General features: G+C 69.4%; 52 protein-coding genes and 4 pseudogenes. 27 read left to right on the top strand and 29 right to left on the bottom strand.

What is annotated here, in order from left to right; genetic code table 11:
* The first annotated feature begins 79 nt into the window (after positions 1–79).
* The 3 genes from ACZ4Z4_RS33960 to ACZ4Z4_RS33950 are packed head-to-tail and all read left to right on the top strand — an operon-like array spanning position 80 to position 4340.
* Positions 80–2446: an FHA domain-containing protein gene (locus ACZ4Z4_RS33960; RefSeq protein ID WP_468336166.1), complete on the top strand. Its 2367-nt coding sequence runs from the start codon at positions 80–82 to the stop codon at positions 2444–2446.
* An 11-nt stretch (positions 2447–2457) separates the two neighbouring features.
* Positions 2458–3324, top strand: a complete 867-nt coding sequence (locus ACZ4Z4_RS33955) for a hypothetical protein (protein ID WP_468336163.1) — start codon at positions 2458–2460, stop codon at positions 3322–3324.
* Positions 3324–4340, top strand: a complete 1017-nt coding sequence (locus tag ACZ4Z4_RS33950; RefSeq protein ID WP_468336160.1) for a serine/threonine-protein kinase — start codon at positions 3324–3326, stop codon at positions 4338–4340. The genes ACZ4Z4_RS33955 and ACZ4Z4_RS33950 overlap by 1 nt, the downstream gene beginning before the upstream one ends.
* Positions 4341–4383: 43 nt before the next feature.
* On the opposite strand, the gene ACZ4Z4_RS33945 is transcribed toward ACZ4Z4_RS33950, so the two are convergent.
* Positions 4384–5682 (bottom strand): streptophobe family protein, encoded by a 1299-nt coding sequence (locus tag ACZ4Z4_RS33945; protein ID WP_468336157.1) that lies wholly within the window; start codon positions 5680–5682, stop codon positions 4384–4386.
* 171 nt (positions 5683–5853) lie between these two features.
* Between ACZ4Z4_RS33945 and ACZ4Z4_RS33940 the strand changes: the two genes are divergently transcribed.
* Both ACZ4Z4_RS33940 and ACZ4Z4_RS33935 read left to right on the top strand, forming a co-directional pair.
* Positions 5854–7143 (top strand): DUF6777 domain-containing protein, encoded by a 1290-nt coding sequence (locus ACZ4Z4_RS33940; RefSeq protein ID WP_468336154.1) that lies wholly within the window; start codon positions 5854–5856, stop codon positions 7141–7143.
* 49 nt (positions 7144–7192) lie between these two features.
* On the top strand, positions 7193–7633 hold the full coding sequence (locus ACZ4Z4_RS33935) for an OsmC family protein (RefSeq protein WP_468336151.1): 441 nt from the start codon (positions 7193–7195) through the stop codon (positions 7631–7633).
* A 7-nt stretch (positions 7634–7640) separates the two neighbouring features.
* On the opposite strand, the gene ACZ4Z4_RS33930 is transcribed toward ACZ4Z4_RS33935, so the two are convergent.
* Positions 7641–7763: a hypothetical protein gene (locus ACZ4Z4_RS33930; RefSeq protein WP_468336148.1), complete on the bottom strand. Its 123-nt coding sequence runs from the start codon at positions 7761–7763 to the stop codon at positions 7641–7643.
* A 16-nt stretch (positions 7764–7779) separates the two neighbouring features.
* Here ACZ4Z4_RS33930 and ACZ4Z4_RS33925 point away from each other — a divergent pair, with 16 nt between their 5' ends.
* From ACZ4Z4_RS33925 to ACZ4Z4_RS33915, 3 genes and pseudogenes are all read left to right on the top strand, one after another.
* Positions 7780–8061, top strand: coding sequence for a hypothetical protein (locus tag ACZ4Z4_RS33925; protein ID WP_468336145.1), 282 nt, complete (start codon positions 7780–7782; stop codon positions 8059–8061).
* Between the two features lie 256 nt (positions 8062–8317).
* Complete coding sequence (locus tag ACZ4Z4_RS33920; protein ID WP_468336142.1) at positions 8318–8821, top strand: hypothetical protein; 504 nt, start codon at positions 8318–8320, stop codon at positions 8819–8821.
* A gap of 290 nt (positions 8822–9111) precedes the next feature.
* Positions 9112–9544, top strand: a pseudogene (locus ACZ4Z4_RS33915) (NF041680 family putative transposase); the annotation flags it as partial.
* Positions 9545–9594: 50 nt separating this feature from the next.
* Here the strand turns inward: ACZ4Z4_RS33915 and ACZ4Z4_RS33910 are convergent.
* Positions 9595–9848, bottom strand: a pseudogene (locus tag ACZ4Z4_RS33910) (nucleotidyl transferase AbiEii/AbiGii toxin family protein); the annotation flags it as partial.
* A 540-nt stretch (positions 9849–10388) separates the two neighbouring features.
* Here ACZ4Z4_RS33910 and ACZ4Z4_RS33905 point away from each other — a divergent pair.
* The 6 genes from ACZ4Z4_RS33905 (at position 10389) to ACZ4Z4_RS33880 (ending at position 15883) form a co-directional block, all read left to right on the top strand.
* Complete coding sequence (locus tag ACZ4Z4_RS33905; RefSeq protein WP_468336139.1) at positions 10389–12071, top strand: PP2C family protein-serine/threonine phosphatase; 1683 nt, start codon at positions 10389–10391, stop codon at positions 12069–12071.
* 279 nt (positions 12072–12350) lie between these two features.
* Positions 12351–12632 (top strand): hypothetical protein, encoded by a 282-nt coding sequence (locus ACZ4Z4_RS33900; RefSeq protein ID WP_468336136.1) that lies wholly within the window; start codon positions 12351–12353, stop codon positions 12630–12632.
* A 137-nt stretch (positions 12633–12769) separates the two neighbouring features.
* Entirely contained in the window at positions 12770–13342 is a 573-nt protein-coding gene (locus ACZ4Z4_RS33895; RefSeq protein ID WP_468336133.1) for a 3-hydroxyacyl-CoA dehydrogenase NAD-binding domain-containing protein, read from the top strand.
* Positions 13317–13556: a 3-hydroxyacyl-CoA dehydrogenase family protein gene (locus ACZ4Z4_RS33890; RefSeq protein WP_468336130.1), complete on the top strand. Its 240-nt coding sequence runs from the start codon at positions 13317–13319 to the stop codon at positions 13554–13556. Before ACZ4Z4_RS33895 ends, ACZ4Z4_RS33890 begins: the two co-directional genes overlap by 26 nt.
* Positions 13557–13562: 6 nt before the next feature.
* Entirely contained in the window at positions 13563–13820 is a 258-nt protein-coding gene (locus ACZ4Z4_RS33885) for a hypothetical protein (RefSeq protein WP_468336127.1), read from the top strand.
* Positions 13821–15016: 1196 nt separating this feature from the next.
* Positions 15017–15883: a GNAT family N-acetyltransferase gene (locus tag ACZ4Z4_RS33880; RefSeq protein ID WP_468336124.1), complete on the top strand. Its 867-nt coding sequence runs from the start codon at positions 15017–15019 to the stop codon at positions 15881–15883.
* 321 nt (positions 15884–16204) lie between these two features.
* On the opposite strand, the gene ACZ4Z4_RS33875 is transcribed toward ACZ4Z4_RS33880, so the two are convergent.
* The gene (locus ACZ4Z4_RS33875) at positions 16205–17029 is read right to left on the bottom strand and encodes an SDR family oxidoreductase (RefSeq protein WP_468336121.1); all 825 of its coding nucleotides are present in this window, start codon (positions 17027–17029) and stop codon (positions 16205–16207) included.
* A 218-nt stretch (positions 17030–17247) separates the two neighbouring features.
* Here ACZ4Z4_RS33875 and ACZ4Z4_RS33870 point away from each other — a divergent pair, with 218 nt between their 5' ends.
* Both ACZ4Z4_RS33870 and ACZ4Z4_RS33865 read left to right on the top strand, forming a co-directional pair.
* The gene (locus ACZ4Z4_RS33870) at positions 17248–17748 is read left to right on the top strand and encodes a MarR family winged helix-turn-helix transcriptional regulator (protein ID WP_468336118.1); all 501 of its coding nucleotides are present in this window, start codon (positions 17248–17250) and stop codon (positions 17746–17748) included.
* A gap of 512 nt (positions 17749–18260) precedes the next feature.
* Positions 18261–18452: a hypothetical protein gene (locus ACZ4Z4_RS33865; RefSeq protein WP_468336115.1), complete on the top strand. Its 192-nt coding sequence runs from the start codon at positions 18261–18263 to the stop codon at positions 18450–18452.
* Between the two features lie 317 nt (positions 18453–18769).
* On the opposite strand, the gene ACZ4Z4_RS33860 is transcribed toward ACZ4Z4_RS33865, so the two are convergent.
* The 4 genes from ACZ4Z4_RS33860 to ctaD form a co-directional block, all read right to left on the bottom strand.
* Positions 18770–19000 (bottom strand): DUF5133 domain-containing protein, encoded by a 231-nt coding sequence (locus tag ACZ4Z4_RS33860; RefSeq protein WP_468336112.1) that lies wholly within the window; start codon positions 18998–19000, stop codon positions 18770–18772.
* 40 nt (positions 19001–19040) lie between these two features.
* Positions 19041–19865, bottom strand: a complete 825-nt coding sequence (locus ACZ4Z4_RS33855) for a SigB/SigF/SigG family RNA polymerase sigma factor (RefSeq protein WP_468336109.1) — start codon at positions 19863–19865, stop codon at positions 19041–19043.
* 289 nt (positions 19866–20154) lie between these two features.
* Positions 20155–20529 carry a hypothetical protein gene (locus ACZ4Z4_RS33850; protein WP_468336106.1) on the bottom strand — a complete coding sequence of 125 codons (375 nt, stop codon included), beginning with the start codon at positions 20527–20529 and terminating at the stop codon, positions 20155–20157.
* Positions 20526–22238, bottom strand: a complete 1713-nt coding sequence (ctaD, locus tag ACZ4Z4_RS33845) for an aa3-type cytochrome oxidase subunit I (RefSeq protein WP_468336103.1) — start codon at positions 22236–22238, stop codon at positions 20526–20528. Before ctaD ends, ACZ4Z4_RS33850 begins: the two co-directional genes overlap by 4 nt.
* 497 nt (positions 22239–22735) lie before the next feature.
* On the opposite strand from ctaD, the gene ACZ4Z4_RS33840 reads away from it, so the two are divergent.
* Positions 22736–22930 (top strand): hypothetical protein, encoded by a 195-nt coding sequence (locus tag ACZ4Z4_RS33840; RefSeq protein WP_468336100.1) that lies wholly within the window; start codon positions 22736–22738, stop codon positions 22928–22930.
* A gap of 156 nt (positions 22931–23086) precedes the next feature.
* On the opposite strand, the gene ACZ4Z4_RS33835 is transcribed toward ACZ4Z4_RS33840, so the two are convergent.
* Positions 23087–23491 carry an ATP-binding protein gene (locus ACZ4Z4_RS33835; protein ID WP_468336097.1) on the bottom strand — a complete coding sequence of 135 codons (405 nt, stop codon included), beginning with the start codon at positions 23489–23491 and terminating at the stop codon, positions 23087–23089.
* A gap of 832 nt (positions 23492–24323) precedes the next feature.
* Here ACZ4Z4_RS33835 and ACZ4Z4_RS33830 point away from each other — a divergent pair.
* Positions 24324–24713 (top strand): ANTAR domain-containing protein, encoded by a 390-nt coding sequence (locus ACZ4Z4_RS33830; RefSeq protein WP_468336094.1) that lies wholly within the window; start codon positions 24324–24326, stop codon positions 24711–24713.
* Here ACZ4Z4_RS33830 and ACZ4Z4_RS33825 read toward each other — a convergent pair.
* The 9 genes and pseudogenes from ACZ4Z4_RS33825 to ACZ4Z4_RS33785 form a co-directional block, all read right to left on the bottom strand.
* Positions 24665–25492, bottom strand: coding sequence for a helix-turn-helix transcriptional regulator (locus tag ACZ4Z4_RS33825; protein ID WP_468336264.1), 828 nt, complete (start codon positions 25490–25492; stop codon positions 24665–24667). The two genes, ACZ4Z4_RS33830 and ACZ4Z4_RS33825, sit on opposite strands and share 49 nt — an antisense overlap.
* A gap of 214 nt (positions 25493–25706) precedes the next feature.
* A pseudogene (locus ACZ4Z4_RS33820) lies at positions 25707–26211 on the bottom strand (glutamate-cysteine ligase family protein).
* A gap of 247 nt (positions 26212–26458) precedes the next feature.
* Complete coding sequence (locus ACZ4Z4_RS33815) at positions 26459–27136, bottom strand: hemerythrin domain-containing protein (RefSeq protein WP_468336091.1); 678 nt, start codon at positions 27134–27136, stop codon at positions 26459–26461.
* Between the two features lie 97 nt (positions 27137–27233).
* Positions 27234–28409: a zinc-dependent alcohol dehydrogenase gene (locus tag ACZ4Z4_RS33810; protein ID WP_468336088.1), complete on the bottom strand. Its 1176-nt coding sequence runs from the start codon at positions 28407–28409 to the stop codon at positions 27234–27236.
* On the bottom strand, positions 28406–28873 hold the full coding sequence (locus tag ACZ4Z4_RS33805) for a hypothetical protein (protein WP_468336085.1): 468 nt from the start codon (positions 28871–28873) through the stop codon (positions 28406–28408). The genes ACZ4Z4_RS33810 and ACZ4Z4_RS33805 overlap by 4 nt, the downstream gene beginning before the upstream one ends.
* 5 nt (positions 28874–28878) lie before the next feature.
* Complete coding sequence (locus ACZ4Z4_RS33800) at positions 28879–29337, bottom strand: DUF4383 domain-containing protein (protein ID WP_468336083.1); 459 nt, start codon at positions 29335–29337, stop codon at positions 28879–28881.
* A 609-nt stretch (positions 29338–29946) separates the two neighbouring features.
* Positions 29947–30459, bottom strand: coding sequence for a DUF6069 family protein (locus ACZ4Z4_RS33795; RefSeq protein WP_468336080.1), 513 nt, complete (start codon positions 30457–30459; stop codon positions 29947–29949).
* 9 nt (positions 30460–30468) lie between these two features.
* Positions 30469–30642, bottom strand: a complete 174-nt coding sequence (locus ACZ4Z4_RS33790) for a hypothetical protein (protein WP_468336077.1) — start codon at positions 30640–30642, stop codon at positions 30469–30471.
* Positions 30643–30693: 51 nt separating this feature from the next.
* On the bottom strand, positions 30694–31092 hold the full coding sequence (locus ACZ4Z4_RS33785) for a DUF2267 domain-containing protein (protein WP_468336075.1): 399 nt from the start codon (positions 31090–31092) through the stop codon (positions 30694–30696).
* Between the two features lie 358 nt (positions 31093–31450).
* On the opposite strand from ACZ4Z4_RS33785, the gene ACZ4Z4_RS33780 reads away from it, so the two are divergent.
* The 3 genes from ACZ4Z4_RS33780 to ACZ4Z4_RS33770 all read left to right on the top strand — a co-directional run bounded on the left by ACZ4Z4_RS33780 (position 31451) and on the right by ACZ4Z4_RS33770 (position 33814).
* Positions 31451–32659 (top strand): PP2C family protein-serine/threonine phosphatase, encoded by a 1209-nt coding sequence (locus ACZ4Z4_RS33780; RefSeq protein WP_468336072.1) that lies wholly within the window; start codon positions 31451–31453, stop codon positions 32657–32659.
* Positions 32660–32818: 159 nt separating this feature from the next.
* The gene (locus tag ACZ4Z4_RS33775; protein WP_468336261.1) at positions 32819–33235 is read left to right on the top strand and encodes an Hsp20/alpha crystallin family protein; all 417 of its coding nucleotides are present in this window, start codon (positions 32819–32821) and stop codon (positions 33233–33235) included.
* A gap of 351 nt (positions 33236–33586) precedes the next feature.
* Positions 33587–33814 carry a DUF5133 domain-containing protein gene (locus ACZ4Z4_RS33770; RefSeq protein WP_468336069.1) on the top strand — a complete coding sequence of 76 codons (228 nt, stop codon included), beginning with the start codon at positions 33587–33589 and terminating at the stop codon, positions 33812–33814.
* A 103-nt stretch (positions 33815–33917) separates the two neighbouring features.
* On the opposite strand, the gene ACZ4Z4_RS33765 is transcribed toward ACZ4Z4_RS33770, so the two are convergent.
* Positions 33918–34082: a hypothetical protein gene (locus ACZ4Z4_RS33765; protein WP_468336066.1), complete on the bottom strand. Its 165-nt coding sequence runs from the start codon at positions 34080–34082 to the stop codon at positions 33918–33920.
* Positions 34083–34158: 76 nt separating this feature from the next.
* Complete coding sequence (locus ACZ4Z4_RS33760; RefSeq protein ID WP_468336063.1) at positions 34159–34563, bottom strand: hypothetical protein; 405 nt, start codon at positions 34561–34563, stop codon at positions 34159–34161.
* 348 nt (positions 34564–34911) lie between these two features.
* On the opposite strand from ACZ4Z4_RS33760, the pseudogene ACZ4Z4_RS33755 reads away from it, so the two are divergent.
* The 3 genes and pseudogenes from ACZ4Z4_RS33755 to ACZ4Z4_RS33745 form a co-directional block, all read left to right on the top strand.
* Positions 34912–35724 (top strand): annotated as a pseudogene (locus ACZ4Z4_RS33755) (DUF5655 domain-containing protein); the annotation flags it as partial.
* A gap of 982 nt (positions 35725–36706) precedes the next feature.
* On the top strand, positions 36707–36898 hold the full coding sequence (locus tag ACZ4Z4_RS33750; protein ID WP_468336060.1) for a helix-turn-helix transcriptional regulator: 192 nt from the start codon (positions 36707–36709) through the stop codon (positions 36896–36898).
* A 1108-nt stretch (positions 36899–38006) separates the two neighbouring features.
* Positions 38007–38282 carry a hypothetical protein gene (locus ACZ4Z4_RS33745; protein ID WP_468336057.1) on the top strand — a complete coding sequence of 92 codons (276 nt, stop codon included), beginning with the start codon at positions 38007–38009 and terminating at the stop codon, positions 38280–38282.
* Positions 38283–38443: 161 nt separating this feature from the next.
* Here the strand turns inward: ACZ4Z4_RS33745 and exaC are convergent, their stop codons facing one another.
* The 6 genes from exaC to xylB form a co-directional block, all read right to left on the bottom strand.
* The gene (gene exaC / locus ACZ4Z4_RS33740; protein WP_468336054.1) at positions 38444–39967 is read right to left on the bottom strand and encodes an acetaldehyde dehydrogenase ExaC; all 1524 of its coding nucleotides are present in this window, start codon (positions 39965–39967) and stop codon (positions 38444–38446) included.
* Positions 39968–40128: 161 nt separating this feature from the next.
* Positions 40129–41409 carry a winged helix-turn-helix domain-containing protein gene (locus ACZ4Z4_RS33735; protein WP_468336051.1) on the bottom strand — a complete coding sequence of 427 codons (1281 nt, stop codon included), beginning with the start codon at positions 41407–41409 and terminating at the stop codon, positions 40129–40131.
* Positions 41410–41483: 74 nt separating this feature from the next.
* On the bottom strand, positions 41484–42083 hold the full coding sequence (locus tag ACZ4Z4_RS33730; protein WP_468336048.1) for an N-acetylmuramoyl-L-alanine amidase: 600 nt from the start codon (positions 42081–42083) through the stop codon (positions 41484–41486).
* 145 nt (positions 42084–42228) lie between these two features.
* Positions 42229–43335: an acetamidase/formamidase family protein gene (locus tag ACZ4Z4_RS33725; protein WP_468336045.1), complete on the bottom strand. Its 1107-nt coding sequence runs from the start codon at positions 43333–43335 to the stop codon at positions 42229–42231.
* A gap of 371 nt (positions 43336–43706) precedes the next feature.
* Positions 43707–44945: an ROK family protein gene (locus ACZ4Z4_RS33720; protein ID WP_468336042.1), complete on the bottom strand. Its 1239-nt coding sequence runs from the start codon at positions 44943–44945 to the stop codon at positions 43707–43709.
* A 14-nt stretch (positions 44946–44959) separates the two neighbouring features.
* The gene (gene xylB / locus ACZ4Z4_RS33715) at positions 44960–46414 is read right to left on the bottom strand and encodes a xylulokinase (protein ID WP_468336039.1); all 1455 of its coding nucleotides are present in this window, start codon (positions 46412–46414) and stop codon (positions 44960–44962) included.
* A gap of 124 nt (positions 46415–46538) precedes the next feature.
* On the opposite strand from xylB, the gene xylA reads away from it, so the two are divergent.
* Positions 46539–47705 (top strand): xylose isomerase, encoded by a 1167-nt coding sequence (gene xylA, locus ACZ4Z4_RS33710; protein ID WP_468336036.1) that lies wholly within the window; start codon positions 46539–46541, stop codon positions 47703–47705.
* 279 nt (positions 47706–47984) lie between these two features.
* The gene (locus ACZ4Z4_RS33705; protein ID WP_468336033.1) at positions 47985–48296 is read left to right on the top strand and encodes a hypothetical protein; all 312 of its coding nucleotides are present in this window, start codon (positions 47985–47987) and stop codon (positions 48294–48296) included.
* 19 nt (positions 48297–48315) lie between these two features.
* Here ACZ4Z4_RS33705 and ACZ4Z4_RS33700 read toward each other — a convergent pair whose 3' ends face one another.
* The 3 genes from ACZ4Z4_RS33700 to ACZ4Z4_RS33690 form a co-directional block, all read right to left on the bottom strand.
* On the bottom strand, positions 48316–49668 hold the full coding sequence (locus ACZ4Z4_RS33700; RefSeq protein WP_468336030.1) for an esterase-like activity of phytase family protein: 1353 nt from the start codon (positions 49666–49668) through the stop codon (positions 48316–48318).
* Positions 49669–49823: 155 nt separating this feature from the next.
* A complete protein-coding gene (locus ACZ4Z4_RS33695; RefSeq protein WP_468336027.1) occupies positions 49824–51146 on the bottom strand; it encodes an SWIM zinc finger family protein in 1323 nt (440 codons plus the stop codon).
* A complete protein-coding gene (locus ACZ4Z4_RS33690; protein ID WP_468336024.1) occupies positions 51143–54025 on the bottom strand; it encodes a DEAD/DEAH box helicase in 2883 nt (960 codons plus the stop codon). Before ACZ4Z4_RS33690 ends, ACZ4Z4_RS33695 begins: the two co-directional genes overlap by 4 nt.
* A gap of 235 nt (positions 54026–54260) precedes the next feature.
* Between ACZ4Z4_RS33690 and ACZ4Z4_RS33685 the strand changes: the two genes are divergently transcribed.
* Positions 54261–55313 (top strand): fatty acid desaturase family protein, encoded by a 1053-nt coding sequence (locus ACZ4Z4_RS33685; RefSeq protein WP_468336021.1) that lies wholly within the window; start codon positions 54261–54263, stop codon positions 55311–55313.
* Positions 55314–55379 lie beyond the last annotated feature (66 nt).

The raw sequence follows: 55379 nt of genomic DNA, 5'->3' as shown, positions 1-55379 counted from the left end.
CCCTCGTACTCACCGGCCCGGCAGCGGCCGGTGGTGGCGACCTCAGGCGGAGTTTCGGGCAAATAGGTAGAATTCCGGCATGGGGAAGCGGCCTGTGGCGCCGACTGCGCCCGAACTCCTGCTGGAGACCGACACCGGCTCCACGGTGATGAGTCCGAGCCGGGACTACCACGTGGGCCGCGACCCGCTGAGCGACATCGTCATCGACGACATCCGCGTCTCGTGGCATCACGCCGTCCTCCACGCCGAGCTCGATCACTGGACCATCGAGGACGAGCACAGCACCAACGGCACGTACGCCGACGGGCGGCGCGTCGAAGAGGGGAAAATCGGGCCGGGCAGCGTCATCCGCTTCGGCAGCGTCACCGACGGCCCGCGCGCGGTGGTCGTCGGCCGCACTCCGCCCGAACCCCGCGCTCCCGAACGCCCCTCCTCCGTCAGCACGCCCTCGGCGACCGGCACCTTCCGGCAGCCGACGACCGTGCGCCCGCTGCCCACCCGCACCATCCGCATCGGCCGCGCCGACGACAACGACGTGGTCATCGACGACCTGGTCGTCTCCCGCCGGCATGCCGAACTGAGGGTCCTCCCGGACGGTACGTACGAGATCGCCGACCTCGGCAGCCACAACGGCACCTACCTCAACGGCCAGCCCGTGGACCGCGCCCCTCTCGCGCCGGGGGACATCGTCGGCGTCGGCCACCGCGCGTACTGCCTCGTCGGCGACCAGTTGCAGGAGTACGTCGACACGGGCGAGGTGTCTCTCGACGTCCAGGGTCTGACGGTCACCGTCGACCGGGGCCGCAAGACACTCCTCGACCAGGTCTCGTTCCCCGTCGGTGAGAAGTGCCTGCTGGCCGTTGTCGGACCCAGCGGCGCGGGGAAGTCCACCCTGCTCAACGCCCTCACCGGGCTGCGCCCCGCGGACGGCGGCACCGTCCTCTACGACGGCCGCGACCTCTACCGCGACTACGCGGAGCTGCGCCAGCGCATCGGCCTCGTACCGCAGGACGACATCCTGCACGCCCAGCTGACCGTGCGCCGCGCCCTCGGCTACGCCGCCGAACTCCGCTTCCCCCAGGACACCGAGCGGGCGGAACGCCGGGCCAGAGTCGACGAGGTCATCCGCGAACTCGGCCTGGAACAACGCGCCGACCAGCCCATCCACAGCCTCTCCGGCGGCCAGCGCAAACGCGTGAGCGTCGCACTCGAACTGCTCACCAAGCCCTCGCTGCTCTTCCTCGACGAGCCCACGTCCGGGCTCGACCCCGGCATGGACCGCTCGGTGATGCACATGCTGCGCGGCCTCGCCGACGACGGCCGCACGATCATCGTCGTGACGCACAGCGTGCTCAGCCTCGACGTGTGCGACCGGCTCCTCGTCCTCGCCGCGGGCGGGAAGATCGCCTATTACGGGCCGCCGCGGGACGCGCTGCCGTTCTTCGGCTTCCCGCACTGGCCGGAGGCGTTCGAGGCCTTCGAAGGCGACCGCGACCGGGACTGGGCACGGGACTACCACCTCTCGCCGCTGCACCAGCGCTACATCGTCAACTCCTCCGCGCAGCCGTACCTGATGTCCCTCCCGCAGGACGGCGCGGCCACGCCCGGCTCCTTCGCGCCGCCGCCGAAGCCGCAGAGCTGGGGTTCCCAACTGCGCACGCTGGTGCGGCGGTACGCGGCCGCGCTCGGCGCGGACCGCACGTTCCTCGCCATCATGATCGCCCTGCCGTTCGTGATGGGCGCCATGGCCCGCGCGCTGGCCGGAAGCCGACTCACGCAGGAGACGGCGATGAACGCGCTGCTCATCCTCTGCGTCGGCGGAGTCCTGACCGGTGCCGCCAACGCGGTGCGCGAACTGGTCAAGGAACGCGTCATCTACCAACGGGAACGGGCGGTGGGGCTCTCCAGATCGGCGTATCTGATGTCCAAGGTCGTCGTCCTCGGCACGGTCACGGTGCTCCAGGCCGTCGTGCTGACCCTCGTCGCTCTCCTCGGCGTCGACCTCAACGCGCCCGCCGGCGAAGGGGTGTTGCTGCCACCGCTGGTGGAAGTCACCCTCGCGGTGGCCCTGCTGGCGTTCACCGCCATGATGCTGGGCCTCCTCGTATCGGCGCTGGTGCGCAAGGAAGAGGTGACGATGCCGCTGCTCGTGTTCCTCGCCATCGTCCAGGTGGTCTTCTGCGGCGCACTCCTCAAGCTGCACGGCGTGCCCGGCGTCGAACAACTGGCGTGGCTGGTGCCCTCGCGCTGGGCGCTGGGCGCCATGGCGGGCACCATCGGCCTCGGCAGGATCGTCCCGGGCGAACTGACCACCGACCCGCTGTTCCGGCACTCCGCGGGTGTCTGGCTGCTCAACATGGGGATGCTGGTGGTCCTGTCGGCCGTCTTCGGATACGTGGTCGCCAGGCTGCTGCGCCGCCATGAACCCGCCGTGATGCGGAAGTAGGAGCACCGGCGATGACCCCTGCGGACTTCCGCCCCACCCACGTGGTTCCCCAGGACGGACTGCCCGCCTGGGAGGCACCCGACGTGGAGCGTCCGACGACCCCCCTCGACGCGCTGCTGCCCGTGCAGCTGGTCGACCGGCTCGGCGACTGGGGCCGGATCGTGTGCGCCAACGGCTGGTCGGCATGGGTCGACGGCCGGCTCCTGCTCGCCGTGCCGCGCGATCCACCGGGTGCGAGGGGCCCTCTGACCCACGTGGCGGATCCGCGTCCGCTGTTGACCAGGACCGAGGACGCCCTCGGCCGCTACCGGAGCGCGGCGGAGGAACTGGCGGGTGGCGGCGACGGGGAGTCCTTCCGGCGCGGGACGCACGGGCTGCGGGTGGGCGTGGTCGTGGAGGGCGAATCGTTGTGGCTCTACGACGCCGACCACGAGCGGTGGGTGTACTGCGACGGAACGAGGCTCAGTACGTACGCGGTGACGGAAAGACCCGCCATCGAGGGGCACGGCGATGACCACGAGGCCGCCGAACCCCAACGGGCAGCCGCCGCCGACCCCGGCGCTTCCCCTCCGCCTGACGGGGAACCGACCCGCCTCGTCCCCGCCGCGCAGGAAGCGACCGACGGAACCGACCGTTCGACCGCCGGGGTGGGGCCGGGGGAGACGCAGGTGGTAAATGAGGTGACAGGGCCTGAGCCGACGCGGGTGGTGGGCGAGGCGGTAGGTCCGGGGGAGACGCGGGTGGTGGGCGAGGCGGTAGGTCCGGGGGAGACTCAGGTGGTCGATGAACCGCACACCCCGCACGGCGGACACCCCGCCCCGTTTCTCCCGCCCGAGGGGGACGAACCCCATCAGCCGCTCCGGTCCGGTGACGCCTGATGGCGGCCGCGCCGGGCGAGGGCGGCCCGAGCCCGCACTCCGGGCGGCCCTCCGAGCTGATCGGGCAGCAGATCGCGGACTACCGGGTCGAGGGCGAGATCGGCCGCGGCGGCATGGCCGTGGTCTACCGCGCCAGGGACCTGCGCCTCGACCGGACCGTCGCCCTCAAGCTGCTCGCCCCCGAACTCGCCCGCAACGACACCTTCCGGCGGCGCTTCACGCACGAGTCACGCGTCGCGGCCGCGATCGAACACCCGCACATCGTGCCCGTCTTTGAGGCCGGCGAGACGGACGGGGTGCTCTACATCGCCATGCGGTACGTCCCCGGGAGCGATCTGCGCCACCTGCTCGACCGCGGCGGCCCGCTCTCCGTCACGGCCGCGCTCCGCATCGCCACCCAGGTCGCGTCCGCGCTCGACGCGGCGCACGACCGCGGCCTGGTCCACCGGGACGTCAAGCCCGGCAACATTCTCATCGCCAAGGGCACGGACAGCGACCACCCCGAGCACGCCTACCTCACGGACTTCGGCCTTACGAAGAAGTCCTTGTCGCTCACCGGATTCACGACCGTGGGCCAGTTCGTCGGGACCCTCGACTACGTGGCGCCGGAGCAGATATCGGGCCGCCCGGTGGACGGCCGATGCGATGTCTACAGCCTCGCCTGCGTCGTGTACGAGACCATGGCGGGCGGGCCGCCCTTCCAGCGCGACGACGACATCGCCCTCCTCTGGGCCCATCAGTACGACCAGCCGCCCCGCCTGACGGAGAAGCGGCCGGGTGTTGCCCCCGGCCTCGACGGGGTCCTCACGAAGGCGCTGGCCAAGAGTCCGGAGGACCGGTACGGGTCGTGCCTGGAATTCGCCGCCACGCTGCGGGCCGCGGCCATGGGCAGCAGTACGGACGGCCACCACCCGACGCGGGTGGACCGCCGCGTCGAGCAAGCCCCGGCCCACCCGGGGACGCCCCCCGCCCCACCCCGCTGGGCCCAGCCGGTCTTCCGGCGGCCGACCGAGTAGAGCGGCCGGTCTCCCGACGGCCGAACGCACAGCTTGCGCCAGGTCAGGCCCCGGGCCGCACCTCGCCCCGCCGGTGGACCCGTCGCGCCAGCACCCCGCCGAGGACCCCCGAGACCAGACCCCAGGCAACGGCCAGGAGCAGCCCCTTCCAGAGGTGCGGCCGCAGCTCCACGAGCCCGGAGAGGCCCCCGCCGAGATCCCCGATGCCAAGGAGCGAAAGCCCGTAGTGGGCCGACACGCCCGCCAGGAGACAGACGGCGAGCACGGTGAGGGCCAGCGCCACCGCCATGTGCACGGCGTGCTGCCAGGCCCGCATCCGTGCCGGGGAGCGGGCCGCCATCAGGAACGCCGCCGTCGGCACCAGGACCGCCGCGACGACCAGCAGCCACCACACCCGCCCGTCGTGCTCGGCGAGAGTCCGCAAACTGAGAGTGGAATCGGCCGGCGTACGCAGCACCTCGTCGAGGACCCGCGGCATGGGCAGCCCGAACGGCCCGTCGACCCGGCCCTCCCAGGACGCGCCGAGCCCCAGGGTGAAGGCGAGCCAGACAAGGTTGGGCAATCCGAGCAGCAGCACCGCGAACGTCTCGGCGGCATGGCCGCGGGTCGCCGCCACGACGAGGCCGGCGGCGAGCCCCAGGACGGCGTACGACAGCAGCAGGAACACCATGGCGTACGCCGCGGGGCGCACCGCTTCCTGGAAGCGCAGCAGGCGGGCGGGGAGCGGGGCGCCGCGCGAGACGGACAGTGCCACGACGAGGACGCCCGCGAGCCACAGCAGTCCGAAGACGAGGGTCAGCGGCACGTCCGTCCTGAATCCGACCTCGGGCGAGGAGTCCAGCAGATCGCCGATCTCCCCGGCGGGCCCGTCGCCGAGCGCGATCGCGAAGCGGTGCCGGGCCAGCAGGCCGAGGCCGATGAGCAGCAGCACCCACAGCACCGCGATCCGGGCGGCCCAGCCGGCGAGTTCCCGCACGTCGGCCACGGCCCGGTGCCGCAGCGGCCGGAGGAACCCGGCGGCGGCCACCAGAGCGCCGACGAGGCTGACGGAGAGCGGGAGCACGGAGAGCCCCGCGTCCGTCTCGGCGATCACCCCGGCGTCGCCGGAGAGCCCGACGGAGCCGCCGACCGCCATCACGACGACGGCCGCGACGACACTCGGGAACGCCCCGCCGGGCAGGTCGGCGGCGCCCGCGGCCCACAGGCCGAGCCCGGCGACGACGGCCATGACCGCCAAGGAGGCGAGCACGGCCGCAAGGGCATGGGGCCAGCCATGAGGGGCCCGTCGGCTCTGCTCCGCGCGTTGCGCCCCGGCCCCCCGCGGCGGTGTCTGCTCGCTCACGGTGCCACGCTAAGCAGCGCGGGACCGGTCCGCCTTTCGAGAGGGCCTTCGGAAGGGCTTACGGGAAGGCCGACCGGCGTCGGCTTGCGGGCCCCCGGACGTCGGGGCACACAATAGGCGCGTACCAGGATAAAAGGTACGTCGCCGATCCCCCTACACAGGGAAGTGTTCGTGAGCGTCGAACCGCCGTCGTCAGGACGCCCCACAGGACCCCCTTCGGGCCCGCTCTCGGGTCCTTCGCAGCCGAGCCCCTCGGGGCCGGGCGAGACCCAGGCGGGCGCGAGCGCCGCCGGTTCGACGCCGCCTCCGGATGGTGCGCGGTCCTCGGCCCCGCCGAGCGGCGGCCCGCCGAACGGTCCGGCCGGTGGCGGGGGCCGCGGCGGCGGGTCCGACGGCTCGGGCGGGGGCGGCCCCGGTGCCGGTCGCGGAGGAGGTCGCCCGTGGTGGAAGTCGGCGCCCCGCGTCGCGGCGATCTCAGCCGCGGTGGTGGCCGCGGTGATCCTGGCCGTCGTCCTCACCCGCCCCGAGGGCTCGTCGGAGTCGGGCGGCGAGGTCCTCCTCCAGCCCGCGGGCAAGTCGGGGCCCGACCCCTTCACCGAGTCGACGGCCCGCGAGGGCTCCACGCCCCCCTCCCCGAGCGAGCTGCCCAGCTCGTCTGCCTCGGCCAACGTGACGCGTGGCGTCGACGGCGCGGCGCCCGGTCTCTACGGCGGGACGCGGAAAATCGGCAGTTGCGACGTGGAGAAGCAGGTCGGCGCGCTCCAGAAGGACCCGGCGAAGAACAAGGCGTTCGCCTCCGTCCTCGACATCGAACCGTCCGGCGTCCCCCGCTACCTGCGCTCGCTCACGCCCGTGCACCTGCGGCTGGACACCCGCGTGACCAACCACGGCTACCGCGACGGCCGTGCCACCGGCTACCAGGCCGTGTTGCAGACCGGCACCGCGGTACTGGTCGACGACCACGGCGTGCCGCGGGTGCGCTGCGCCTGCGGCAACCCGCTGCTGCCGCCCGTCGCGCAGAAGAGCACACCGCGGCAGACGGGCGACGCGTGGCCCGGGTACCGGCCTTCGAACGTCGTGGTCGTGGCGCCCGCCACTAAGGTCGTGGACCAGTTCGTCGTGTACGACCCGGACAGCGGTGACTGGTTCACCCGGGCCAAGGGCGACACGGGCACCGGCGACAAGAAGACGAAGCCTCCGGCGACCAGGCCTCCCTCACGGCACCCGGACACCCCGTCCCCCGACGAGTCGACCTCGACGGCGAGTACGCCGCCGTGCGACGCGCGGTCCCCCGGGGCGCCCCCGGCAAGCTCGTGCCCGCCCTCGTCGGTCCTGCCGCCCTCCTCATCGGCGCCGCCCTCCTCGCCCGCCACGCAGCCGCCCTCCTCGGTCGAGGAAGAATCGCCCGCGTCCGGGCCCGCACCGCCGCCGTCGTCCCCCCGGGCGGACGGGAGCCCGTGAGCGAGCGGGTGTCGCCGGGCCGGCGACGGCGGGACAGTACTCTCCTCGCATGACTGACAATGCGCTGCGTTCCGTCACCGTCGAGCGGGCTGGCCCTGGCCGGTTCACCGCGACCAACGCCCGGGGGAGCACGCTGACCTTCGGCACCGGCGGGGGTGCCGACTTCACGCCGGTCGAGTTGTTCCTCGCGGCGATCGGCGGTTGCAGCGCGGCCGACGTGGAAGTCGCCACGAGCCGTCACGAGGAACCGGCCGTGTTCACCGTCACCGTGACCGGCGCCAAGGTCGAGGACGAGGGCGGCAACCGGATGTCGGACCTCGGGGTCGCCTTCCACGTCACGTTCCCGGACGGTCCGTCGGGGGAGCGCGCCCGCACCATCCTGCCCCGGGCCGTGAAGACGTCGCACGACCGGCTGTGCACGGTCAGCCGCACGGTCGAGGCGGGCACCCCGGTCACCGTGACCGTCTCCGACGGCACCGGCGACGCCTGACACAACGTCAGGCGCGCAGCGCCTTCGCCATGTGCTCGACGAACACGGTCGTGCAGTGGGGGAGTTCGCCGCGGGATTCCTCGCCGCCGACGAGCACGAGCCGATCGGACAGCGCCTCAAGGCGGCTCATGTCGGGAACGTAGGACATGATCGCTGTCACCGGGCCGGACGTGGATGACGAGGCGGCAGCGAAGATCATCGTCGACAACCGCACCAGCGACCTCGCCGGATACGACATCCTCCTCCTTGCGGACATCCTCCAGGACCTGCTGGACCTGAAGGGCACGGGCTACGACCAAGACCAGCTCGACCAGCTCCTGCATGCGACCGCGCTCCCCGAGCCAATCGAACTTCCCACCGATGGCACCGCAAGAACGCATGGGCCCAAGAGCCGACCGAGGAGTGGCGGAAGACCCTGGACTGGCTGAAGCGAAACTCCTTGCCCGTGGGTGCGCTCACGGAAGCCGACGTGCTGCGACGGGCGCTGTAGCCCCCTGTGTCGCAAGCTGGACGGCAAAGCGGCTGCGGCCAAGACGGCCGGGCGCAAGCGGGCTGCGTTGAGTGAAGTGCTCAGCACCGCGGTGGAGAAAGGCTACTTCGCGGAGAATCCCAGTGCCACCTGCTGCCCGAGGCCGGGTGGGGGATGCTCAACCTGTCGGGCGGCGTCATCACCACGGGCAAGAATTGGACGGACGACGGCGCGGCGCGGCGCACGAGGTGCACTCGCTCAAGCGCCGTGCGGCTATCGCGACCCGGCCGGTGCCCATCCCGCCGCAGGTCGTGCGCATCCTGCGCGCGCACATCAAACGGTTCGGCGTGGCGCCGGACGGTCGGGTGTTCCGGAACCAGGCCGGCAACTACGTGGACGCAGCCGCGTACGGCACGACGTGGGCACGGGCACGGAAGTATGTCCTGACCCGCACGGACTCGCCTCCGGCCTGGCCAACCGGCCCCTACGACCTCCGGCACGCCGGGATCTCGCTCTGGCTCTACTCCGGCGTGGACCCGGCCGAATGCGCTCGCCGCGCGGGCCAGAGCATCCAGGTCCTCTTCCGTCACTACGCCAAGTTCCTGGACGGCGTCCGGGAGCAGGCCAACCCGCCTCATCGAGCAGTCCATGGCGGAGTGGGACCGCGTCAGCCAGGGCGGGGCGTCTGCCGGGTGAGCCGGGATCTGGACCGGAAATAGACCGGAAGAGCTGATCAGGAACGCGATAGCGGAGGGAGAAACTGGGAGTTACAACGCAAACTGGGCCCTGCGCTGAGCGGGCCGAGTGGAAGGCGCCTGACAGGTAAAAGCCCAGGTCAGGCGCCTTTTTTCGTACCCCTAGAAGAAGCCGAGCTTCTTCGCCGAGTACGACACCAGGCTTGGACCGACCACACCGGCGAACTCCCCATCATCGAGGGCACACTGACCCGCCTCCAGGTCGACCGCCTGCCCTCAGGAACGCCTGCCAGTGCACGTCGACGTCCTCGGGGCGATTCGATATCTAGCACCTCTTCAGGCTGATGAAACAGCCACTCGGGTGGACCCGGCCGAAGCTTCGCACCCCCGATGCCACGAGCGCTGGACCTGGCTGATCATCGCCGCCCACACCCAGTCCGCCCCCTGCGCGAGGCCGCCGCCGACCCCCGACATCCCTGGGAGAAACCGGCGGTGCCCGGCCGGCTCACCCCGGCCCGAGTCCGCCGGGGGTTCCGGAACCTCCGCCCACACCTCGTCTGCCCGGCCCGTGCACCCAAACCCTCGAAACCAGGCCCGGGGCGACCACCCGGCTCAAAGAACCGACGCCCCGCCACCCGCTACGACGTGGGCAAGACCATGAAACGAAGTTCCTGTCTCGCGCCTCAGCTGTCGTCCATGCCTTCCTCGGCATGGAGTCGGGCCTCGATGTCAGGTCGTGAAGGCTGAACTCGAGGTTGGCGGTGGTGCGGTGCTGGGAGGCGGCGTGGACGTCAGAGGGCTTCCTTGAGGATGTCGATCTCGCATTCCTCACCCGTGGCGGGGTCGGCTGCCACGAGTCGGCCGGAGAGCGGGCTGGTCTCGATCTGGCCGCGCTGGAGGAGCCGTCGCTGACGGTGCGGATGATGTCGTCCATGGGGGCGGGGTTTTCGGTGGCCACATCCAGGTCCTGACTGAGGAGGTCGACCAGGCCGTGGGCCTGGACGGCGTAGCCACCGGTGGTGACCAGGGGGCAGGGCGCGCCGATGGCCAGACGTTCGTCAGCTTCGCTCGCGCTTCCGCACGGCCGGGGTGCGAGTGTGGCCGGATACCTACCGCTGGCAGGCCCGAGGTCGAAGCCCACGCCCGCGCTGGCCGGTATGACGTGTTGACCGAGGAAGCCGTGGCCGACCCGGCGGCGTGGCTGGCCTCCGCCTCATGCTGTGATCGGAGACAAGTTCAGGTCTAGGTGACGTGAATAGTGTCGTCGCCGCTCGCGCTCGTAAGGCGGGCCATGACGGCAGGTTACTGACGTCCACTCTGATGCTCAGTAGTCGAGAAGAACTGCGGATTGGGTCGTTTCCTTCGGATCAGGTGATCACCGGTTGACAAGGCCGCGGTGTACCGTTCCTTTGTTACCCAGTTGTCCTTGAGCAGCGCCGGCGCCGTGTCCTCGCGTGGTTGCCGGTGCCGTGACCAGTCCCGCCGCCCGGCTCGGGGCCGGGCACCGGGCGCACTGGCCTTTCCGGAGTGTGGAGGTGCGGGGATGAGTGGTGGTGCGGCGGGTTCGGCGAGCCCTCGTGAGCGGTTGCTGATGCTGCAGCGTCTGCTGGGCGAGGCGCTGGACCGGCTGGGTGCCGGGGCCTACGCCGTGGATGCCGACTGGACTCTCGTGGCCATGAACGCGCAGGCCGAGATGCTGCTGGGCCTTCGCGCGGACGATGCACTGGGGCAGGACGCGCACGATCTTTTTCACCGGCAGGCCAACGGGATGCGCATGCCGCGCAGTCAGTGCTCGATCATGGAAGCCTTCATCGCCGGCCAGGTGCGCCAGGAGGAGCAGGGCTTCTTCGCGCGCGGGGACGGCTCACTGCTGAGGGCGTCCTGGCTGGTGACTCCATTGCGCTTCACCCCTCAGGAGACCGGGGCCCTGGTGGTCTTCCACGACTACGATCCGGCCGGTGGCTGCCTGCCGGTCTCCACCATTCACGCGGGGCTGCTTCCCGAGCTGGAGCGGCTGGCGTTGCTGGCCGAGACCACCACGCAGCTGACGGCCACCCTGGACGTCAACGAGGCGCTGGACCGGCTGGTCCGGCTGGTCGTCCCCATGCTGGCCGACTGGGTGGTGGTCGACCTGATCACCGAGGGCGGCCAGGTCCAGCGCACCCTCGTCGCCCACGATGACGACGGGCACATCACCCGCAGACAGGACCTGCAAGGGACCCTGCTCTCCGTCCCCGAGACCTCGCCGTTGCCGCTGTCCCGGGCGCTGCGCGGCGCCGGGTCCACGCTGGCGACCCCGCAGACGTATCAAGGCCCGCCCGACACCCACATCGCCACCGAACAGCGCAGACTCTTCGATGCCACCGGCATGCACTCCGCGGTCATCGCCCCCATCCGCGGCCTGCGCGAGGTCCTCGGCGCACTCACCCTGGGCCGGTCCAAGCAGCCCGAGCCGTTCACCACCGCCGAGATCCCTCTGCTCGAAGACATCACCCGCCGGGCCGGCCTGGCGCTGGACAACGCCCGCCTCTACCAGCGCCAGCGCAAAGTCGCCGACACCATGCAGCGCCACCTGCTGCCACACCTGCCCAGCATCCCCGGCCTGGAGATGAAGGCCCGCTACCTCTCAGCCCCCTACGCCTCGCAAGTGGGCGGCGACTGGTACGACGTCTTCCACCTGCCCGACCAGGCGCTTGCCCTGGTGATCGGCGATGTCGTCGGACACGATCTGGACGCCGCAGCCGGCATGGCCCAACTGCGCAACATCCTGCGCGCCTACGCCTGGTTCCAACAAGAACCGCCGAGCGTCATCGTCGACCGCTTCGACCGGGCCCTGCCCCACATCACCGACGTCGGCATGGCGACGATGATCCTGGCCAGGCTCCAGCTCCAGACCGGCGGGCAGTGGCAGCTCCACTGGACGAACGCAGGCCACCCGCCGCCCCTGCTGGTCACCGACGACGGCCAGGCCCGCTACCTCACCCGCGGGCACGGCATCCTGCTCGGCGCTCAGGCAGGCATCCTCCGCACTGACGCCACCAGCACACTGCCGCCCCTGTCGACACTGGTGCTCTACACCGACGGATTGATCGAGTCCCCCGGCCGCTCCATCGACGACGGACTGGAACGACTGCGCCGCCACGCCGCCCGCCTCGCCCACCACCCGCTGGAGAGCTTCACCGACGCTCTGATGGAAGCCCGTCCATCCGACAATGACGACGACGTGGCCGTGCTCACCATCCGCGTACCGCTGGTCGAGGCCCCAGCACCCTGAACCGTGTCATCTGTTTGAGACATTCGATGATCCAAAGGAAACGGCCTAGTGCTTGCTCGTCACCGGGACCGAGCGCCGTGATCCGGCCGACGCTGACATGTCCCGGGATCAGGTAGGGCACGCCGCCGGTTGGCCCTGACACAGGCGCATGTCCGTTCCGCCCTGGGGCAGAGGCGGATCTCCGACTGTGCGGCGAGGCGGGGCGGGAGGACGCGGCGGAATGCTTGCCCATGAGGCGAGAACATCTCGCACACCGCTAGGGGAGAGGAAGACCCGATCATGGAGTTCACCACCGCGCTGATGCTGTCCGTCGGGATCACCGGCGTTCTCGCCACGGCGGCGGCCCCCGGCCGTTGGCAGGCTCCTGTAGGGCTGATGCTCACTGTGACCGTCGTGCTGTTTCCCGTCACCCATGTACTGCTGGAGCGAGTGGCGGACGGGTCCGAGTGGTGGATGCGCACGGCATTCCAGCTGGGAGCGAGCCTCTGGGGAAGCCTGCTGGCCGGACCGTTGTACCGGCGGCGGCGGCAGCGCGGAGCCACGACGAGCGTGGCGCACTGAACCGCTGCGCCCGCCCGGCCGTAGTGGGGAGCGGGTGGCTCACCTCGGCCTGCTGAAGACGTGCGCAGGTCAGCGGGGGCCCGGCCCGTCTCCCCGCCGCCTCACGGAGGGGCACCACCGTATGAGGAGTAGACGGTATGACCGCCCTGTCCCGCATCACCATCTTGGGCATCGGTGTCCTGGGTTCGCAGATTGTTTTCCACACCGCGTACAACGGATTGGATGTCGTGGCGTACGACGTTGACGAGGCCGCGTTGGAGCAGGCTCGCCAGCGGCTGACGGTTCTGGCGTCGCGTTACGAGGGTGAGGCGGACCTGGTGATCGAGTCGGTGCCGGAACAGCTGGCCGTGAAGAAGGATGTCCTCGCCCGGCTCGGGGCTGTCGCCCCGGCCCACACGGTGTTCGCCACCAATACCTCCGCCCTTCCGCCGAGCGCTCTCGCGGCCAGTACGGGTCGGCCGGAGCGGTTCTTGGCGCTGCACCTCGCCAATCTGGTGTGGCGGCACAACATCGCCGAGGTGATGGGCACCGTCGAGACCGATCCCGAGGTTTACGCGGCGGTGGTGCGTTTCGCCTCGCGGATCGGGATGGTGCCGATCCCCATGCGGAAGGAGAAGCCGGGTTACGTGCTGAACTCCCTGCTCATGCCGCTGTTGAAGGCCGCGGGTGAGCTGCTGACCGGGGATGTCGCCGACCCGGGCCGCGGTTGATGACGTCTGGCGGATCGGGACCGGTGCGTCCTACGGCCCGTTCGAGATGCTGGACATCATCGGGCTGTCGACGGCCCATCACATCGCTGCGCGCGGGGACGCCGGGCAACGGGAGTTCGCTCGGCTCATCAAGGAGCGTTACCTCGACAAGGGCAAGCTAGGGGTGGCCACGGGCGAGGGATTCCATCGCTACCCCGGTGGCGGTGGCCGCTGAGGCGGCATGCCCGGCCGGTTCACTGGTCTCCTGCTGGTGACTGCGGTGGGCGGCGCCACCCTGGCATTCGCCTCCGGCGGCGCGACGTCCGGCGCGGCCGACAAGGCACCCTGGACCGGCACCTCGACCGTTGCGGACCACTCCCGCGACAGCAAGCCGACCGTCGTGCTGGTGCACGGAGCGTTCGCCGACTCCTCCAGCAACGCGGCGTCCGTGCGCAGCGTCCTCGACAGCGCCGATGGCCCCGCAAGACCGCCGACCTGATGGCCGCCGCCCAGCGCCCCACCACCGACGCCGCGCTCAACACCCCCGCCCCCGAGGCTGCTTGGAGGACGACTCCCTCATGGGCTTTGACCACCACCAAGGATCGAACCGGCTGCTGTTGCACGACGTAGTCATGGGTGCGGAGCCGTGAGGCACGGGACTGTGCCGACAGTGAATCCGTAAAAGTGCATCTCAATACTGAAAAGGTGGAGAAGTGACTGACGCTTGTGTGGCCCGTAAAAAAGAAGTCGTACTGAGACGTGGGGTACCTCGGGCGCGCGCCTGCAGCATGGCTACGGCTACATTTCGGCCTTTCCCGAGTCTGCCAGCGATGGTCCTGGCGGTTGCGGTCATGGCGACTTCGTTGGTGGCAGTTCTTTTTTCAGGGAAAGCTGCCCATGCGGCTCCCCTGAGCAGCACTCCGCTGATCACCTACGATATGCAGGGGGCCAGCCGACCAGTCGGAAATGACCACCAGTGGAACAACCATGGACGACCTCCTGGGTGATGAGTGCAGAGCGCCGATAATCTCCACCCAAGCGCTCAGCCTGCGACTGATATGCGCGTTGTCCACCACAACGAGTGAACCCACCGCATCGGTCCTCGTTCCCGTTGCCACGGCGGTCAACGCCCCGCCGCAGGGCCCGCGGTGTGGCCGGGTGCTCGATGACCCGGGCGGGCCGGAGCCACGCCGGCGTCCGGCGTTCGTGCGCCGGCTGACCCGCGAAGGGCTCCGCGTCTCACCTTGTTCCGATCCTGTCTGGTTGTTCCCATCTTGTCTGGGCGAGATCGTGCCCGAGTCGGGGATCTACGAGTGCGAGTGAGGGCAGCACCACCGGTACAGCAGGCTTCCGCCGCCCACACATCCGTTGGAAGAGACGCGACGACATCCACGAAGCAGTCCTCGGACTCGCCGCCTGGGTGATGACCCGCCGACACGTCCAACGGCTTTGTTAGTAGTTGTCAGGAGCACCCAACACGAGCCGAGGGCGGAGGCGATGGGATTCCGACAACTGAGACAGGCTCAGAGGCAGGCGAGAGGCCGGCGCTGTAGACGAGGTGTTGGTGGCCAGCAGACAGTCCTCGGCGACGACGTCTTCGAGGCCCTGGAACAGCTGCGTCCAGCGTGGCACCGCCGAGCACTTGTGATGAAAAACAGGTGCGGCCGGTCGCCGCGATGATGTGAGATGCGGGGCATGACGATCGTTCTGAACGAGCCCGGCGTCGACGGACTGATCGAGGTCGTGGATGCCCTCCGCGTATGGCAGGACGACCGCACGCCGCTGCAACTCCATCCGGGAGACCTCGGCTGGGCCTGGGCGCTGGGCGCGGAGAGGCTGGCCGCGGCCGTCCGCACCTGGAGTGTGGACGGACGGATCATCGCCGTGGGATACCTGGACGCCCCTGATGTGCTGCGCCTGACGACCGCCCCGGACCTGCGGCAGGACGGTGATCTGGCGCGCCGGATGCTGGTGGACCTCGATGACCCGGAGCGCGGGGTCCTGCCGCCCGGGAAGGTCGGCGTCGAGATCCCCAACGGCGCCCTGCTCCGCGAGGTCCTCCTGGAGGCGGGCTGGAATCTGGACGAGCCGTGGACGCCGCTGCGCCACGACCTCTCCGAGCCGGTGCGGGACTCCGGTCTGCGGATCGAGGTAGCCGGCCCGCAGACGGCGGGCGTGCGGACCGCAGTGCACCGCTCGGCGTTCGGCAGCCCGGCGTTCACCGAGGAGATCTGGCACGTCCTGGCGGCCGGGCCGGTCTATGCCGACGCGCGCTGCCTGATCGGCTTCGACGACCAGGACAACGCGGTGGCCGCGGCGACGGTCTGGTCGGCCGGGCCCGGCAGGCCCGGCCTGCTGGAGCCGGTGGGCGTGCACGCCGACCATCGTGGTCGCGGCCACGGGACGGCGATCAGCATCGCCGCTGCGGCGGTGCTGCGTGAACTGGGTGCGTCGAGCGCACTCGTGTCCACCCCGAGCTCGAATGCTGCCGCAGTCGCCGCCTACAGGGCAGCTGGATACGAGGCGTCGCCCGAACGGCTGGACGTCAGCCGAGCCGCCTGAGGACGATCAGGCGACGGAGTCGGACAGGCAGCGTCGCTGCCCTCGGCCGGGGGCCGAACGACCTAGGAGGACCTGCCTGTCCTCGGATGCCCATCCCCCCGGAGCGAGCCGTCCGTCGACGGGTGCGCCTGCCGCAAGGAGCGAGGGATGGGGTCGAAATCGGCTCGGCGCGCACGTTGCGAGTGGCGGCCTGCTCGAATCCGAGCGGGCCCCGGCGGCAAACAGACCTGCCAGAACGCGGCGGCCGGCGCTGCGCGGGCCCGGCCACCGGAGAGGGGCGTGGGGTTCACACGGTGCTCGCGCACCCCGCACGGTGTTGTGTCAAACCTGCGGGGCCTCGGCCAGTGCGGATACCTCGGCCCAGTCGTTCCAGGTCTTGAGCCGCTCGGCGTAGACCTGGCTGACGACCGGGAGGGAGGCGCTGCCGAAGAAGACCCGCAGCGGCGGGTTCTCGGCGTCGACGATCTTCAGCAGCGCCGGGCCGGCCGTGGCGGGGTCACCGGCCGGGGCGCCGCTGAAAGCGGCGACCACCGCGGCGCGCACGCCGTCGTAGGCAGGCAGGGGCTGGGCATGAGCACCGGAGGAGCCCGCCGCGTCGGTGGCGAAGTTGTTGGGCTCGACGAGAGTGACCTTGATGCCGAACCCGGTGACTTCCTGGGACAGGGTGTCGGTGAGGCCTTCCAGGGCCCACTTCGAGGCGTGGTAGCCGCCCATGTTGGGCCAGGGCGCGACGCCGCCGAAGGAGGAGATCTGGACGATGTGGCCGCTGTCCTGGGCGCGCAGGAACGGCAGGGCGGCCTGGGTGACCCACAGGGTGCCGAAGAAGTTGGTCTCGAACTGGTCGCGGATCTGCTCCTCGCTCAGCTCCTCGACCATGCCGAACAGGGCGTATCCGGCGTTGTTGACGACGACGTCGAGTCGGCCGAAATGCGCGTGGGCGCGCTCGACGGCGTCGAAGACCGCGTCCCGGTCCGTCACGTCCAGCGGTATGGGCAGAACGGCGTCTTCGTAGGCGGCGACGAGGTCCGCGAGCGCGGCGGTGTCGCGGGCGGTGGCCGCGACCTTGTCCCCACGGGAGAGGGCCGCTTCGACGAACTGGCGGCCGAAGCCGCGGGATGAGCCGGTGATGAACCAGGTCTTGCTCATGGAGGTGCTCCCAGAAAGTGAAGGGTCCCTGCCTGCACGGTGATCGCCGGCCGCCCTGTGCGACCGCGGCAGGAATATGTAGCCGACCAACTAAATAGTTAGTCGGCTAACTAGTTCGGCCGGGTCCACCGTACAGCAATCCTTAGCCGACCAAGTAAAGTGGTGGCCGGGGCATCCTCCGGTGCCCGCAGGACGGTCGGAGAGGCGCGGAAGCAGCGATGAAGCCCACCAAGGAGCAGGCGTCGACGGATGCGGCCACCCCTGCCGCGCGGCCCGCCGCCGGTGGCGGTCCGGTCAGCCTCGCGCTGTGCCGGGTGGCCCGGCTGCACCGCACGGTGGCCGCGGCCCTGTTGCGCGACCTCGGGCTGTACCCGGGCCAGGAGCTGGTGATGATGCACCTGTGGGAGAGCGGACCGGTCCTCCGCCAGTCGGAGCTCGTCCGCATGCTCGGCGTCGAGCCCTCCACCCTCACCAAGACGCTCCAGCGGATGGAACAGGCCGGACATGTGCGACGCCTGCCGGATCCGGCGGACGGGCGGGCTGTGCTGGTGGAGCCCTCGGACTACGGCGCCTGCATGCTGGCCGAGGTGGACCGGGCCTGGAGCACCCTGGAACAGGAAAGCCTCGCCGGCCTTGACGAGACCCAGCGGGAGCAGCTGCTGACCTTGCTGGGGCAGGTCGAAACCAACCTCAGCGCCTACAGCACGCAACGGCCATGAGCCCCGGGCGCCCGCATATCTCTGCGGCGTGCTGCTCCGGCGTGGCCGGGGCGCGACGGTGGTGTTGACGAGGATCTGGTGCAACGAAGCCACCGTCGTGATCGAGCGGCCCTCGCACGCATTGCAGTGCACCCTGGAGCTGCAACTCAAACGTCGCCCAAGCCCTTGGCTCCTCCGAGCGCGTGGTGGCCCGTAGCCTCAGCCGACTCACCGAAGACGGGCTTCTGATGCTGGTCGCGGGATGGAGCGACCCTTGCTCTCCGGTCCTGTCGACTGGCTTCCTGGAGCAGGCGGTTCTGGCGGAGAGCCGTATGACTCCGCCTTCGGGCTCGCCGACAGCAGACGCTCGAAACTCATGACGGCGGCACGCGAAGGCGAACCTTTCGATCTAAGCCGTCAACAAGAACGCATGGGCCCAAGAGCCGAACGAGGAGTGGCGGAAGGCGCTGGCCTGAATAAAGCGGAACTCCCTGCCCGCCGACGTGCTCGCGGAAGCCGATGTGTTGCGATGAGTGCTCGACGCCCTGTGCTGCAAACTGGACGGCAAGGCGGCTGCAGCCAAGACCGCGCAGTCGGCCGCGGCCGATCGCCGCATCCTCAACGCGGTGGCCGAGACGGAAGAGACCAGGCTGCACCCGGACGCGCAACGCTCGGCGTACGTGCAGATGCTGTGCACGGCGGTCGTACACCGCGGCCAGTCGTGATCAGGCGTTCGCGGTGATGCCGACCTCTGCGCGGTCGCGTCCGCTGGGCCCTGAGGGGCGTGGGCGCCGCGCTCGAAGCTGGCCGTGATCTCCGTGGGGTCCAGTTCACGACCGCCGCGCAGAGGCCGACTGCACATTGATCGGGCGTGGTGACAGCAGGGAAGGCGGAGCAGACAGCCGCCGGACTTCTGTCCGCGGTGCGCGTGCCCCGGGCGAGGTCTGTGACACCGGCCTGCGATCCGGCGGATCGTCGGTAACCTCCGGTCCTGTCATTCGCGGGTGACTGGCGTCCGCCCGCGATTCGCATGCCGCGCCGCTCATGCCCCGAGTGCGGGAGAAGTCGCTTCGGGCGCCACGTCGGCCAGGTACCGGCGGGCGGATGTCAGCGCGGAGTCGATGTCGCGGGTGCCGGTGGCGATGCACAGGGTGTAGGAGATGTCGTCCAGGCGCTGACGCGTCTGAGTGCTTCTGTCCTCGGCGTGCCGGGCGTTCAGGTTCTCGTACCGGGAGACGAGATCGGTCAGGAAGGCGGGGTGGGGCATGAGCATGGCGTGCGTTCCTTTCGCTTCGGCGCGGCCGGTGGGAGGGTCAGGCGGCGAGGGCCGGCTGTCGCTGGTCGGTGGTGTCGCGTTCGACGTGTGCGCGCACGCGGCGGCAGGCGCGGGTGAGCAGGCGTGAGACGTGCATCTGTGAAATGCCCAGTTCTTCGCCGATGCGGGCCTGGGTCATGTCCTGGAAGAAGCGCATGTGCAGGATGCGGCGTTCGCGCTCGGGCAGGCGGGCGAGGCAGGGTTTGACCGCCTCACGCGCGACGACGATGTCATAGCGCGGCTCGGTCTGCCCGAGCAGGTCACCCAGGGCGGGGGACTCCCCCTCGGAGGACCCGACGTTCAGCTGGGCGTCCAGGGAGATGGCGCGGAAGCTGTCGATGGCTTCCATCCCGGTCAGCACGTCCTCTTCGCTGAGCTGGACGTGATCGGCGATCTCGGCCACGGTGGGGAACCGGTCGCCCTGGGTGAGGGCGAGTTCGCGGATACCGGCGCGCACCTTGTTGCGCAGCTCCTGCACCCGCCGGGGCACGTGCACACTCCAGGCGTGGTCGCGGAAGTACCGCTTGACCTCTCCCACAATGGTGGGAATTGCGTACGGGGCGAAGGGGCCGTGCGCCGGGTCGTAGCGGTCGACGGCTTTGACCAGGCCCAGCGCCGCTACCTGCTCCAGATCCTCCAGGGGCTCACCGCGGTCGCGGAACTTGCCCGCGAGGCGGTGGGCCATGGGCAGCCAGGCCGCCACCAGCTGCTCGACCAGGCGTTGCCGCTCAGGGCCTGCCGGCAGCACGGCGAGGCGCTCGAAGTCGGCCTGCGTGTCCGGAGTGTCCGCCGCCCGGCGCGGTTGGGTCGCCCTGATCGACATGTGTGTGCCTCCCGTCGAACCGCTGATGTCGTCAGCACGGGAGCGGGGTCACCACACATCCCAAGGCGGCCGTGTCCATGACCGCTCCCGTGGATGTGCCTGCTTGCCCAAGCACGTCGAGACGCCTTCTGTCCGTGATCAGCAGAACTAAACAACCGAAAAGCCGGTGAAAGTCATGATGCGGCAGAGGCTGCTGCCGCGCCTGTCCAGGACATGAGCGCCAGAGCGAGGGAACCGGCCCCGCAGACCGGGGGCCGTGCCATGCTCGCGCCGCCCCCCGTCCAGGTCTTTACCGTGCCAGTACGCCGACGGCGCCGCTGATGCCGATGGAACACGCCATGATCGTGGACGCCCAGGCGGCATGGCGTTTGAGAAGAGCGCGCCGCAGCTGCTGGTAGCGCGCCTCGTACTCACCCCGCAGTTCCTGTGCCCGCCTGGCAGTCGTGCCGAGCACGTGCCGGGTCAGGGCCATGCGGTGCTGGACGTAGTGCCGTGTGAGGTCCTCGGCCTGAGCGGTGGTCAGCCACGGCAGCTTCTCGCACAGCGCCCGCGCTTCGCGGTGCGCCTCCACGCGGTGGCCGTGTGCGATGAGGAAGCCCTCCGCGTCGGCCGCGATCACCGAGGCTTCGTCGAGGTGCGGGCGACGGTGCGGGCTCCCTCTCACGAGCGGTCGCCTTCATGTCCTTCGGCGTCGATGACATCGCGCTTGCCGGTGTTCTCCTTCTCGTCGAGCTGGACGACGTCGGGGTGGTGCAGGTCGAAGGCAGGGGACTCGGAGCGGATCTTGGGCAGGGTGACGAAGTTGTGCCGGGGCGGCGGGCAGGAGGTGGCCCACTCCAGGGAGCGGCCGAACCCCCAGGGGTCGTCGACCTCGACGCGCTCGCCGTACTTGGCGGTCTTCCAGACGTTGTAGAGGAAGGGCAGGGTGGACAGGCCCAGGAGGAAGGCGCCGATGGAGGAGATGGTGTTGAGGGCGGTGAAGCCGTCGGCGTCCAGGTAGTCGGCGTAGCGGCGGGGCATGCCTTCGGCGCCGAGCCAGTGCTGGACGAGGAAGGTGGTGTGGAAGCCGACGAACAGGGTCCAGAAGTGGATCTTCTCCAGGCGGGTGTCGAGCATGGTCCCGGTCATCTTCGGCCACCAGAAGCTGAAGCCGCCGAACATCGCAAAGACGATGGTGCCGAAGAGGACGTAGTGGAAGTGGGCGACGACGAAGTATGTGTCGGTGACGTGCCAGTCAAGGGGCGGGGAGCCGAGGATGACGCCGGTCAGGCCGCCGAAGAGGAAGGTCACCAGGAAGCCGACCGCCCACAGCATCGGCGGCTCGAAGGACAGGGATCCCTTCCACATGGTGCCGATCCAGTTGAAGAACTTCACCCCGGTCGGCACGGCGATCAGATACGTCATGAAGGCGAAGAACGGCAGCAGCACCGCACCGGTGGCGAACATGTGGTGCGCCCACACCGTCACGGACAGGCCGGTGATGGCGATGGTGGCGCCGACCAGACCCATGTAGCCGAAGATCGGCTTGCGGGAGAACACCGGCAGGATCTCGGTGATCACGCCGAAGAACGGCAGCGCCAGGATGTAGACCTCGGGGTGGCCGAAGAACCAGAACAGGTGCTGCCACAGGATGGCCCCGCCGTTCTCGGGGTTGAAGACCTGGGCGCCGAAGCGCCGGTCGGCCTCCAGGACGAGCAGCGCCGCCGCCAGGACGGGGAAGGCGAGGAGCACCAGGACCGAGGTGAGCAGCACGTTCCAGGTGAAGATCGGCATGCGGAACATGGTCATTCCGGGGGCGCGCATGCAGATGATCGTGGTGATGAAGTTGACCGCGCCGAGGATGGTCCCGAAGCCGGAGAGCGCCAGGCCCATGATCCACATGTCGCCGCCGACATAGGGGGTGCGTTCGCCGCCACTGAGGGGGGTGTAGGCGGTCCAGCCGAAGTCGGCGGCGCCCTGGGGGGTGAGGAAGCTGCCCACGACGATCAGTCCGCCGAAGAGGAACAGCCAGTAGGAGAGCATGTTCAGGCGCGGGAAGGCGACGTCCGGGGAGCCGATCTGCAACGGCATGATCGCGTTGGCGAAGCCGGCGAACGTCGGGGTGGCGAAGAGCAGCAGCATGATCGTGCCATGCATGGTGAACGACTGGTTGTACTGCTCGGCCGAGAGCAGCTGCATCCCCGGGCGGGCCAACTCCGCCCGGATGGCCATGGCGAGCGCCCCGCCGATCAGGAAGAACGCGAACGAGGTGATCAGGTACAGATGACCGATCTTCTTGTGGTCCGTCGTGGTCAGCCAGGAGACGACCACGCGCCCTCGACTCCGCCGTCCTTCGGTCGGTACCAGCGTGACCGGATCTGCTTGAGCAGTCATCAGCTTCCTTACGGACAGGGCAAACGCCGTGATTCCTACTTGGCTACCGGAAAGCAGGCCAAGATGTCGCAGGACGCGCTGAAGGGCCCCGCGACAGTTGCCGAATCACCAGAATCGTGAGACTCACACGGTTTTCTTCCGGCCATTGGGCTCACTGGTGATGCCGTGAGCGCCTGCGTGTGTGGAGACGGCCATGCACGCAGTCAGCCGCCGTGGTCTGCCGCCCTCCGGCCGGATCGCACCGGTAGCTGGCGGTCAGGCTGGGGCCGGGAGCGCCGAAGGCCCATCGAAGTCGGGGCGCGAGAGCATGCGTCGACGTCGACTGCGTACCCGGCGACAACCTCCTGGCCCGGTACGCCGAGACACCCACAGACGGCGCCCTGCTGTGCGGTACGGTCGCCTACCTGACGCCACCGCCGCCGGAGGGCTACCACCTCGCAGCCCTCCCGAGCCTCGCTCCGCCCCATCCCGGGCGACCGGCTCCAAGGGACACCGAGGTGCTACGAGACGGCGACCACCGCCTCTTCTGGTCCCTGTCCTTCGCCTTGACCGCCCGCACCTGGCGGGACCTCGGCGGCTTCTGCGAGGACTGCACCGGATACGGCGGGGAGGACACCGACTTCGCCGCGCTCGGCCTCGTGGAGCACGAACCGGTCACGGACACATGGAGGAAAACGAAAGAGGCCGGCTGAGACATCACGAGAAGCTGGGAGAAGTCCCGGGCGCATGTGTGCTCGGGGGTTGGACAAGCGGCCGACCGGGCCGACAGGGGACCTTTCCGGATGCGTGCGGGTCGGCACACATCCGGAAGGGCGTGAACCACGGGTGGTCGGCCGCGTCGCCGACGGTCAGGAAGGGAGCCTCAGCTCAGCCACGACCTGTTTGCCCCCGTCGACCGGGACGGCGTACACCCGTTCGGACAGGCGAGTGACCACATGCACACCGTGCCCCCCTGGACGGCCCGGATCCGGTGCGAGCGGTTCGGGCGGGCGGGGAGAGCCGTCGCGGACGGTGACGCGCAGCAGGTTGGAGGGCACGACCTCCAGGAGGAGTTCGCCGGGGCCGGGGGCGTGGCGCAGTGCGTTGGTGACCAGTTCGCTCACCACGAGCTGGGCGTCCTGGCTGATGAGGTGGTGCGGGGGATGCCCCGCGCGGACGAGCAGTGAGTGCACGGCATGTCGGGCGTCGGCGATGGAGGTGCCTTTCGCGCCCCAGGCGAGGTGGTGGCACAACGGCTGCACGAGCGTACTCATCCGTCGCCTGCTTCCTAAGCGGGATGATCATGGCTTTCCTATGGGCTGTGGATTTCGCTTGTTGCTTGTTCCTGTACTGCGTCTTCCACCTACCCAGCATGGCCGTTGTCATGAAACACCCCTGTGGTGGTCCTGTGACGGCCCGGGCTCCGCGAACGCGGGGACCCGACGAGGCGAAGCGCGCCTGTGCCCGCTCGCGTTCCGGCTGCCGGGCACGCCCCCGGTCACCATCCCGCGCCGCGTGAGCATCTGGGCAGCAGCGCGACCGAGGCACACGGACGGGGCTCATCGCAGACGAGGTACAGCAAGGGGAGGTGGCAAGCGGTGGAGCGGTCCGACCGCAATCAACCTGCGCCGACATGACCGAGTGGCTGCGAGGACGGCGGCCCCTGCAACGAGCTGGAGTGCGTAACCGGGTTCGCGGCCGACGCGGGGTCCGCTCCTGGCCGTCGCCGCCCGTCCCAGTGCGTACCCACACGGCGGGAGCCCGCAACCGCTACGCCGCCGCCCCGGGAGCCTTCGACGAGTCCGACGGTACATGCCGGCGTCGTTCGCCCGCGCGGGCCGGACACGATATCGCCCCGGCGCAACGGTTCGCCGACGCGCCGACTTCACCCGCGACGCACAAGCGGCGTCGGCCACTGCACCGCTAAGTGGCCTTCGGCCTGATGCGCCGGTTGTCCCAGCAGACACGTCCGTGACGCACGTGCGTCGTTTCGTTTTCCGGACCAAGGCGGAGCGATTTCTTCGTTCCATGGCCTACGCTCGCCGTCACTCCGGGGCAGCGTGAACGAGAGAACACCACGTCACCTGAACCGAAAAGATGACCTTGATGTCGGAGCACGAGAACCACAGCGGCGAGGTCGCCGCACTCCACGAGGAGATCGCCCAGCTGCGACGTGCCGTTGTTTCGCACGCCGTCGTGGACCAGGCGATCGGCGTCGTCATCACCTACGGCGGTCTGCGCCCCGAGGACGGGTGGGACGCCATCAAGGAGGTCTCGCAACGTACGAACATCAAGGTGCGGGAGGTGGCGGAACACCTGGTGCGGTGGCCGGCCGAAGGATCGCTGCCGCCGCGGATCCGCCGCGGCCTCGATGGCGTACTCGAGCTCAGGCGACCACCGCTGCCGGGTGCCGGTGGGCTGCTGTCGACGTGCTCGCTTCCCGCGGTTCAGCCGCGCAAGGTGCGCGAGGGGCTGGTGCCGAAGGTGTCGCGGTAGAGCGCGGCGAAGCGGCCGGGGTGGTGGAAGCCCCAGCGGGCGGCGATGTGTTCCACGGTGACGCCTTCGGCCAGGTCGGCGGCCCGGAGTTCACGGTGTGCGTGGGTGAGGCGAGCGCGGCGCAGGTAGGCAAGGGGTGTGGTGTCGAGGTGCCGCCGGAACGCGTATTGCAGGGCACGGACGGTGACATGGGCCGCGGCGGCGATGTCGGCGACGGTGATGGGCTGGTCGGCGTGGTCGTCGATGTAGGCGACGGCCCGCCGCAGAGTGGCGGAATGGGAGTCGGCACGGTCTTGCGCCCTGGGGTCGGTGCGTGCCGAGTTCGGGAAGGCGGCCAGGACACTGGCGGCCAGGAGTTGGGCGCCGACCGAAACGATCAGCGGTTCCCGCGCGACGTCCGGGTCGGCGAGCACATGATCACGAAGGTGGATGATGGTGCGCTTCAGGTGGCGGGCCGCGGCGGGGGAGTGCGGGCGGTGCCCGGTCAGCCGTACCGACCCGCCCTCCGGCTCGTCGCCCGATGCGGCGACCTGGCCGAGCAGCTCGGGGTCGAGCATGGTGATGTTGTATCGGGCCGCGCACACCTCTCCGGCATAAGGCAGGTCCGGTGGAGCGATCATCATCAGGTCACCGGGACCGAACGAATCACGGACACCGTCGAAGACGTGGTTCCGGATGGTGCCCTCGTGAATGATGCACAGGCAGATCTTGCCGAGGGGTGTCGCCGCGTAGCTCATGTCGAAGTTGAGATCGAGTTCGTCCACGCTCACCGAGGGCATGGTGTCCCGGCGGATGTGTGCTCTGCTCGCCTGCGGCGTGCTGCTGCCGATACGCATCCGCGCGTAAGCACGGCTGAGAAAGTCCTCCGTAACGTCCAGGTCGTCGCTGTCGAACACCAGCGCTCCCACTACGTCACCCCCTGCGCCGATCGCCGAGCCGTTGGTTCCAGCCGTCCCAAGAATGCTGACCGACGACCCGTTCTCCTCGGCGACGCTACCTTCTGCCTCCCACCGAGCCAAGCCGCACAGCTTCGTCGATGCGCAGCTGGACGTCCGGGCACCGGACCTCGATGGTCGGGTGGCGGCGGGAGGGGCGTGCCTGCCAGTAGAGCTGGCCGACGTCCTGGATCATGCCGGAAGACAGCAGTTTGTCCACGCGGTCCTTGTAGTCCGTCAGGTCCGCGAAGCGCTGCGGCGGGCCGTTGAGGGGCCGGCGTCCGAAGACAACCGTGCGCCAGCTGGCGAACCCGGTGTCCTGACCATCCCACAGGGGCGAGTTCGCCGACATGACGCTGCGCACGGGAAGCCACAGCCAGCTGCGGGGCTTGGGCGCGGATGGCGCGGTAGCGGGCCTCGTCGGTGACGGGCACTGGGGCGGCGGCCCGGCGGGGGGCTGTCGCGCAGGCAGCGAGATGGCATCCGGCGGACTTGGCGGCGGCCGCGAGTGCCAGGCGCAGCCGCAGCAGATGTCCGCCGACCTCCTTCAGCTCCGTGCACACCGGAGTGGCTGCCTCGGCCTGGGCGTTGCAGGAGTTCGGAGTGCAGTCCCGCTGCTCCGCGGACACCCCAGTTCCGCGCGGCACGTACTTCCTCCGCGCGCGGCACCGGCAGCCCCGTCGCCCGGTCGAGCAGCAGGTACTCCTCTTCGACACCGACGGTGAACACGTGGCGCGGACCTTTCGTGCCTTCGGGCCAGCCTGCCGAAGAGTGCGGGAGGGACAGTGGGATGCCGAGGGAACAAGCGGTTCAGTGGCGCTTGCGCGAGATGACGGCGACCGCCGCGGCGGCGAGGAGAACGCCGGTCAGCCCGGCGAGCACCCTCTTGGCCGAGGCCGCGGAGGTGCTCATGCCTGTCGCGTCCCGTATCCGGTCGTAGCAGCTCAGCGGCACGCCCAGGAGGGCGTTGCCGGGCGGTCGCCGGGGGACGGCGGGGTGCGGGTGCGTCGGGGCGCTCCTGCGCAGTGCCTCCCACGCCGCGCCGAGCCGGCGCAGTCCGGCCGCGTCCACGGCGTCCTGGAGTCGGGGCAGGACCTGGTCCTCCTCGTCCCTGATGTCCTGGCGGATCAGAGCGAAGACCTGCCCGACCATGTCCGCTCGCTCCGGGTCGCCGGGGCGGAGGCGTTCGATGTCGACGGTGAGGTCGTTGATCTGCTGATGTTCCTCCTCGACCCGGGCAGTGAGCTGTTCACCGCCCGCCACGTGACGTCGTACGGCGGGCCACAGCACGGTTTCCTCGGCGAAGGCGTGGCTGAAGACGAGCTGGACGAGGTCCTTCAGGACCCGTTCCCGCTCCTCACCCTCCTCCAGGGCCGCGTAGTGGTCCATCAGCCGGTCCATCTCGGCATGGTCCCGGCGCTGGCGTGCCAGAACACTGTCCGGGCCGCCCAGCTCCTCGACGGTCTGGTTCTCGATGGTCTTGGACATGTGCGCTTCTCCTCGCCTACCGGCGCCCGGGCCGGTATCGGCGTCGCGGTCCGACGGCGGCCCGGCGTGCGCCGGGCCGCCACCGTGATTCGGCCGCTCAGCCGTCCGGACGGATGACCGCGCGGACGCAGCCGTCGGTCTTGTGCTTGAACATGTCGTACGCGTGCGGGGCCCGGTCCAGCCCGACGGTGTGGGTCGCCAGGTGGGACGTGCTCAGCTCGCCCTTGGCCAGCCGGTCGAGCAGCATCGGGATGTAGCGCTGCCCGTGCTGCTGGGCACCCCGCACGGTCAGCCCCTTGTTGATCACCGCACCCAGCGGGAATTTGTCCACCGCGCCGGCGAACACCCCCAGGATGAAGACCGTGCCGCCCTTGCGGCAGGCGTGGATGGCCTGCCGGACGGCGGTGGGGCGGTCGGTCTGCAGGCGCAGCTGCTGCTTGACCTGGTCGTAGAGGTGCACGGGGCTGTCGCTGTGCGCCTCCATGCCGACCGCTTCGATGCATACGTCCGGGCCCCGGCCACCGGTGCGTTCGCGCAGTTCCGCCCCGACATCGGTGCTCGTGTAGTCGATGACCTCGCTGCCGATGTGCTGTTCGGTCATCGCGAGGCGCTCGGGGATCCGGTCGATGGAGATGACGCGTTCCGCGCCGAGCAGCATCGCGGCGCGGGCCGCCATCTGCCCGACGGCCCCGCAGCCCCACACGGCGACGACGTCGCCGGGTTTCACGCCCGCCAGGTCCGCGCCCATCCACCCGGTCGGCACCGAGTCGGAGACGAACAGCGCGCTCGTGTCGTCGACGCCCTCCGGGACGGTGAAGGCGCCGTGGTCCGCGAAGGGCACGCGGACGTACTCGGCATGGCTGCCGCGCAGCCCGCCCATGGCGTGCGAGTAGCCGAAGATGCCGCCGGTGTCGTCGCCGAAGAGGGCCTGCCCGATGCCCGGGTTGGTGTTGGTGTTGTCGCACAGGGACCACAGGTCGTGGGTGCAGTACCAGCAGCGGCCGCAGCCGACGAACGAGCAGACCACCACCCGGTCCCCGACCGCGTGCCGGCGTACGGCGGAGCCGACTTCGACGACCTCGCCGACGAACTCGTGCCCGATGACGTCCCCGGACCGCATGAAGGGGATGTAGCCGCCGATGAGGTGCAGGTCGGAGCCGCAGGTGGTGCCCGCGACGAGCCGTACGATCACGTCCTGGTCGTTGCGCAGGACCGGATCGGGCACCTGCTCCACGCTCAGCTTGTTGACGCCTTCCCAGGTCAGGGCCTTCACAGCACTCCCTCCCCGCTCGCGCGCCGGCTCAGCAGCCCGATCAGCTTTCCGCCGGGTGTCTCACGGGTGGTGGGCGGCGCGTCGGGTCGCATGACCTCTCCCGTCTCCAGCAGCGCCTTCGCCTCGCGCAGGGCCCGGCGCAGATCCTGCCGCGGGTCGGAGCCGGCGAGGCGGGCCGGTACGGAGCGGGTGACGTCCGGCTGCGGTTCCGTCGAACGTACGGCCAGTTCGGTGCCGCGATCGCCGGGAGCGGGACGGACCCGCACCTCGATCCGGTCGCCGTACTCCTGCAGGGGTGAGGGCAGTTTGTCGGGCTGGACGTCGGCCGGTTCACGGTTGACCGTCACCGTCAGCCAGCGGTTTCCGGCGGCCGATTCCTGCCTGCGCGGCTTCAGACCCCGCGCGACGGCGGCCCCGGTGGCGAGGCCCGCGGCGGCCGTCCACAACCAGGCACGGAAAGCCATCCGGGTCACCTCCCCGCGCCGGCCCCGGCGGGCCGACGGGTCAGCAGGGCGCCCAGCGCGATCATTCCGATGCCGAGGGCGAAGTGCAGCCAGTCGTCCGCTGTGTTCAGCGGCACGAAGTTGGCACTGCTGTGGTGCCCGATGAGCAGCCCGTACAGCCACAGCACCAGATAGACGGCGCCTCCGGCCAGCAGGTACGTCCGTGCGGTGGCGGCGCTGCGGGCCATGGCGAGCCCGGCGACGCCGAAGGCCAGGTGGACGAGATTGTGCAGGACGGAGATCTGGAAGATCCCCAGCAGCTCGGCGCCGGATCCATGAGACGCGAACTTCATGGCGTCGTAGTCCGTGGTGACGCCAGGGATGAACCCCAGTACCCCGACCAGCAGGAATACCAGCCCGACCAACCCCGCTGCCTGCTGCACAGGCGTACGGGCACCTCTCGTCCCACGTGTACGTGTGCTCATGGGAGCCGCCTTCTTCTTCAGGGCGCGTCCTGTACACGCCGTGGCGCTGCCGGGTACCCGCATCCCCGTCCCACTATCTCCGACACCGGACACTCATGCAGCGCGCAGAGACGGCACGGGGCTTCGCAGGGGATCGCCGAAGTAGCCGAGGAGGAACGTGCACGCCCCCGAACCGCGTGCGCTTCGGCGGCCCCGTCGGCCACCCGTTCAGAGGTCGCTTGACCCACGGCGCCGGCCCCGCGCCACATACTGGCGTATCAGGGACGCGCGACCGTAGGGGTCCCGCACGGTGAGCGTCGGGCGCGCGTACGGGCCGCACCGATGCCGTAGGTCGAGCACCAGTGCCGGTTCGCCTGCCACCAGCGCGACGAAGTCCTGGCCCGACGCGTGGCGGAACTCCCCCGCGCACCAGCGGGCCGGGCGGGCGCGGCCACGCGGGCCCGGTCGCCCCCTCAAAACCCGCCACCAGGACGGTTCGACTCGTACACCCATCACACAGTCCACCGGTACGCGCACTGTCCTGCGCCGGGCGGCCAAGGCCAGACGCCAGGGGAGGCGGGCCACGAGGTGGTCGTCCTGGACCCATGCCAGAACGGTCACTGATCTCCCTCACCAACGACCGTCGCGCGTAAGTACGACCTTGTCCATGGTGGCCGCCAGCAACCCCGTGATGGTCGCGCCGAGGGTGAGGAAGACGGTGGCGCTGGCGATCTTGGCGGCGGTGCCCAGGCCGGTGGTGAAGGGCAGCAGCGTCATGGCGACTGTCACCAGCCCGGCGATCCAGGTGAAGAAGACGCGTGGTTGTGCGGTCGTCGCGAGCAGCAGGTGGAGCAGGCCGGTGGCGACGAGGGCCGCGGCGACGGCCATGGCGGCGAGGTGGCCGGTGGTGGCGTCGCCCCAGACGCCGGCCCGGCGCGGGGCGAACACCGGCACGTGCAGCACGCCACGGATGAAAAGGGTCACGACCACCGCGGCGAGCGCGGCGACGACGGCCGTGGCGGCGCCGGTCGCCCAGAGACGCCCCGCCGCGATCCCCGGCGACGGGCGGGTGTCCGGCTGTGGGTACCGGTGGTCGCCGGGGCCGTAAGCCCGGTGGTCACCGTACGGAGAAGGGCTTGCCACAGGATCACCTCACTTGAGCGGCGGACGGCCACGCTCGCGCCCTTGTCGGCGAGTACCCCACGGGCACCGGGTGAGGAGGGCGAGGGTGCCCAGCTTGACCGCCTCCTCGATGAGGCCGACGCCGACGAAAAGCCATGCCGAGGGACGCAGCAGATACGGCTCCAGGAGAGACGCCGCCAGCACGCCGAGGACACCGCCGGCCAGGAAGGTGCTGAAGATGGGGGACCATTACCCTCAGGTCGCCGCCGCGGGCCGGCCGAACAACAGGTCGTATCCGGGTGGGAGTTGGAGCAGGAGCCGGTTGAGGAGATCTTCCTGGGCGACGTCGGCGACGACACTCAGCACGGCGCTGACGTCCCACGTCGCGGTCTTCTCGGTCGCGCCCTCGATCCAGGCGGCGGTCGCCCGCACGAACCTGTCGGGTGACAGTGGCTCGTACGCCTGGAGAGGGTTGAGCAGCACCAGCGCGCACGTCTCCGGAAGCCGGTCGGCGAGCTGCGCCCGGACTTCCCCGACCAGATGGGCGCCGAGCAGAGCCAGTACGACACGCGTCGCCCGCTCCGCCTCGTCCCGCGAAGAGTACTTACCGCGCTCCTGCACGGCTGCCAGGAACGCGTCCCAGCGCATGCGCATCTGTCCCTCCTGGATGGTTTTCTTCCCGCAAGTACCGGGAGAGCGGACAACACCCACGCCTATGGCATAAAAGCTGAGTTTCTTAATGTCAAGGTGGTCCTCGGGACACCCGAAGGCCCACCGGGGCCAGGCCGGGAGTCGGCAGTACCCAGACCGGCCGCCCACCCCCTCGCGCGTAGCCTCCCGTAGCCGCCCGAACACCGTCGGGATACACGCCGTGGGGGCGGGCAGGCGGCACCCCAGGTACGGCAGTGGACCGACTGGCTTCTGCCGGAGCGACGGGATGGGGCGGGTCATGACGGATCGGGACCGGGGTACGCGGCGGATGTTTGCCGGGCTGCTGGCCGACAGTCACCTGATGTCTTTCGAGGCGCTGCCGACGCGTGTCGCCGGGCGCGCCGCGGAGGCCGGTCTGAGCGAAGTGCTGATCTACCTCGGTGACCTGCAGCGCGATGTGCTGCGCTTGATGACCGGGCGAGGGCTCGTCGCGGCACAGGAGCCTGACGGCCACGATACGGAGATGGCCGTCGAGGGCACCGTGGCCGGCCGCGCGTACCAGTACGGGCAGGTTCTTCCCGCATGCGCCAGCCGGGGCGAGGGGCCGTACCGCTGGTGGGTGCCATTGCTGGACGGCACCGAGCGGCTCGGGGTCCTGCACCTGGCCGCGGCCGCAGACGACGACCAGGCCCGCGAGGACATGCTGTCCTTGGCCTCCCTGGTCGCCATGCTCGTGGTCGGCGGCCGTGACACCAGCGATTCCTACGCCCGGCTCTGCCGTGTCCAGCCGATGAACGTGGCCGCGGAGATGCAGTGGCAGCTGATGCCACCGCGTGCGTACGCGGACAGCCGGGTGGTCATCGGCGCGGTGATGGAACCGGCCTACCAGGTCAGCGGGGACGCCTTCGACTACGCCACCGCGGACGACGTGGTCCACCTGTCGGTCTTCGATGCCATGGGGCACGACACCGCCGCCGGCCTGACCGCGAACCTCGCCCTGGGCGCCTGCCGGAACAACCGCCGCCAGGGAGCCGGCCTGACCGATCTCGGCGCCGCCATCGAAGGAGTCCTGACCGAACAGTTCGCGACCAGCCGCTACGTCACCGGCATCCTGGCCGACCTCAACACATCCACCGGCATTCTGACGTGGGTCAATCACGGCCATCACCCACCCGTCGTGATCCGCGGCGGACGCTGGAGCACCCAGCTCCGCTGCGAACCCACGCACCCCCTTGGCACGTCCCTGGGCCTGCCCGTCAGGCTCTGCCGCGAGCAACTCGAACCCGGCGACCGCGTCGTCTTCTACACCGACGGCATCACCGAGGCCCGCACCGCGGCGGGCCAGGAATTCGGACTCGCCCGCTTCGTCGACTTCCTCATCCGCCACCACGCCGACGGCTTGCCCGTCCCCGAGACCCTGCGCCGCCTAATGCGCTCACTCCTGGCGCACCACAACCGCCACCTACAGGACGACGCCACCATCCTGTTCCGCGAGTGGCTGGGACCCGCCACCGATGCCACCGGCCCTGCGGCTCTTGTGGGTGTCCCACTGCCGCCCACCGTCACATGACCAGTATGAACTCCGTGTATCGTGCCGCCCTCTTAGCTTTCCTTCTAGTAATCGCACCAGCTTCCCTGAGTCGCCCCTTGTCAAGCTTTGCCCCACTGCGCTATATGAATGGTGTCGGAGCTGAAGCCACGCGACGGAAGCGATGAGGAGGCGATGACGATGCTGATGCGTACGGAACCCTTCCGTGAACTGGACCGGTGGGCGCAGCGGGTGTTCAACGGCGCCGCCGCCCCCGCCACCGTCCCCATGGACGCCTGGCGTGAGAACGGCTCATTCTGGGTGCACTTCGACCTGCCCGGTGTGGAGCCGGACTCCATCGACCTGAACGTCGAGCGGGACGTGCTCACCGTCCGAGCGGAGCGGAAGCCCGCGACCGAGGAAGGCCGGCAAGTCCTCATCAGCGAACGGCCCACGGGTACGTTCACGAGGCAGATCTTCCTCGGCGAGACCCTCGATGTGGAGCGCATCGAGGCGTCGTACGACGCCGGCGTGCTGAGCCTGCGCATCCCGGTCGTCGAGCAGGCCAAGCCCCGCAAGATCGAGATCAGCGGCGGCCGTAAGGAACTGCAGTCCTGACCCGCCTGCCCGGTGCGGGCTGCGCCCCAGGAGGCACACGCCCGCACCCACTCGTCGTCGGTACGGACACATGACCACTGTGAAGGGAGAACGGTTTGTCCGCACTGTCCTGGTTGCTCATACCGCTCATGGCCGCTCTCGGCGCAAGCCTGTGGGCCTGGTTCACCTCACGCCCACACCCGACTGACGTATGGACCGACGTGGAGCGCCACGACCGACTGCGCGCCGAGTTCGCACGCATGGTGGCGGACAGGGTTCCGGCCGCTCCGCCTGGGATTGAGGGGGAGGCCGGACCCACGGCACACGCCCAGGTACCACGCGTGTGAGCGGCGACGACAAGGAGACCCCTCGATGCTCATGGCACACCCGGCCATACTGAAGAACCTCATCGAACAGTACGAAACGCTGCGCGTCCTGCAGGCCGAGAACGGCGGCGAGGAAGCACGCCAGCGCCTGGAGGACGTCAGCTACACGCTGTGTGTGGCCACCGGCACGCGCGACGTCGACTCCGCTCTCGCCGCCGCACGCCGTCGGCTGCACGGGACGTGCCCCGCCGACGACCGCCTCCTCACCGCCTGAAGGCCCACTCGGGCCCCGGCGGTGAACTGTCGTGAAGCGCAGCCTCCCGTCCGCGGAGGGGCGTGCCCACGAAACGGTGACGTCTTAGCGCCGTTTACGCCCTTTATTCCTCTCCGGCGGCCCCGTGGCTTTCCTCTTCCGTGGCTTCGCCTTCTGCCTGCGAGGGGGTGGTGCGGGGCGCCTCGTGGGCGTCGGACGTCGACCGCTCGTCCGAAGCGGTGTCCGGTCCTCGTTCACCCTCGGCCTGTGACGGTGTCTGCTCGCTCATGCTTGACCTCCATACGGATGGTTCGAACATACGGATGTTTTCGAATCGGCGGCGGTCCCCGGCAGGTAAGCGCTGTTCACCGGCGCCTGGCCGCCTTGCCGCTCGCGCTCCTGCCCCGCATGGTCCCGAGCCATGCCGTGATCCAGCCGGCCTCCATCGCGGCGTCCAACAGGTACGTAGGGCGGATCCGCCCCTTGGGCACGTAGATGAGATCGATGGCCAGCAAGGTCAAGGCCGTCCCCAGGCCCACACGGCGGGCGTGTGCGACGCCTTGCGGCTCCGCGGCCGCCGCGAGCTGGGCGATGCCCACGGAGACCAGCAGTCCGCCGGTCGTCCTTTGCAGCCACACGTCCGCCTTCGGCCCGAAAACTGTCTCGAAGCTGCCCCTATGCACCAACGGCCAGAGCCCACCCACGACATTGAACAAGCCGTGGGAGACGGCAAGCGCATGCGCGGACTCGCCGCACCGCACCTTTTCCATGCAACCTCCTCGTCCGGCCGCCCAGGTACCCCGTCCTGGTCGCTGCATCCAGATCGGGCGCCGTCGGTGAAGCCCCCGCTCGTCCGGGCGGGTACAGCCGCCGACACCACTGCACTACGCGCACCGGCTGCCCCACTGGTGCGAGCTCCCTTACTGACTACATGCCCCTAATCTCGTGTATGACCACGCAAAAAGGGCAGAAAGGATTAAACAGATCCTGGTCGCTGCCCAGGGGGGCGGCGGGCAGCGGAGGTACCAGCCCGCTCCAAGGTGGGCTCAAGGCCGTCAGGCGTGGGCATTGCCGTACTCCGGCTCGCCACTGTCGAGGACGCCGAGCAATGACGCGGTGACGAGGAGTGTGCTGTCGAGGCGCACATGGGGAGGATACTGGGCGTCACCTTCCTGGCGAGCGAGTACGTCATCGATTGTGTCGATGGCGGGCGGATCGACTCGCTGGGTCTCGACGAGAACGGCGCACCCGCGCTCGTCGAGTACAAGCGCGGCACCGACGCAGGCGTGATCAACCAGGGCCTCTACTACATGGCCTGGCTGACGAACCACAAGGATGCCTTCCGGAACCTGGTCCGCGACCGGCTCGGGGCGACAGCCGCGTCCCAGATCCTGTGGAGCACACCCCGGCTGATCTGCGTGGCCGGCGACTTCACCCGCTACGACGCACACGCCGTACGCGAGCACCGGCGCTCGATCGACCTGGTCCACTACCGGTACTTCGGCAGTGACCCCTTCGGCCTGGAGACCGTAGCGTCTGTCACGGGGCACTCGGCTCCGGTGAAGCGGGTACGCCGACGTGCGGCCGGGGTGCCGCCGGTCCGGAAGCAGGGCGGTGCGATGGCCGAGCTGGCCGAGGCGGTCGACGAGGTTTTGGTCGGTCTCGGGGACGGCGTCACCCGGGTACAGCGCAAGCAGTACCGCGCCTACCGACGGCTGCGGAACTTCGCCAGCGTCTGCCCGCCCCAGCAGACCAAGCTCCTCGTCCACCTCAAGGCCGACCCGAAGGAGGTCGACCTCGTTCCCGGCTTCACCCGGGACGTGACGGGGCTCGGCCACCACGGCACGGGCGACTTGGAACTGCAGCTGCGTACGGAGCGCGACCTGGAACGCGCTGAAGACCTTCTCCGCCTCAGCCAAGCCCCGGCATAGGGGTATCCCGCTACGGCATCGGCTCAAGTGGAGTCTGGAGTTGTGGACTGTCGTCGTGAAGCTGCCTTCCCACGTGACGGGCAGGGAATGGCGGTGGACCACTAATGGTGCGGCGGGTCCCCGGTTTCGCTGACCGGGGATCCTGTGCTAGGTGCCGAGGGGGCTCCGGGGGTGCCGATCGTCCGCGGGAGCGGGGCACGGCACGGCATTCCGCTAGCCGCCCAGGCTGAGGCCCCGAGTAGACGGTTGTGTCGGGCGTACACGGTGTGGGCTTGCGTGCTGCGATGCGGCTTTTCACTGCTGTGCCACTGGTCGGGAGCTTTGGTGTGGCACATGAGGGTGCAGGATGTTCGCGATTGACGTTTTCATTCTCGAAGGTGAGGGTGAGTGCGTTGGGGAGGAGACGGAAGAATTCGGTGCCCTTTCCGCGACGCTGGGTCTATGCGTCTGCGCGGCCGGACTGTCCGGCGAGAACCTGGTGCAATGGGGCTATCGTCGTGATCGAGCGGCCCTCGCGCACATCGAGGTGCACCCCGGAGCCGCAACTCGAACGTCGCCCAATCCCTTGGCTCCTCCGAGCGTGTGGTGGCCCGTCGCCTCAGCCGACTCACCGAAGACGGGCTTCTGTTGCTGGTCACGGATGGAGCGACCCTTGCTCTCCGGTCCTATCATCAGGCTTCCTGAAGCGGGCGACACAAGCGCCAAGGGTGCTTCGCTTCGTGCTGGGCGATACATATCAGATGATCCCCGGTTAGCTAAACCGGGGATTCTCCAGAGCAGATGGTGTTCGCGCGCGGCTGTGCTTGGCGGTGGAGCCCGTGCGGACGCAGTTGGCAGCGCCGCACGCATTCGTGAGGAGGCCGTAGCGCGGATGTCGCCACCTGCTGGTACGTCAATGACCGCGCTTTCATGCCACGGCTATGACTCCCCGCTACGCAATTTCTTCCTCCGGACCGCTCGCCCGAGTGCCGTGAGGAAGGTAATGCTGCGTCGATCTTCGATGCCTCTCCGCCTCTTCCCGTTCCGGATGAGTCCGTCAGCGTTCTACCGAATGCGCGCTCGCGGGCAAGCACCCCACATGATCAAGTTGCCCAATGGTGAACTCCGGTGCCGTCGCGCAGACCTGGACGCCTGGTGGGAAGCGTGCGAGAGAGGTTCTGACACTTGGCGATGAGCTACAACGTCCGCTTCTGGGACATACGCGAGCGCCCTGGCCGGCGCAGCCGCTTCCAGGTGCGGTGGACGGTCAATGGGCGCGAGAATTCAGAATCGTTCAGCACTGTCGGGCTCGCCGAGAGCAGGCATGCGAAGCTCATGACGGCGGCGCGTGATGGTGAGCCGTTCGACGAGCACGCAGGCTTGCCGGCGTCCGAGCTGCGGGCTATCAAGCAGCGGACGACGTGGTACGACCTTGCCCACGAATACCTCGACCAGCGGTGGGACCGCACGCCGGGAAACACCCGCCGCACCCTGGCCGACGCATTCGCCACGATCACGCCTGCTCTGGTGCACCCGGGCGCAAGTTATCCGGAGCCGCGGGTGCTGCGGCGTGTTTGTACTCGTGGGCATTCAACAAGAACGCGTGGGCCCAGGAGTCGACCGAGGAGTGGCGGAAGGCATCGGACTGGATTAGGCGGAACTCCCTGCCGGTCAGCGCTCTTGCGGAAGCCGATGTACTGCGGCGGGCATTGGACGCTCTGTGCCGCAAGCTGGACGGCAAGGCGGCTGCGGCCAAGACAGCGCGGCACAAGAGGGCTGCGTTCAACGAAGTTCTCAATACGGCTGTGGAGAAAGGTTACTTTACGGAGAACCCACTCAAGGGGCTCCGGGGAGCGCTCCGGCGGTCAGCGAGGAGGTGGACCCTGCTGCCGTCCCCAATCCGGCTCAGGTCGCCCGCCTGCTCACGGCGGTCGCCGAGTTGCGTGGGCGCGGTCCTCACCTTGAGGCGTTCTTCGGCTGCATGCACTACGCGGCCATGCGTCCGGCGGAGGTCATTCACCTTCGGCGCGAGCAGTGCCATCTGTCCGAGACCGGGTGGGGGATGCTCAACCTGTCGGGCGGCATTGTCACAGCGGGATAGGAGGAGTGGACGGATGACGGAGCGGTGCACGAGGTGCACTCGCTCAAGCGCCGTGCGGCTACGGCAACCGGCCGGTGCCCATCCCTCCGCAGTTCGTGCGCATGCTCCTCGCACACATCGAACGGTTCGGTGTGGCGCCGGACGGTCGGCTGTTCCGGAACCAGGCCGGCAACTACGTGGACGCAGCCGCGTACGGCACGACGTGGGCACGGGCACGGAAGTATGTCCTGACCCGCACGGACTCCCCTCCGGCCTGGCCAAGCGGCCCTACGACCTCCGGCACGCCGGGATCTCGCTCTGGCTGCACTCCGGTGTGGACCCGGCCGAATGCGCTCGCCGCGCGGGTCAGAGCATCGAGGTCCTCTTCCATCACTACGCCAAGTTCCTGGACGGCGTCCGTGAGCAGGCCAACCGTCTCATCGAGCAGTCGATGAAGGAGTGGGATCGCGTAAACCAGGGCGCTGTGCCTGAGCGGTGAGCCGGGGTTTGGTCCGCCACTGGTCCGGAACAGCTGGTCAGAAGGGGGATAACGGTGGGAGAAACTGGGAGTTACAACACAAACCGGGCTCTGTGCTGAGCGGGCCACATGGAAGGCGCCTGACGGGCAAAAGCCCAGGTCAGGCGCCCTTTTTTGTACCCCTAGAAGAAGCCGAGCTTCTTCGCCGAGTACGACACCAGAAGGTTCTTCGTCTGCTGGTAGTGCTCCAACATCATCTTGTGGGTCTCACGGCCGATCCCGGACTGCTTGTAGCCGCCGAACGCCGCGTGCGCCGGGTATGCGTGGTAGCAGTTCGTCCAGACACGGCCCGCCTGGATCGCGCGACCCGCTCGGTACGCCGTGTTGATGTCACGCGTCCACACACCCGCCCCCAAGCCGTAGAGCGTGTCGTTCGCAATCTTGATGGCGTCGTCGAAGTCGTTGAACGAAGCGACCGAGACAACCGGCCCGAAGATCTCCTCCTGGAAGATCCGCATGCGATTGTTGCCTTCGAAGATCGTCGGCTGGACGTAGTACCCCCCGGCCAACTCACCTTCGTACTCCACGCGCTGGCCACCCGTCAGAACCTTGGCGCCCTCCTGCTGGCCGATGTCCAGGTAGGAGAGGATCTTCTCCAGCTGGTCATTGGAAGCCTGCGCCCCGATCATGGTGTCGGTGTCGAGGGGGTGACCGGCCTTGATCTGCTCGGTGCGCGCGATCGCCGCATCCAGGAACTCGCTGTAGTGACCGCGCTGCACCAACGCCCGCGACGGACAGGTGCACACCTCACCCTGATTGAGCGCGAACATCGTGAAGCCTTCGAGCGCCTTGTCCCTGAAGTCGTCATTGGCCGCCCACACATCGTCGAAGAAGATGTTCGGCGACTTGCCGCCCAGCTCCAACGTGACCGGCTTGATGTTCTCGGAGGCGTACTGCATGATCAGCCGCCCCGTGGTGGTCTCCCCGGTGAACGCGACCTTGGCGACGCGCGGACTGGACGCCAGCGGCTTGCCCGCCTCGGCCCCGAATCCGTTGACGATGTTGACGACCCCCGGCGGCAGCAGATCGACGACCAGGCTCATCCAGTAGTGGATGGAGACCGGGGTCTGTTCGGCGGGTTTCAGGACGACGGCGTTTCCGGCGGCGAGCGCCGGCGCCAGCTTCCACGTGGCCATGAGGATCGGGAAGTTCCACGGAATGATCTGCGCGACGACACCGAGCGGCTCGTGAAAGTGGTACGCGATGGTGTCCTCGTCGACCTCGCTCAGCGACCCCTCCTGCGCTCGGATGACTCCCGCGAAGTACCTGAAGTGGTCGATGGCGAGCGGAATGTCGGCGGCCAGCGTCTCGCGGACCGGTTTGCCGTTCTCCCAGCTCTCGGCCACCGCAAGCTGCTCGAGGTTGGCCTCCATCCGGTCGGCGACCTTCAACAGCACGTCCGCGCGGGCAGTGACAGACGTGCGCCCCCACGCAGGCGCCGCCGCATGCGCCGCGTCCAGCGCTCGCTCGACATCCTCCGCGGTGCCCCGGGCGATCTCGGTGAAGGGCTTGCCGTTGACCGGGCTCGGGTTCTCGAAGTACTCGCCACGGGCCGGCGCCACGTACTCGCCGCCGATGAAGTGGTCGTAGCGCGACTCGTAGGAGACGATCGCGCCCTCGGTGCCGGGCGCTGCGTAACGGGTCATCTTGGCTGGCCTCCCGTGGCAGGCTGCCCGCCGTTGGGCAGCTCTCGCCCGGAGGGTAGAACCACGGACGTTGCATCGACGTTGCGAACCTTTCGTCGTACGTTCCCCACGCTGGTGTGGAGCCTTGGGTGTGGGTCCTGGGGCTTGGGGTGTGGGGCCTGCTAATGGGTGGCCCACACGTGCCCGCCTCCCGGTGACGTCAACTCAGCGTCGAGCTCCTTCAAGCGCGCCAGAATCGGTGCCGTCGGACGCAGCGCGGCCAGCGCCCGCCACACCGTCATGTCGTCCTCACCCCACGGCGCGTGCACCCAGTCCGCGAGCAGATCGGGATCGTTGCGGTCGACGAGCGCCGCCCGCAACTGGTCGGCGAGCCTGCGGCGGAGCCGGACGAGAGCGGGGGCCTGCGACTGCGGCAGCAACGGCCCGGCGTACGCCGCCGCGGCCGCCGTCACCGCCCCCGCACCCAGACGACGCTCGACCGTGTCGACATCACACTCGACAGGCACCGCCAGCCGGTACGGCCGCGACCGCAGCAACTCGCCCCCGAGCACCCGTCGCAACCGAGCCATCTCCGCCCGCAACGTCACCTGCGGCACCGACTCGTCCTCGTACAACGCATACAACAACTCGTCCCCCGTCAGCCCCTCCGGATGCCGGGCCAACAGCACGATGATCTCGCTGTGCCGCCGGCTCAGCCGCACCTTGCGCCCACCCGTGAGCAGCAGCGCCTCGTCACGGCCCAGAGCGGCCAGTTCCACCCGTTCACCCGCTCCGGTCGGCGGAGCCAGCAGCGCCAGGTGCGACTCGGCGGCCCGCGCGACCGCCTGGACGAAGGCGAGACTGTGCGGGTGCGCGAGCCCGTCACCGCCGGTGATGTCGACCGCGCCGATCAGGCGTCCCGTTCGCGGATCGTGCACGGGAGCCGCCGCGCACGTCCACGGCTGTACGCGCCGCATGAAGTGCTCGGTGGCGAAGACCTGCACCGGCCGGTCCACGGCGACCGCCGTCCCCGGCGCGTTCGTGCCCATGGCCGACTCCGCCCACCGCGCGCCCGGCACGAAGTTCATCCGCCCCGCCCGCTGCCGTGTCACCGCGTGGCCCTCGACCCACAGCAACCTGCCCTGCGCGTCGCACACGGCGAGAAGATGCTCCCCGTCCGCCGCGAAACTGCCCATCAACTCGCGGAACAGCGGCATCACTCTCGCCAACGGATGCTCCGCCCGGTATGCCCCGAGGTCGCCGTCGGTCAGTTCCACCGCGGCGCCGCTGGCCTCCGGACTCACCCGCGCCCTGGCCGACCTCCGCCACGACTCGGCCACCACCGAACGCACCGGACGGGAGATCGCCCCCACGTCAGTGAACCTATCGTGGGCCCGACGCACCACCCGCACCCGCTCGACGGGGTCAGTGCCCGGTTCCAGGGCCACCCATGGATCGGTCAACTCGGCCTCCCGGGACGGCGATGCGGTGCTGCCATCGTCGCCCCGGAAGCGGAAGCCGACAAGGACGCGCCGACTCAGGCGAAGTTGACCAGACGGAGATAGCGCGACCAGTCCCAATGCGGTCCGGGATCCGTGTGGTCCGAACCGGGCACCTCGTGGTGAGCGATGATGTGCTCCCGGTCCTTGGGGATGCCGTACTTCGCACAGATGGCGGCGGTCAGTGCCGCGGACCGCTCGTACATCGCGTTGGTGAAGTACTCGGGTTTGTCGACCCACCCTTCGTGTTCGATACCGATGCTGCGTGTGTTGTAGGTCCAGTTCCCCGCGTGCCAGCCGATGTTGCGCTCGCGGACGCACTGGGCGATGTGGCCGTCCTTGGACCGCACCACGTAGTGGGCCGAGACCTTCTTCGCGGGGTTCTGGAAGATGGCGAGTGTGTCCGCGTACGTCTCCTGTGTGACGTGGATGACCACATAGTCGATGGGATAGCTGCTGGGGCGGCTGGATGCCGTGTAGTTGGAGGTGCTGGACGGCACCCACTCGGCCAGGGGGTAGTCGACCGCTTGTGCTCCGGCTGTCGCGCGGGTGGCGGGCAGGAGCGCGGCGGGTACGGCAGCGGCCATCGCGCCCTGCAGCAGTCGACGCCTGCTCGGGGAGCGTCTCACTCGGTCCATGACGGGGGCCTGCCTCTCGGTGGGGGAACGGCTTGACTGGCGCTGTACTTGGGGAGCTCAAGGCGGTGGTGAGCTCAACTGCGGCTGAGAGGCGCAGCGCCGGTCTCCGGCCGGGAGCGGCCGCCCTGTCGAAAGGCGCTGGTTCTCAGAAGGGACGGTGTTCAGGCCCGCGTGATCGTGGGGTGGACAGCGGGCGTGAAGTGGGCAGTGGGCTTGAGGTGGACAGTGGGCGTGATGCGGACAGTGGGAGTGCGGTGGATATCTGGCGCAGTCGCGCGTGCAGGCCGCGGTGCGTCTCGCGTGCGGGCAGCCACTCCTTGCGGATCTTGGCCACGCATGTGTAGTTCGTGTCGCAGACGTTGGCCAGCGGGGATTCGACGGTCTGCGTCGCGAACTGGTAGGCGTCCAGTTCGCTGAATCCGTAATCGCGGACCAGCCACCGCACCAGGTCGAGCTGGGATATTCGGAACGCGTCCTCCAGCGGTCGCGCCGACCCGGTCGAGATGATGTGCGTATCCGACTCAAGCCGCGGCCAAGGCGTACTCACTCCCTTGAGGAGATCTACGATCACCACGGTGTTCATGGCACATTCGACGGCCACGCCGCACGTCTCGCCCTCTCCCTGCCGGGCGTGTCCGTCACCGAGGCTCAGCAGCGCACCGTCGACGTTCACCCCCAAATAGCAGGTGACCCCGGCGCGCATCTCGGGCGTGTCCATGTTGCCGCCGTGCGCGTCGGGCACGAGCGCCGAGCGCACTTCCAGATTCGCCGGCGCGACACCGACCGTGCCATGCATGGGATCCATGGGCAGCTCTATCTGGAAATCACTGTCCCGCGCGCTGAACTGCGCAGTTCGTCGCGACCGATCGAGCTGCCAAATCCAGACTGCCTCGGGCAGCGGCGCCTGGAGCGAAGCGGTGGAGTGGGTGGACGTGAGGGCACCGAACAGAGGGACCGTCGTGGAGGCCGCCCAGTCGCGGGCCGGCTCGATCGACACGAAGTGGACGGCCACGGTGTCGCCGGGCTCCGCACCCTCCACGTGGAAGGGGCCGGTCTGGGGGTTCAGGAACGGGAACTCGCAGACTTCGGAGACCAGGTCCTTTTCCGAGCGCACCTTGCCGGCGAAGCAGTCCTCGGTGAACAGGTCGAGGACAGTGCCCGGAGTGATGCGCGCAAGGGGCGGGGCGCCGCCGAACGTCCAGGCGTACTGATGCGCTTCGGGTCGGACGGTCAGGATCTCGGGGTCATTCATCGCTGTGCCGCTCCACTCCGGCCGGTGGGCCGTCGATCCGGCCGGGTGGGCCGTTCCGCTTGCTCGGGTCGCTCTGGGTGCGTTGGTGGCTGTCGTAGCTGCGTTGTCTGTCGTAACTGCTCTGGAGCCATGGCATCGGTGCTCCGCGTGAATTACGTTACGGCGCTCGGTGGTTGGGGTGGAAGGGCGTTGCTTGAATCTGTGCATAGCGGCGTGATTGTGGATATCTCGGCCACCCGATCGTGGGAATCCAGGGGAGTGGTGCTGCAAACCGGACCCCGTCTACGCCGCTCACGGCGCTGCGCCCCTCATGGCTCTGCCCGTACGGCCCCGAGCCCCCCACCGCCGTGCGTCTGCCCGGCCCGGCGCCCCTACCGCCCCGTGTCCGCCCGCCCGCCCACAGCAGCACCGACGCTCACTCCCGCTGGATCGTCCAGCACAGCCCGTGCCACCGAGTGCGCCGCTCCCAGCAGCGGGCCGTCCGGTCCCAGCTCGGACACCGTGACTCCGCAAGCCCGACCGGCAGTGCGTTCCACCAGTTCCTGCTCAAGAGCCGGCAGCAGCCACGGCGCGAGGCGCGACAGCGCACCGCCCAGCACCACAGCCTGCGGATCGATCAGGTTGACTGCCCCGGTGAGGGCGATGCCAAGAGCCGTTCCGGCACCACGGAGTGCTCGCCGCACTGTTTCGTCGCCCGCGGCGGCACGGTCGGCCAGGAGTTCACTCCGGTCCTCACCGGGATCCAGGCCTGCCGCGCGCAGGACCGCCTCCTCACCCGCGTACTGCTCCAGACAGCCGCGGCCCCCGCAGGGGCAGGCAGGCCCGTCGGGGTGCACGGGCACATGCCCCAACTCGCCCGCGAATCCACGTGTTCCGAGAAGCAGTCGTCCGTCGACGACGAGTGCGGCACCGATGCCGATCTCGGCGGAGACGTGGAGGAAGTCCTGGGGCGATGCTTCGCCGAGCCACAACTCGGCGAGGGCACCGAAGTTGGCTTCGTTGTCCACTGACAGCGGCAGCTCTGTGGGGAGGAGCCGGCCCAGATCGATGTCGTGCCAGCCGAGGTTGGGGGCGCGCACGACCGTGCGGGTGTCGCGGGCGACGAGCCCGGGCACGGCCACCGCGAGGCCCGCGGGGGACAGACCTGCTCGGCGGGTCTCCAGGCTCACCCGGTCCACGAGGATGGCGAGCTCCTCCAGTACCGGCACGGGCGAGCGTCCACGGTTCACGGCCCGCCGCACAGCGCGCGCACGGACCTCCCCGCGCAGATCGACGGCGCACGCCGCGAGGTGATCGACACCCACCTCGGCACCGATGCCGACAGGCCCCTGAGCGCTGATCGCGAGGGCGGAACCCGGACGTCCCACCCGACCCGGCCGCTCGGGGCCCAGCTCGTCCAGAAGCCCGGAGCGGATCAATTCGTCCACCAGGGTGGAGACGGCGGCCCGTGTCAGCCCGATGTGGGAGGCGACGGCGGCACGGGACAGGGGGCCGTGCGCCGCGACGGCGTGCATCACCCGGGACAGATTGCGACGGCGCATCGACTGCTGGGTGTCGGGCAGCCGAGCGCCGGAAGTACCCCGGCGCCCGTCGTGCAGCGGTGCGGTCATGCCTCGGTCAGTCCTCACTCCCCATAAGGCGCCCTGTCCAGGAGCGGCGCCGCGTCGGAGAGTACCCCGGAGATCCGCGCGAGCGTCGCCTCGTCCCGTTCCACCGGGTCGAGCACGGGCCCTTGGGCCGTGCCCCAGCGTCGCGCGATCGCGCTGGGGTCCTCGCCGGTCAGCAAACCCGCCGCCTGTGCCGCGGCGCCGAGCGCGACGAGCTCCTGGGCCTGCGGGACCTGAACGGGGCGTCCGGAGAGGCGCTGTACGGTCTCCTGCCAGGCCGTGCCGCGGGCTCCGCCTCCGATGAGCAGCAGCGGGGACGACCGGTCGGCGTCGGGGTCCAGAACCAGGTCGAGCGCGCCGAGCAGCGAGTGCACGGCCCCGTCGTACGCCGCCTGGAGCAACTGCCCGGGTGACGTGTCGTGGCGCAGGCCGTGCAGTACTCCGGAGGAGTGGGGCAGGTTCGGCGTACGCTCACCGTCCAGGTAGGGCAACAGCGTGACCGAGCCGCCCGGTTCCACGGCCTCGCGCTCCAAACCGAGCAGCGCGGCCACCCGGTCGACGGCCTGCGTGCAGTTGAGGGTGCAGGCCAGCGGCAGCCACGCGCCGCGTGCGTCGGCGAAGCCCGCGACGGTGCCGGTCGGATCCGCGGGGCGGCGCTGTGAGACCGCGTACACGGTGCCAGAGGTGCCGAGGCTCAGCACCGGCGTGCCGGGGCGCAGGCCGAGCCCCAGGGCGGCCGCCGCGTTGTCGCCGGTGCCGGGGGCGACCAGGGTGCCCCTGGAGAAGGGCAGTTCGTCGCCGTCCCGCACTGTTCCGACGACTTCGCCGGGGCGTGCGACCCGGGGCAGAAGCGCCGGATCGAGGCCGACCATGTCGAGGATCTCCTCGTCGTACTGCTCCGGGCCCGAGGCCCACCATCCTGTTCCGGAGACGTCGCCGCGGTCGGTGGTGCCGAGACCAGTGAGGCGTTCCGTGAGGTAGTCGTGCGGCAGACGTACCGCGGCTGTGGCGCGGGCCGCGGCGGGCTCGTGCTCGGTGAGCCAGGCCCACTTCGTCACGGTGAAGGAGGGGCCAGGGACGCTGCCGACCCGGTCGGCCCACACCTTGGGGCCCCCGAGACGCTCGACGAGGCTCTGGGCCTGCGGTGCCGACCGCACGTCGTTCCAGAGCAGAGCCGGCCGCACGGGCCTGCCGTCCTTGTCGAGGGTGACGAGCCCGTGCTGCTGGCCGCCGATGGACACCGCGGTGGCTTCCCGGGCGGCTCGGCCGCACTGTTCGAGCGCCGCGTACAGAGCGTCCCACCACTCCTGGGGATCGCTTTCGCGATGCTCACCCGTGCTGACGCGGTGCGGAGCCTGGCCGCTCGCGACGACCCGGCCGGTGGCCGCGTCGACGACCAGGGCCTTGGTGGACTGCGTGGAGCTGTCCACGCCGACCACGAGAGGCCCCTGGGCTGCGGGCGCTGATGACATGACGGTCTCCGTTCCTGCGGCTGTCTCCGGGTGTGCACCGAAGTTTTCTTCCACGACCTTCCCAGCGGCGCCCTCGGATACTAATTTGTAAAGGGCCATGACGAAATAGGCGAGGGAGCCGCACATGAACTACCAGCCCACTCCCGAAGACAAGTTCAGCTTCGGTCTGTGGACCGTCGGCTGGCAGGGCAGGGACCCGTTCGGGGACGCCACCAGGACCGCGCTCGACCCGGCCGATTCGGTGCGCCACCTTGCTGAACTGGGTGCCTACGGAGTGACGTTCCACGACGACGACCTCATCCCCTTCGGGTCGTCCGAATCGGAACGGGAGGGCCACATCAAGCGCTTCCGGCAGGCGCTCGATGCGACGGGTCTCGTCGTGCCGATGGCCACCACGAACCTCTTCACACACCCCGTCTTCAAGGACGGCGCCTTCACCGCCAATGATCGCGACGTACGCCGCTACGCGCTGCGGAAGACGATCCGCAACATCGACCTGGCGGCCGAACTGGGCGCGCACACCTACGTCGCGTGGGGAGGCAGGGAAGGCGCCGAGTCCGGCGCGGCGAAGGACGTGGGCAACGCGCTGGACCGTATGAAGGAGGCTTTCGACCTCCTCGCCGAGTACGTGACCACACAGGGATACGACCTGCGGTTCGCGATCGAGCCGAAGCCGAACGAGCCCCGCGGCGACATTCTGCTGCCCACCGTCGGTCACGCCCTCGCTTTCATCGAGCGCCTGGAACGGCCCGAACTGTTCGGCGTCAACCCCGAAGTGGGCCACGAGCAGATGGCGGGTCTGAACTTTCCGCACTCCATCGCCCAGGCGCTGTGGGCGGGCAAGCTTTTCCACATCGACCTCAACGGCCAGACGGGCATCAAGTACGACCAGGACCTGCGGTTCGGCGCGGGGGATCTGCGTAGTGCCTTCTGGCTGGTCGACCTCCTGGAGAGGGCCGGTTACGACGGCCCTCGGCACTTCGACTTCAAGCCGCCACGCACGGAGGACTTCGAAGGAGTGTGGGCGTCGGCCGCCGGGTGCATGCGCAACTACCTGATCCTGCGGGAGCGGGCGGCCGCTTTCCGGGCCGACCCAGAAGTGCGTGAGGCGCTGCGCGCCGCGCGTCTGGACGAGCTGGCGGTCCCCACCGCCGAAGACGGGCTTTCCGGCCTGCTGGCCGACAGGGGTGCTTTCGAAGCCTTTGACGTGGAGGCGGCCGCAGCGCGCGGAATGGCCTTCGAACGCCTCGACCAACTGGCCATGGACCATCTTCTGGCGGCTCGCAGCTGAGGGCTCTCCTCAGCCGACGCTCCGTCAACTGGTGCACGGGGGTCGCCTTGTGAACGGTTCGAGGCGACTCTTGATGGTATGGCCGTGCCGCCCGTACCTCCGCAGCCCCCTCCGCCGCCGCCCAGTGGGCCACCGCCAGGCGGGGGCGGCTTCGGTCCGCCACCAGGCGGCGGCTACGGGCTGCCTCCCGGCAGCGGGGGCCGGTCGTCACCTCCGCCCCCTGGTGGGCCCTCAGGGCGGCGTCACGGCCTGTTCGTCCTGCTGGCGATCATCGTGGCGGTGGGAGCCGTCATCGCCGTGGTCCTCGTGGCCACCGGCGACGACAGCGACGGCGAGAAGGAGCCCGCCGAGACAAGCAAGAGCACCACACCGGAACCCACGCCGTCGCTCAGCATCCCGTCGCAGATTCCGACCGAGCTGCCCACTGGTTTGCCCAGCGGCGTCCCGTCGCTCCCCACCGGCTTGCCGAGCGGCGTCCCGCCTCTGCCCTCCGATTTCCCTTCTGTGCCCACCGACTTCCCGAGCGACCTGGACTCTCTCCTGCCCTCGTCCGCAAATGGCCAGGTCGCGTACACCAAGCCACTGCACTGAAAGGCATCGCTCCGAAGAGTCAGTACTTCTCCGGCAGCCGGACGTACGTCACCGTGGTCTCCACACCGCTGTCGACCAGGCGCCCCTGCTTGTCGAAGGCCTCGGGCCCGTCGCTCATCCCGAAGTCGTTGTCGTTGATCAGTGCGAGGGTGCGACTGTCCACACTGGCAACGCCCTCGATCTTGTCGGGCACCCCTTCGACAGCCCCGAGGTCGACCACCAGACGCTTGCGGAGGACGGGCACTCCGGAGGCGGCGGGATCGTCGAGCTGCTCCAAGGAGGGCTTGGTCGTGGCCTTGTCCCACTTGTCGCCGAGGATGTCCGACCTGCGGTCCAGAGTGACGGCCTGGAGCCGCGCGGCTTTGTCGGTCCGCTCCTGGACGAGGAGCCGGTCGCGCCCGATGGCTACTACGGAGGAGATCTTCAGTTCGGAGGTGTCGTCCTCACCGGGGTCCACGACGCCCACGGCGTCGAACCGGTAGGCGTACTCGGCGGTGACCTTCTGCTTCTTCGGAGAGAAGCGCAGCAGCCGCGCCGTGCGCGAACCGTCACCCGCGTTCTCGTCCGGGAGGGCCAGCGGGCTCTGGACGGCCATCACGAGGTCACCGCCGGGGAGACGGGTGAGGCCCTCGAAGCCGCGGTTCGTCTTCCGGTGGAGCAGGACACTGGGCAGCGCCTCGACCACCGGATAGTCGGCGCCGCGCAGCTTCAGCCCTCGGGGGACGTAGCGCTTGATGACCTTCCCGCGCGCGGAGACATGGATCAGCGAAGGACCGTACTCGTCGACCAACCAGAAACTGCCGTCCGGGGCCCGCACGATGCCTTCCGTGTCCAGGCCGTTCGGGTCGTACGAGAGGGGGGCCTTCGCGTCATGCGTGTACGGGGCCTCGTCACGCCCTTTTTGGTTGGGCAGACCGGTGACGGGCTTTCCGGAAGACGTCGTGAGCGGCAGCGCGGAGAGGACCTTGACCTTGCCCTCCCGCACCCGGATCTTCACGATCACCGGATCGAAGCCGGGGACCGGGAAAGTGCGGCGCTTCTTTCCGTCCACCTTTATCTGACCGTTGGGTCCCCGGTCGGTCACCGTCCAGAACTCGCCCTTACGGCCCGTCGGGTAGAGATCGCTGCCGATACCGCCGAGATCGACGCCGCGATCGTTCTTGACCGTCCCTGGGAGCAGCGCGTTGCTGAAGGCGCCCAGAGAGATGTCTCCGAGTGTCGCCGTTTTGGTGATCATCGCCTCGTCTTGCCCACCGCCCGCCTGCCGGCCCGTCGCGGTTCCGGCCGCCGTGAGAGACGCGATCACGGCGAGCGGTATGCCGGCGGCTATGGAGCGGCGGACGCGCCCCTTACGGACTGCGAGCGGGAACATCAGGGGCCTCCTGGGACACGTGTTCGGTGACAGCGGCCAGACTTGGCCGCCGCCACGAACACGAGAGGGCCACCGGGTGAACAGCGGGAGACGCGCCGACGGCGTCTCCCGCGAGGGTCAGAAACTGACGAGTCAGATGGATCAGTTCTGCGGCGTCACTCCCCGCCGACGGCCATGGCCAGTGCTGTCGCCGGGTCATGAGCCGCAGGCCCCGCCGGGGTCCAACGACCCCTCTCCTTGCGGTAGGGCCACCAGCGACCGTCACGCCCATGACGCAGCTGCGCGTTCGTGCCGATCACCGTCCAGCGGTTGTGGGTCGAACGAAGCCGAGGCCGTTCGTCCTCGTCCCAGGCCGCATCCAGTGCGGCACGCGCGCGTGCCAGTGCCTCGTCCTGAGGCGTCCATTCCTCTTCGAGTACGTGGAGTGCGGCCCGGCCGCCGTACTGCCAGGCCCGCACAGCGAGTGCCATGCCGTCCCGGCCACGTTCGGACGCCGCCGCGAGCCGCGCTTCGATCACGGCACCGGGCTGAGCGGCTGCCAGCCGAACGGCATCCTCCGCGTCAGTCAACTCGGCCTCGACGGGCGAGCTTTCATGCCCTGGGGCGAGGGCGTCGGCCAGCAGTCGGTACGCCTCGGCGGCCGCCTGCGCGGCCAAGAACCCGACTGCGGGCACATCGAGTCCCGGAGCGGGCTCCTCCTCCGTGTCGAGAGTCGGCGGCAGACCCGGCTCCGCGGGCAGCGGAGGCAGGTCGGGCAGCGGCGGAAGGATGGCACCGTCCGCGTACGCCTCCGCGGCACTGACGCCCTCTGGAACGGCGTCCTGAGCCCCCTCCTGAGGTTCCTGGGGGCCGGCCGCGGCGACACTGCGCACCTGGAGCTCGTCCAGGAGTATCCGCTCCCCGCGTCCCCGCATCAGCAGCAGCACGAAAGGGTCCTCGTCGAGCAGGCGCGCCATCTGATAGCAGAGTGCGGCCGTGTGCCCGCAGTGGTCCCACGCGTCGCAGTCGCACTCGGGCTCCAGGTCGCCGATCCCGGGCAGCAGCTCGACACCCGCCGCCGCGGAGTCCTCCACCAGGTGCGGTGGCATCTCACGGTCCAGGAGCGCCGCGATGTGCCCGGCCCGCTCGATGGTCATGTCCAGGAAGCGGTCCCACTCCTCCGGGCTCAGTTCCTGCAGGAGGACGTCGGAACGGTGCGGTGTACCGTCGCGATCCTTGACGACCGCCGTGATGCGGCCGGGGCGCACGGACACCGCGCCCACCGCGCCGGCCCGGGCGAGCCTGCGCCCCGTCTTGAGCTGCTGGAGGTCGAGCGCAGTGTCCTCTAGGGCCTTCAACCAGGCCTGACCCCACCAGCTCTGCGCGAAGCCGCGTCCATGTGCGGGCGGCAGTGCCGCGAACGTCCGCTCGTCCCCCTGCGCGCCCGCGCGCGTGTCATCGTCTCCAGCACCGTACGTCTCGTCGTGGATGTCACTCATCGCGCGCCCCCTCGCAGCTCGACCAGATCCGACAGTTCGGCGTCGGTCAGCTCGGTCAGAGCCGCCTCGCCCGACCCGAGGACGGCATCGGCCAGCTCCCGCTTGCGCAACAGCATGTCGGCGATGCGGTCCTCGATCGTTCCCTCTGCGATCAGCCGGTGCACCTGCACCGGCTGTGTCTGCCCGATGCGGTACGCACGGTCGGTTGCCTGCGCCTCGACTGCCGGATTCCACCAGCGGTCGTAGTGCACCACGTGTCCGGCACGCGTCAGGTTCAGGCCGGTGCCCGCAGCCTTCAGTGACAGCAGGAACACCGGGACGTCGCCGTCCTGGAAGCGTTGCACCATGGCCTCTCGCGCCGCTACGGGCGTGCCGCCGTGCAGGAACTGAGAGGGGACACCGCGAGCCGACAGATGCTGCTCGATGAGGCGCGCCATCTGGACGTACTGCGTGAAGACGAGCACGCTCGCACCCTCGGCGAGGATCGTGTCGAGCAACTCGTCCAACAGTTCCAGCTTTCCGGAGCGGCCGGGGATCCGGGGCTTGTCCTCCTTGAGGTACTGGGCGGGGTGGTTGCAGATCTGCTTGAGCCCGGTGAGGAGCTTGACGACCAGCCCCCTGCGCGCCATTCCGTCGGCGCTGGAGATCTCCGCGAGCGTCTCCCGCACCACGGCTTCGTAGAGGCCTGCTTGTTCCGCGCTGAGCGAGACGGCGCGATCGGTCTCCGTCTTCGGCGGCAGCTCGGGCGCGATCCCCGGATCCGACTTGCGCCGGCGCAACAGGAAGGGACGCACGAGCTGCCCGAGCCGCTCGGCGGCGCCGGGATCCGTGCCGCCCTCCACGGCCTGTGCGTACCGCGTCCGGAAGGTTCCGAGCCTGCCGAGCAGACCAGGAGTGGTCCAGTCGAGAATGGCCCACAGCTCGGAGAGGTTGTTCTCCACGGGCGTGCCGGTGAGTGCTACACGCGCGCGTGCCCCGATGGTGCGCAGCTGCTTGGCCGTGGCGGAGTACGGGTTCTTGACGTGTTGCGCTTCGTCGGCGACGACCATGCCCCAGGAGGTCTGCCCGAGGCTCTCCGTGTCGAGCCGCATCGTGCCGTAGGTGGTGAGGACGAACTCGTCGTCCGTCAGGCCCTCCAGGCTGCGCTGGGCGCCGTGGAAGCGGCGTACCCGCGTGCCGGGTGCGAACTTCTCGATCTCGCGCTGCCAGTTGCCCATCAGGGACGTCGGGCAGACCACCAGCGTGGGGCCCGCGGTCTCCTCCGTCGTCTGGCGGTGCAGATGCAGCGAGATCAGCGTGATCGTCTTGCCGAGGCCCATGTCGTCTGCGAGGCAGCCGCCGAGCCCCAGCGAGGTCATCCGTGATAGCCAGTTCAGGCCGCGCAGCTGGTAGTCGCGCAACTCGGCGGCAAGCGCCGTGGGTTGTCCGACGGGCTCCATGCCCTCAGGGTCCGCGAGTCGCTCGCGCAGGGTGGCGAGCCATCCCGTCGGCTGTACGTCGACACGTCGCCCCTCGACTTCGGCCGTGCCGGTCAGCGCGGCGCTGAGGGCATCGATCGGGGTGACCTTGCGATCCTGGCGGTCACGGGCGCGGCGGGCCTCTTCGGGATCGACCAGCACCCACTGGTCGCGCAGGCGCACCACCGGACGGTTGGCCTCCGCGAGGTGGTCCAGTTCCGCCCGGGTCAGCTTCTGATCGCCGAGCGCGAAGCGCCAGTTGAAGGCGAGCAGAGCGTCGGCGGAGAGGAAGGACGGCGTGTCGGACTCAAGTTTGTTCGGGCCCTTCTTGTCGTCGTCCTGCCCGTCATCATCCGGAGGGCCGATGACCACGCGCGCGGTGAGGTTGCGCGCCAGCTCCCTCGGCCAGTGCACGTCCACACCCGCGACAGCCAGTGCTCGGGCGCCTTCGCCCAGGAGCGCGGTGACGTCCTCGTCGGCCAGCTCGATCGCGTCGGGCACGGTGGCAGAGAGCAGCGGGGCGAGAGGTGGCCACGCGCGCGTGGCACGACGCAATGCGAGCAGGGCGTCCATGCGGGCACGCGGTCCGAAGGCTTGTGCCGAAGCCCCGGACCCGGCCCACACCTCGGCGGCGTCCGCGACGAGCGAGGGGTCGCTGACACTGTGCAGTTGCAGCACGGCACGGAACGGCAGCCGAGTGCCGTCCTCCGCTACGGAGACGAGGCCCGGGATCTCCACGCGCAGTGAGACGCGTACGCCGGCGTCGTGCCCGGCCGCCACATCCAGGGCCCAGGCACGGTACTCGGGCACACGCTGAGGCTCCGGGGCGGCGAAGACGGCGCCGCCCGACGCCAGGGGCGCGGCGGGGGAGCGCGGAAGCGTGTCGGCCACGGCGTCGAGGAACTGACGAAGCAACTTCTCGGGCTCGGGCAGTCGCGGCGGCAGGCTGTCGTCCAACGGTCGCGCGTGGGCGGCCGGTGGCATCGCCGCGGCCAGCTCACGCAGCCGCTGCAGGTCCTCGGCGCTCAGCGGCCCGGCGCGCCATGCGTCGTGATCAGTGGTGGTCAGCCCCGGCAGCAGGAGTCCGCGAGCAGCCAGTTGCAGGGCCAGCACTCCGGCCGTTCCCCAGAATGCGGCCGTCGGATGTGTTCCCGTCGCGGCACGCGCGCGGGTGAGGACCGGCAGCGCGACGCGGACGGGGAGGAGCACTGCGGGCACGGTGGCAAGATCGATTCCGTCGTCCCCCGCTACTGCGAGGGCAAGCTCTTCGTAGACACCGGCAGCTGCCTCCGGTGGCTCGGTGCCGTCGCTGTGCCAGAAGGCGACGCGTCCGCCACGTGGCGGATCGGCGGGCAGGAAAAGGGCGGAACAGCGTGACAGTTCGGAGAGTTCGGCGGGGGACACGACGGGGAGCCTGTGCACAGCGATAACGCATTCCTCAAATTTGACTACTGCGGCCGGAGCGGCCGAGAGTACAGCAAAGCGAGGGCTTCGCGGGCGCTCCTCGACGGTGATACCGGTCACATGGTGTAGCCAGCCCCACCTGGCGTCCGGGGCTGGCCCCCGCTTCAAGACGGGTGGTGCCGTCATGGTTGCCGAAGGTCACTGATCCGTACGTTCTATGAGGTCAGCCCCTCATTCCAGACGGAGACCCACCATGCCCCAGGCCGCCGCAGTCGCGGAACGCTCCCCAGCCAACTCCGGCCCACGGTCCGCCGGTAGTGATTTCGCGCCCCTCCTGCGTACGGTCAAGGAGCAGGGGCTCTTGGACCGCCGTACAGGTTGGTATGTGCGGACCATCGGAATCAACGCCCTCGCACTGGCGGCCGTGGGAGCCGGGATGTTTCTGCTCGGCACGTCGTGGTGGGTGTTGCTGCTTGCTCCGGTGCTCTCCGTGCTGTGCGCGCGTACGGCGTTCATCGGCCACGACGCGGGCCATTCGCAGATAACCGGAAACCGCTCCATCGGGCGCGCCATAGGCCTCGTGCACGGCAACTTGCTGCTGGGAATGAGCTCGGCCTGGTGGAACGACAAGCACAACAGGCACCACGCCAACCCCAACCATGTCGACAAGGACCCCGACGTCGCCGCGAACGTCCTCGTGTGGACCAGCAGGCAGGCCAAGGTCCGTCTCGGCTTCCGGCGCTGGCTCACCCGCAACCAGGCCTGGCTCTTCTTCCCGCTGACGCTCCTCCAGGGAGTCGCCATGAAGGTCTATGGCTTCCAGGACCTGCGGCGGCAGGATCGGCGCGAGCGCGTAGTGGAAGGCCTTCTGCTGGTCGCCCATCTCGTCGGCTATGTCACGCTCCTGCTCACCGCCATGCCCGTCGGTCACGCCCTCGCCTTCGCGGCGCTTCACCAGGCGCTGTTCGGCCTGCACCTCGGGCTCGCCTTCGCGCCCAACCACAAGGGCATGGAGATGCCCGACCCGGACGGTGAGCGATGGGGGCATCTGCGGCGCCAGGTACTCACCTCGCGCAACGTTCGCGGTGGCCTCGTGACGGACTGGTTCCTCGGCGGACTCAACTACCAGATCGAGCACCATCTGTTCCCGAGCATGCCGCGCCCTCACCTGCGACTCGCCCAACCCGTCGTACGTGCCCACTGTGCTGCCATGGGGATGCCCTATACGGAGGCCGGATTCGTCGACTCCTACCGCCAGGTGCTGCGCCACATGTACGAAGTCGGTGAGCCCCTCCGGGTCGAGTAGGCCGGCAGATCGAGTAATCCGGGAGATCAAGTGACCCAGGAGGCGGCGAGCAGGCCGGGCCCAGTA

Source organism: Streptomyces sp. NPDC030245 (assembly GCF_055572995.1).
The sequence above is the reverse complement of the archived record's forward strand: the minus strand, read 5'-3'. Positions and strand labels throughout refer to the sequence as shown.

Excerpts from the sequence above, each read along its gene's own strand:
- ACZ4Z4_RS33960 (WP_468336166.1), top strand. The coding sequence starts at position 80 with ATGGGGAAGCGGCCTGTGGCGCCGACTGCGCCCGAACTCCTGCTGGAG.
- ACZ4Z4_RS33955 (WP_468336163.1), top strand. The coding sequence starts at position 2,458 with ATGACCCCTGCGGACTTCCGCCCCACCCACGTGGTTCCCCAGGACGGA.
- ACZ4Z4_RS33950 (WP_468336160.1), top strand. The coding sequence starts at position 3,324 with ATGGCGGCCGCGCCGGGCGAGGGCGGCCCGAGCCCGCACTCCGGGCGG.
- ACZ4Z4_RS33935 (WP_468336151.1), top strand. The coding sequence starts at position 7,193 with ATGACTGACAATGCGCTGCGTTCCGTCACCGTCGAGCGGGCTGGCCCT.
- ACZ4Z4_RS33930 (WP_468336148.1), bottom strand. The coding sequence starts at position 7,763 with ATGAGCCGCCTTGAGGCGCTGTCCGATCGGCTCGTGCTCGTCGGCGGC.
- ACZ4Z4_RS33925 (WP_468336145.1), top strand. The coding sequence starts at position 7,780 with ATGATCGCTGTCACCGGGCCGGACGTGGATGACGAGGCGGCAGCGAAG.
- ACZ4Z4_RS33905 (WP_468336139.1), top strand. The coding sequence starts at position 10,389 with ATGCTGCAGCGTCTGCTGGGCGAGGCGCTGGACCGGCTGGGTGCCGGG.
- ACZ4Z4_RS33900 (WP_468336136.1), top strand. The coding sequence starts at position 12,351 with ATGGAGTTCACCACCGCGCTGATGCTGTCCGTCGGGATCACCGGCGTT.
- ACZ4Z4_RS33895 (WP_468336133.1), top strand. The coding sequence starts at position 12,770 with ATGACCGCCCTGTCCCGCATCACCATCTTGGGCATCGGTGTCCTGGGT.
- ACZ4Z4_RS33890 (WP_468336130.1), top strand. The coding sequence starts at position 13,317 with ATGTCGCCGACCCGGGCCGCGGTTGATGACGTCTGGCGGATCGGGACC.
- ACZ4Z4_RS33885 (WP_468336127.1), top strand. The coding sequence starts at position 13,563 with ATGCCCGGCCGGTTCACTGGTCTCCTGCTGGTGACTGCGGTGGGCGGC.
- ACZ4Z4_RS33880 (WP_468336124.1), top strand. The coding sequence starts at position 15,017 with ATGACGATCGTTCTGAACGAGCCCGGCGTCGACGGACTGATCGAGGTC.
- ACZ4Z4_RS33875 (WP_468336121.1), bottom strand. The coding sequence starts at position 17,029 with ATGAGCAAGACCTGGTTCATCACCGGCTCATCCCGCGGCTTCGGCCGC.
- ACZ4Z4_RS33870 (WP_468336118.1), top strand. The coding sequence starts at position 17,248 with ATGAAGCCCACCAAGGAGCAGGCGTCGACGGATGCGGCCACCCCTGCC.
- ACZ4Z4_RS33860 (WP_468336112.1), bottom strand. The coding sequence starts at position 19,000 with ATGCTCATGCCCCACCCCGCCTTCCTGACCGATCTCGTCTCCCGGTAC.
- ACZ4Z4_RS33855 (WP_468336109.1), bottom strand. The coding sequence starts at position 19,865 with ATGTCGATCAGGGCGACCCAACCGCGCCGGGCGGCGGACACTCCGGAC.
- ctaD (WP_468336103.1), bottom strand. The coding sequence starts at position 22,238 with ATGACTGCTCAAGCAGATCCGGTCACGCTGGTACCGACCGAAGGACGG.
- ACZ4Z4_RS33835 (WP_468336097.1), bottom strand. The coding sequence starts at position 23,491 with ATGAGTACGCTCGTGCAGCCGTTGTGCCACCACCTCGCCTGGGGCGCG.
- ACZ4Z4_RS33830 (WP_468336094.1), top strand. The coding sequence starts at position 24,324 with ATGTCGGAGCACGAGAACCACAGCGGCGAGGTCGCCGCACTCCACGAG.
- ACZ4Z4_RS33825 (WP_468336264.1), bottom strand. The coding sequence starts at position 25,492 with ATGCCCTCGGTGAGCGTGGACGAACTCGATCTCAACTTCGACATGAGC.
- ACZ4Z4_RS33815 (WP_468336091.1), bottom strand. The coding sequence starts at position 27,136 with ATGTCCAAGACCATCGAGAACCAGACCGTCGAGGAGCTGGGCGGCCCG.
- ACZ4Z4_RS33805 (WP_468336085.1), bottom strand. The coding sequence starts at position 28,873 with ATGGCTTTCCGTGCCTGGTTGTGGACGGCCGCCGCGGGCCTCGCCACC.
- ACZ4Z4_RS33800 (WP_468336083.1), bottom strand. The coding sequence starts at position 29,337 with ATGAGCACACGTACACGTGGGACGAGAGGTGCCCGTACGCCTGTGCAG.
- ACZ4Z4_RS33785 (WP_468336075.1), bottom strand. The coding sequence starts at position 31,092 with ATGCGCATGCGCTGGGACGCGTTCCTGGCAGCCGTGCAGGAGCGCGGT.
- ACZ4Z4_RS33780 (WP_468336072.1), top strand. The coding sequence starts at position 31,451 with ATGTCTTTCGAGGCGCTGCCGACGCGTGTCGCCGGGCGCGCCGCGGAG.
- ACZ4Z4_RS33775 (WP_468336261.1), top strand. The coding sequence starts at position 32,819 with ATGCTGATGCGTACGGAACCCTTCCGTGAACTGGACCGGTGGGCGCAG.
- ACZ4Z4_RS33770 (WP_468336069.1), top strand. The coding sequence starts at position 33,587 with ATGCTCATGGCACACCCGGCCATACTGAAGAACCTCATCGAACAGTAC.
- ACZ4Z4_RS33765 (WP_468336066.1), bottom strand. The coding sequence starts at position 34,082 with ATGAGCGAGCAGACACCGTCACAGGCCGAGGGTGAACGAGGACCGGAC.
- ACZ4Z4_RS33760 (WP_468336063.1), bottom strand. The coding sequence starts at position 34,563 with ATGGAAAAGGTGCGGTGCGGCGAGTCCGCGCATGCGCTTGCCGTCTCC.
- ACZ4Z4_RS33750 (WP_468336060.1), top strand. The coding sequence starts at position 36,707 with ATGCTGCGTCGATCTTCGATGCCTCTCCGCCTCTTCCCGTTCCGGATG.
- exaC (WP_468336054.1), bottom strand. The coding sequence starts at position 39,967 with ATGACCCGTTACGCAGCGCCCGGCACCGAGGGCGCGATCGTCTCCTAC.
- ACZ4Z4_RS33730 (WP_468336048.1), bottom strand. The coding sequence starts at position 42,083 with ATGGACCGAGTGAGACGCTCCCCGAGCAGGCGTCGACTGCTGCAGGGC.
- ACZ4Z4_RS33725 (WP_468336045.1), bottom strand. The coding sequence starts at position 43,335 with ATGAATGACCCCGAGATCCTGACCGTCCGACCCGAAGCGCATCAGTAC.
- ACZ4Z4_RS33720 (WP_468336042.1), bottom strand. The coding sequence starts at position 44,945 with ATGACCGCACCGCTGCACGACGGGCGCCGGGGTACTTCCGGCGCTCGG.
- xylB (WP_468336039.1), bottom strand. The coding sequence starts at position 46,414 with ATGTCATCAGCGCCCGCAGCCCAGGGGCCTCTCGTGGTCGGCGTGGAC.
- xylA (WP_468336036.1), top strand. The coding sequence starts at position 46,539 with ATGAACTACCAGCCCACTCCCGAAGACAAGTTCAGCTTCGGTCTGTGG.
- ACZ4Z4_RS33700 (WP_468336030.1), bottom strand. The coding sequence starts at position 49,668 with ATGTTCCCGCTCGCAGTCCGTAAGGGGCGCGTCCGCCGCTCCATAGCC.
- ACZ4Z4_RS33695 (WP_468336027.1), bottom strand. The coding sequence starts at position 51,146 with ATGAGTGACATCCACGACGAGACGTACGGTGCTGGAGACGATGACACG.
- ACZ4Z4_RS33685 (WP_468336021.1), top strand. The coding sequence starts at position 54,261 with ATGCCCCAGGCCGCCGCAGTCGCGGAACGCTCCCCAGCCAACTCCGGC.